Origin of the sequence: Pseudorhodoplanes sp. (assembly GCF_046289595.1) — a bacterium.
Lineage (GTDB): Bacteria > Pseudomonadota > Alphaproteobacteria > Rhizobiales > Xanthobacteraceae > Pseudorhodoplanes.
Window position 1 is genome coordinate 1 of sequence record NZ_JBKBVB010000029.1, and the last position, 40,661, is coordinate 40,661.

Annotated in this window: 42 protein-coding genes and 1 pseudogene; 21 read left to right on the forward strand and 22 right to left on the reverse strand. The window is 62.9% G+C overall.

The features are described from left to right. The 4 genes from ACK41X_RS08430 to rpmG form a co-directional block, all read left to right on the forward strand. Positions 1-527 (forward strand): S1 RNA-binding domain-containing protein (locus tag ACK41X_RS08430; RefSeq protein ID WP_409721284.1); only part of this gene is annotated, 527 nt, incomplete at its 5' end. A gap of 4 nt (positions 528-531) precedes the next feature. Beyond that, positions 532-978 (forward strand): DUF983 domain-containing protein, encoded by a 447-nt coding sequence (locus ACK41X_RS08435; protein WP_409721286.1) that lies wholly within the window; start codon positions 532-534, stop codon positions 976-978. Beyond that, entirely contained in the window at positions 966-1,709 is a 744-nt protein-coding gene (locus ACK41X_RS08440) for an NUDIX hydrolase (RefSeq protein WP_409721289.1), read from the forward strand. The genes ACK41X_RS08435 and ACK41X_RS08440 overlap by 13 nt, the downstream gene beginning before the upstream one ends. Before the next feature lie 124 nt (positions 1,710-1,833). Continuing rightward, a complete protein-coding gene (gene rpmG, locus ACK41X_RS08445) occupies positions 1,834-2,001 on the forward strand; it encodes a 50S ribosomal protein L33 (protein ID WP_325704970.1) in 168 nt (55 codons plus the stop codon). Between the two features lie 423 nt (positions 2,002-2,424). Here rpmG and ACK41X_RS08450 read toward each other — a convergent pair whose 3' ends face one another. Continuing rightward, positions 2,425-3,798 (reverse strand): PleD family two-component system response regulator, encoded by a 1,374-nt coding sequence (locus ACK41X_RS08450; RefSeq protein WP_409721291.1) that lies wholly within the window; start codon positions 3,796-3,798, stop codon positions 2,425-2,427. A 15-nt stretch (positions 3,799-3,813) separates the two neighbouring features. Next, the gene (locus tag ACK41X_RS08455; protein WP_409721294.1) at positions 3,814-4,185 is read right to left on the reverse strand and encodes a response regulator; all 372 of its coding nucleotides are present in this window, start codon (positions 4,183-4,185) and stop codon (positions 3,814-3,816) included. A 264-nt stretch (positions 4,186-4,449) separates the two neighbouring features. Here ACK41X_RS08455 and ACK41X_RS08460 point away from each other — a divergent pair, with 264 nt between their 5' ends. Both ACK41X_RS08460 and ACK41X_RS08465 read left to right on the forward strand, forming a co-directional pair. Beyond that, positions 4,450-4,620: a DUF3572 family protein gene (locus ACK41X_RS08460; RefSeq protein WP_409721392.1), complete on the forward strand. Its 171-nt coding sequence runs from the start codon at positions 4,450-4,452 to the stop codon at positions 4,618-4,620. 34 nt (positions 4,621-4,654) lie between these two features. Then, entirely contained in the window at positions 4,655-5,917 is a 1,263-nt protein-coding gene (locus ACK41X_RS08465) for a DNA polymerase IV (protein WP_409721297.1), read from the forward strand. Between the two features lie 3 nt (positions 5,918-5,920). Here the strand turns inward: ACK41X_RS08465 and ACK41X_RS08470 are convergent, their stop codons facing one another. Next, positions 5,921-6,766 carry a cell envelope integrity EipB family protein gene (locus ACK41X_RS08470; protein ID WP_409721299.1) on the reverse strand — a complete coding sequence of 282 codons (846 nt, stop codon included), beginning with the start codon at positions 6,764-6,766 and terminating at the stop codon, positions 5,921-5,923. 134 nt (positions 6,767-6,900) lie between these two features. Here ACK41X_RS08470 and ACK41X_RS08475 point away from each other — a divergent pair, with 134 nt between their 5' ends. Genes ACK41X_RS08475 through ACK41X_RS08490 form a run of 4 tightly spaced genes read left to right on the forward strand, consistent with a single transcriptional unit; the run spans position 6,901 to position 9,832 of the window. Continuing rightward, positions 6,901-7,368 (forward strand): RidA family protein, encoded by a 468-nt coding sequence (locus tag ACK41X_RS08475; protein ID WP_409721303.1) that lies wholly within the window; start codon positions 6,901-6,903, stop codon positions 7,366-7,368. 12 nt (positions 7,369-7,380) lie between these two features. Further along, positions 7,381-8,109 carry a glycerophosphodiester phosphodiesterase family protein gene (locus tag ACK41X_RS08480; RefSeq protein ID WP_409721306.1) on the forward strand — a complete coding sequence of 243 codons (729 nt, stop codon included), beginning with the start codon at positions 7,381-7,383 and terminating at the stop codon, positions 8,107-8,109. A 23-nt stretch (positions 8,110-8,132) separates the two neighbouring features. Further along, positions 8,133-9,395 carry a GNAT family N-acetyltransferase gene (locus ACK41X_RS08485; RefSeq protein ID WP_409721309.1) on the forward strand — a complete coding sequence of 421 codons (1,263 nt, stop codon included), beginning with the start codon at positions 8,133-8,135 and terminating at the stop codon, positions 9,393-9,395. A gap of 8 nt (positions 9,396-9,403) precedes the next feature. Further along, positions 9,404-9,832, forward strand: coding sequence for an HIT family protein (locus ACK41X_RS08490; RefSeq protein ID WP_409721312.1), 429 nt, complete (start codon positions 9,404-9,406; stop codon positions 9,830-9,832). Positions 9,833-9,843: 11 nt separating this feature from the next. On the opposite strand, the gene ACK41X_RS08495 is transcribed toward ACK41X_RS08490, so the two are convergent. Both ACK41X_RS08495 and ACK41X_RS08500 read right to left on the reverse strand, forming a co-directional pair. Beyond that, positions 9,844-10,155 (reverse strand): AzlD domain-containing protein, encoded by a 312-nt coding sequence (locus tag ACK41X_RS08495; RefSeq protein WP_409721395.1) that lies wholly within the window; start codon positions 10,153-10,155, stop codon positions 9,844-9,846. 41 nt (positions 10,156-10,196) lie between these two features. Next, complete coding sequence (locus ACK41X_RS08500) at positions 10,197-10,931, reverse strand: AzlC family ABC transporter permease (RefSeq protein ID WP_409721315.1); 735 nt, start codon at positions 10,929-10,931, stop codon at positions 10,197-10,199. Between the two features lie 280 nt (positions 10,932-11,211). Between ACK41X_RS08500 and ACK41X_RS08505 the strand changes: the two genes are divergently transcribed. From ACK41X_RS08505 to ACK41X_RS08515, 3 genes and pseudogenes are all read left to right on the forward strand, one after another. After that, complete coding sequence (locus ACK41X_RS08505; RefSeq protein WP_409721317.1) at positions 11,212-11,487, forward strand: hypothetical protein; 276 nt, start codon at positions 11,212-11,214, stop codon at positions 11,485-11,487. 48 nt (positions 11,488-11,535) lie between these two features. Continuing rightward, positions 11,536-12,738 (forward strand): annotated as a pseudogene (gene zigA, locus ACK41X_RS08510) (zinc metallochaperone GTPase ZigA). A gap of 132 nt (positions 12,739-12,870) precedes the next feature. Then, positions 12,871-13,494, forward strand: coding sequence for a glutathione S-transferase family protein (locus ACK41X_RS08515; RefSeq protein ID WP_409721318.1), 624 nt, complete (start codon positions 12,871-12,873; stop codon positions 13,492-13,494). Positions 13,495-13,544: 50 nt separating this feature from the next. Here the strand turns inward: ACK41X_RS08515 and ACK41X_RS08520 are convergent, their stop codons facing one another. The 6 genes from ACK41X_RS08520 to clpS all read right to left on the reverse strand — a co-directional run bounded on the left by ACK41X_RS08520 (position 13,545) and on the right by clpS (position 21,017). Then, complete coding sequence (locus ACK41X_RS08520) at positions 13,545-15,227, reverse strand: DUF3300 domain-containing protein (RefSeq protein WP_409721321.1); 1,683 nt, start codon at positions 15,225-15,227, stop codon at positions 13,545-13,547. Between the two features lie 165 nt (positions 15,228-15,392). Beyond that, positions 15,393-15,575 carry a hypothetical protein gene (locus ACK41X_RS08525; protein WP_409721323.1) on the reverse strand — a complete coding sequence of 61 codons (183 nt, stop codon included), beginning with the start codon at positions 15,573-15,575 and terminating at the stop codon, positions 15,393-15,395. A 269-nt stretch (positions 15,576-15,844) separates the two neighbouring features. Then, on the reverse strand, positions 15,845-17,203 hold the full coding sequence (locus tag ACK41X_RS08530; protein ID WP_409721326.1) for a gallate dioxygenase: 1,359 nt from the start codon (positions 17,201-17,203) through the stop codon (positions 15,845-15,847). A 273-nt stretch (positions 17,204-17,476) separates the two neighbouring features. Then, complete coding sequence (locus ACK41X_RS08535; RefSeq protein WP_409721329.1) at positions 17,477-17,929, reverse strand: DUF6636 domain-containing protein; 453 nt, start codon at positions 17,927-17,929, stop codon at positions 17,477-17,479. 134 nt (positions 17,930-18,063) lie between these two features. Further along, a complete protein-coding gene (gene clpA, locus ACK41X_RS08540) occupies positions 18,064-20,517 on the reverse strand; it encodes an ATP-dependent Clp protease ATP-binding subunit ClpA (RefSeq protein WP_409721332.1) in 2,454 nt (817 codons plus the stop codon). Positions 20,518-20,681: 164 nt separating this feature from the next. Continuing rightward, positions 20,682-21,017 (reverse strand): ATP-dependent Clp protease adapter ClpS, encoded by a 336-nt coding sequence (clpS, locus tag ACK41X_RS08545; protein WP_409721398.1) that lies wholly within the window; start codon positions 21,015-21,017, stop codon positions 20,682-20,684. A gap of 385 nt (positions 21,018-21,402) precedes the next feature. Between clpS and ACK41X_RS08550 the strand changes: the two genes are divergently transcribed. The 3 genes from ACK41X_RS08550 to ACK41X_RS08560 all read left to right on the forward strand — a co-directional run bounded on the left by ACK41X_RS08550 (position 21,403) and on the right by ACK41X_RS08560 (position 26,111). Beyond that, complete coding sequence (locus ACK41X_RS08550) at positions 21,403-22,689, forward strand: vWA domain-containing protein (RefSeq protein ID WP_409721335.1); 1,287 nt, start codon at positions 21,403-21,405, stop codon at positions 22,687-22,689. 196 nt (positions 22,690-22,885) lie between these two features. Next, a complete protein-coding gene (locus tag ACK41X_RS08555; RefSeq protein ID WP_409721338.1) occupies positions 22,886-24,634 on the forward strand; it encodes a pilus assembly protein TadG-related protein in 1,749 nt (582 codons plus the stop codon). 247 nt (positions 24,635-24,881) lie between these two features. Beyond that, on the forward strand, positions 24,882-26,111 hold the full coding sequence (locus ACK41X_RS08560; RefSeq protein WP_409721341.1) for a vWA domain-containing protein: 1,230 nt from the start codon (positions 24,882-24,884) through the stop codon (positions 26,109-26,111). Between the two features lie 72 nt (positions 26,112-26,183). On the opposite strand, the gene ACK41X_RS08565 is transcribed toward ACK41X_RS08560, so the two are convergent. Further along, entirely contained in the window at positions 26,184-26,534 is a 351-nt protein-coding gene (locus tag ACK41X_RS08565) for a phasin family protein (protein WP_409721344.1), read from the reverse strand. Between the two features lie 281 nt (positions 26,535-26,815). Here ACK41X_RS08565 and ACK41X_RS08570 point away from each other — a divergent pair, with 281 nt between their 5' ends. Continuing rightward, on the forward strand, positions 26,816-28,555 hold the full coding sequence (locus ACK41X_RS08570; RefSeq protein WP_409721347.1) for a serine hydrolase: 1,740 nt from the start codon (positions 26,816-26,818) through the stop codon (positions 28,553-28,555). Between the two features lie 39 nt (positions 28,556-28,594). Here ACK41X_RS08570 and ACK41X_RS08575 read toward each other — a convergent pair whose 3' ends face one another. From ACK41X_RS08575 to ACK41X_RS08585, 3 genes are all read right to left on the reverse strand, one after another. Next, positions 28,595-29,293 carry a DnaJ domain-containing protein gene (locus tag ACK41X_RS08575; protein WP_409721350.1) on the reverse strand — a complete coding sequence of 233 codons (699 nt, stop codon included), beginning with the start codon at positions 29,291-29,293 and terminating at the stop codon, positions 28,595-28,597. An 18-nt stretch (positions 29,294-29,311) separates the two neighbouring features. Then, the gene (locus ACK41X_RS08580) at positions 29,312-30,043 is read right to left on the reverse strand and encodes a VWA domain-containing protein (protein WP_409721353.1); all 732 of its coding nucleotides are present in this window, start codon (positions 30,041-30,043) and stop codon (positions 29,312-29,314) included. A 213-nt stretch (positions 30,044-30,256) separates the two neighbouring features. Next, the gene (locus ACK41X_RS08585; protein WP_409721356.1) at positions 30,257-31,177 is read right to left on the reverse strand and encodes a division plane positioning ATPase MipZ; all 921 of its coding nucleotides are present in this window, start codon (positions 31,175-31,177) and stop codon (positions 30,257-30,259) included. 190 nt (positions 31,178-31,367) lie between these two features. Here ACK41X_RS08585 and panC point away from each other — a divergent pair, with 190 nt between their 5' ends. Next, positions 31,368-32,219, forward strand: a complete 852-nt coding sequence (panC, locus tag ACK41X_RS08590) for a pantoate--beta-alanine ligase (protein WP_409721359.1) — start codon at positions 31,368-31,370, stop codon at positions 32,217-32,219. A 57-nt stretch (positions 32,220-32,276) separates the two neighbouring features. Here panC and ACK41X_RS08595 read toward each other — a convergent pair whose 3' ends face one another. The 6 genes from ACK41X_RS08595 to ACK41X_RS08620 all read right to left on the reverse strand — a co-directional run bounded on the left by ACK41X_RS08595 (position 32,277) and on the right by ACK41X_RS08620 (position 38,369). Further along, positions 32,277-33,137: a FecR domain-containing protein gene (locus ACK41X_RS08595; protein WP_409721362.1), complete on the reverse strand. Its 861-nt coding sequence runs from the start codon at positions 33,135-33,137 to the stop codon at positions 32,277-32,279. 155 nt (positions 33,138-33,292) lie between these two features. Then, positions 33,293-34,231 carry a dioxygenase gene (locus tag ACK41X_RS08600; RefSeq protein ID WP_409721365.1) on the reverse strand — a complete coding sequence of 313 codons (939 nt, stop codon included), beginning with the start codon at positions 34,229-34,231 and terminating at the stop codon, positions 33,293-33,295. A gap of 113 nt (positions 34,232-34,344) precedes the next feature. Further along, positions 34,345-34,782 (reverse strand): DUF1489 family protein, encoded by a 438-nt coding sequence (locus tag ACK41X_RS08605; RefSeq protein WP_409721368.1) that lies wholly within the window; start codon positions 34,780-34,782, stop codon positions 34,345-34,347. Between the two features lie 61 nt (positions 34,783-34,843). Further along, positions 34,844-36,793, reverse strand: coding sequence for an acetyl-CoA carboxylase biotin carboxylase subunit (locus ACK41X_RS08610; RefSeq protein ID WP_409721371.1), 1,950 nt, complete (start codon positions 36,791-36,793; stop codon positions 34,844-34,846). 74 nt (positions 36,794-36,867) lie between these two features. Further along, complete coding sequence (locus tag ACK41X_RS08615) at positions 36,868-37,914, reverse strand: hypothetical protein (RefSeq protein ID WP_409721374.1); 1,047 nt, start codon at positions 37,912-37,914, stop codon at positions 36,868-36,870. A 119-nt stretch (positions 37,915-38,033) separates the two neighbouring features. Then, positions 38,034-38,369, reverse strand: coding sequence for a GYD domain-containing protein (locus ACK41X_RS08620; protein ID WP_409721377.1), 336 nt, complete (start codon positions 38,367-38,369; stop codon positions 38,034-38,036). A gap of 109 nt (positions 38,370-38,478) precedes the next feature. Between ACK41X_RS08620 and ACK41X_RS08625 the strand changes: the two genes are divergently transcribed. Beyond that, entirely contained in the window at positions 38,479-38,697 is a 219-nt protein-coding gene (locus tag ACK41X_RS08625) for a hypothetical protein (protein ID WP_409721380.1), read from the forward strand. Between the two features lie 29 nt (positions 38,698-38,726). On the opposite strand, the gene ACK41X_RS08630 is transcribed toward ACK41X_RS08625, so the two are convergent. Then, positions 38,727-38,939 (reverse strand): hypothetical protein, encoded by a 213-nt coding sequence (locus tag ACK41X_RS08630; RefSeq protein ID WP_409721383.1) that lies wholly within the window; start codon positions 38,937-38,939, stop codon positions 38,727-38,729. A 326-nt stretch (positions 38,940-39,265) separates the two neighbouring features. Between ACK41X_RS08630 and ACK41X_RS08635 the strand changes: the two genes are divergently transcribed. Next, positions 39,266-40,315, forward strand: a complete 1,050-nt coding sequence (locus ACK41X_RS08635) for a YeeE/YedE thiosulfate transporter family protein (protein WP_409721386.1) — start codon at positions 39,266-39,268, stop codon at positions 40,313-40,315. Between the two features lie 12 nt (positions 40,316-40,327). Next, positions 40,328-40,661 (forward strand): MBL fold metallo-hydrolase (locus tag ACK41X_RS08640; RefSeq protein WP_409721389.1); only part of this gene is annotated, 334 nt, incomplete at its 3' end.

Below are 40,661 nucleotides of genomic sequence, written 5' to 3' on the forward strand. Positions count from 1 at the left end.
GCCTGATCCGGGCGCTGAAACTCGGTGACGGCGCCCTGCCCGAAGGCACCGATGTGAAGTCCCTGAACGAGATTTCCGCCCGCATTTCCGCCTCCGAACGCCGCGCCATGGCGGCGGAACGCGAAACCACCGACCGCCTCATCGCGCACCATCTTGCCGACCGGGTCGGCGCCATTTTCGAAGGCCGGATCGGCGGCGTGACCCGCGCCGGACTGTTCGTTAAACTTGACGAAACCGGCGCCGACGGATTCATTCCGGCTCGCACCATCGGCGACGACTATTTCCAGTATCACGAGGACCGCCACGCCATGATCGGCCGCTCCACCGGCGAAACCTACCGGCTGGGCGACAATGTTACCGTGAAGCTGGTCGAAGCGATCCCTGTTGCGGGCGCGTTGCGGTTCGAACTGATGTCAAGCGGCCGGTCCGGAAAGCCGGTTCCGGTGCGCCGGGTCCGCGATCGGCCGACCCGCGCCCGCGACAATGGACGCCGCGACGAGCGCTTGCCGCGCAAAAGACGAGGATGAACGGATGAGCTTTGAAATCGCACAACCTCGCCGAGATGGCTGGCTCTCTCTAAAGCGCGGGCTGTTAGGTGCGTGTCCGGCTTGCGGTGAGGGCCGCATGTTCCGCGCGCTCCTGAAGGTCAACGATCATTGTCCCTCCTGCAATGAGGCGCTGCATCACCACCGTGCCGATGACTTCCCGGCCTATCTCAACATCGTGCTGGTCGGACACATCGTGGTGCCAATGGTGCTTGCGGTCGAGATCGCATTCGCCCCGGCCTATTGGATTCACGCCGCGATCTGGCTGCCGCTCACGCTGATCCTCGCCTTCGCGCTGATGCATCCGATCAAGGGCGCGGTCGTCGCCTGGCAATGGGCGATGCGCATGCACGGCTTCGATCCAGAAGGCGACCGGAACGATCCGGTGAACGATCCACTGCCGGCCGCGACACCCTCACAATGCGCGAATTGACAGATCTTGAGCGGCTTCTCACCGAGGCGGAGCGCGAACGCAACTCGCCGAATGTGCGTCCGAAGGACGCGGCGACCCTGATCATCGTCGACCGGTCGGGTGCGGCGCCGAAGGTGCTGCTCGGCAAACGCCATCACGCCCACAAGTTCATGCCGGGCAAATTCGTATTTCCAGGCGGGCGGCTTGAGCCACACGACCGGTTGATGCCTGCGGCATCGCCGCTCAATCCCTTTACCGAGAAATATCTGATGCAGCAGGTGCGCCGGCCAAGTCTCGCACGCGCCAGGGGGCTGGCGCTTGCCGCGATCCGCGAGACCTTCGAGGAGACCGGCCTCATCCTCGGCGCGCCTCTGACCGACGCGCCGCCGGTGCCGGACGGGCCCTGGGCCGATTTTGCCAAGGCGGGCTTCTACCCCGACCTGTCCTCGCTGCATTTCATCGCACGCGCGATCACGCCGTCACGGCGTCCACGCCGTTTCGACACCCGCTTCTTTGCCGTCGATGCCTCGACCATCGTCCACAAGGTCGAGAATGTGATCCATCCCGAGGCGGAACTGGTCGAACTGGTGTGGATGCCGATCGCGGACGCCCGCAGCCTCGATATGCCGACCATCACCGGCGTGGTGCTGAAGGAACTTGAAGCGCGTGTCGCTGCGGGCTTCGGCCATGATCTGCCGGTTCCGTTCTATCGGATGCCCAGGAAGGTCTTCAACCGCGCCCTGATCGCCTGACATCCGGACTGCGAAAACCTCCACCGGGCCCGTCTGGCGGAAATAACCGGCTGCCTTTCCTTGACTTTGGCCGCTTTGCCGCTAGTTTCCGGGCCAAATCTCCCCCCGTCATTTCGAGGTCATCATGGCCAAGGCCGTCACCATCAAGGTCAAGCTCGTGTCCACCGCAGACACCGGTTATTATTATGTCAGCAAGAAAAACTCGCGCACGATGACCGACAAGCTGGCGAAAAAGAAATATGACCCGATCGCCAAGAAGCACGTCGAGTTCCGCGAAGCCAAGATCAAATAGGCAAGGCCCACGCTGCCTTCCTTTACCGGACTTCGGTGTTTCGCGCGCGCGAGGTCGTGCTCTGCGCTGCGCGGATGATACAACTATTGATCGTAATTCTTGATCGCACAGCTCATAAGAGGTGGCCGGCCGGAAGCGGTGTCATGAGGAGGCCACTCGTCACCGCCCCCGGGCCGGCCGAACCCCACGGACCCAGGAGATGCGGCGGACCTGAGCACTCCGCAGGGTTATCGAAGAGCTGCACCTTGAAGGCCGGGCGCCGCAGCCGGCCCTACTTCAAAGCAGTGGCGCGACGCCGCTGCGTGGTGGCGACCAAGCTATCCCGTTACCCCTTAGAAATCAAAGCCGAAGGCCCGAAATGGGCGTCATTTTGCCGTCAACGTAAAGGATTAGGGTTTCCGGTCTTGCGGCCGGCAGATCGGCTCAGGCTGCGTCTGCGACCACCCTGTTACGACCGTCGCGCTTGGCGCGGTACAGCGCCTGGTCGGCTCGTTTGAGCAGCTTTGCCGCGGTGTCCTGGGCTGTTTCCATCGCCGCAATACCGATCGAGATCGTGACATCGATTGCGCGGCGGCCCTGCTCGATCGGGAACGGCTCCGACGCGATTTTGCGGCGCAGGCGCTCGGCGACGGTAGCCGCAACGGCCATGTCGGTGTCCGGCATCACCACCACGAATTCCTCGCCTCCGATCCGGCAGGCAAGGTCGATCCCGCGTATCGACTTGCGCACGCGGATTGCAAATTCCCGCAGCACGTCGTCGCCGCAATCGTGGCCATAGGTGTCGTTGATCGACTTGAAATAGTCGATGTCCATCACGAGGACAGCAAGATGCTTGCCGCGCAGCACCGCGGTTTCGACCAGCTTGCCCAGGTGGCTTTCCATATAACGGCGATTGTGCAGACCCGTCAGCGCATCGGTGATGGCAGCCTCGATGGACATCTGCACATTGTCGCGCAGCCTCTCCGTGTAGCGCTTGCGGCGGATCTGCGTTCGTACACGGGCCTGCAATTCGTTGCCGTCGATCGGCCGCAGCAGATAGTCGTTAACGCCGATCTCGAGGCCTCGCATCAATCGCGCAGTATCGTCGGGCTCGCAAAGCGCCAGGATCGGCAGGTTGCGGGTTCGTTCAAGCGAGCGCAGCTGGCTGCACAGTCGCAGTCCGTCGAAATTTTCCAGGCTGAGCGAGACGATCAGAAGTTCGTAATTGCCCTCGGCCGAACGGAACAGCGCCGAACTCGGGTCGGATTCGATTTCCACCAAATGATCGCTCGCAAGCCTCGCCGACAGCCGCTCGTAAGATGCCGGGCGGTCGTCGACGATCAGAATCCGTCCGCCCTCACCCTGCTCCAAAATGGCTTCGCGCTCGGCGCTCTCGATGCCGATCTCGCGTGAGGTGGCTGCGCGCATGCGCAACTCGTCGGTCATCATTTTCAGCCGCGTCAGCGAGCGCACGCGCGCGATCAGAGCAATATCCGATACCGGTTTCGTCAGGAAATCGTCGGCGCCGGCCTGCAGTCCGGCGACCCGGTCCGACGGCTGATCCAGAGCGGTGACGATCACCACCGGAATATGATGCGTCGCCGGATTGCTCTTGAGCCGACGGCAGACTTCGAAGCCGTCCATATCCGGCATCATGACATCGAGCAGCACGATGTCACATTCCGCCCGCTCACATGCGGCCAGCGCTTCCGCGCCGCTATGGGCGGTGATAACGTCGAAATATTCCGCCGACAGCCGCGCTTCCAACAGCTTCAGATTGGCGGGAACGTCGTCGACGACTAGAACGCGCGCGGTCATGATCTGATCGGGTTTCTATGCGTTGCCGAGAAAGTGCCTGATGGTCTCAATAAACTTGCCGACCGAAATCGGCTTCGAAAGATAGGCTTCGCATCCGCCTGCGCGGATCCGCTCTTCGTCGCCTTTCATCGCAAAGGCGGTGACGGCCACGACCGGAATCGATTTCAATTCCGCGTCGTCCTTGAGCCATTTCGTCACCTCAAGTCCCGACACTTCCGGCAGCTGAATATCCATCAGAATGAGGTCCGGACGGTGACGGCGGGCCAAGTCCATCGCATCGATCCCGTTGCGGGTGCCGACAGTCTGATAGCCATGGGCCTCGAGAAGGTCGTGGAAGAGCTTCATATTGAGCTCGTTGTCCTCCACGATCAGGACAGTCTTGGCCATTCCCCCGCCCCTCCTGGGCTAAACTTCACCTCGCCCAGTTTTCTCAGGCCTGGAGCGCCGCGATGCCGAAAATGCGGACTCAGAGTATGCGCCTAAGGCTAGTTCCCATTCGTTACAGAAAGGCAAACGACAGGCCATGAATAAGCTCGTCAGGCTGGCCCGCGCAGACGCCAAAAATGTGGCAATTCAAGCACTTGGGTTCCTCGCTGGAGACCCGAGCGGATTGGCGGATTTCTCGCTGCCACGGGGATTGGGCCGGGCGACATTCGAACCGCCGCTAGGGAGCCCGGCTTTCTCGCCGGCGTGCTGGATCACCTGTCGGAACGGGAATCCGTGTTGCTGGCCTTCGCTCAGGAAGCCGGCCTGCGCCCCGAGCAGATCCTTCAAGCCCGCGATACCCTCGCCGGACTGCCGGTCGAGCGCGACATACCGTGAGCCGGCGATCCATTATGAACCATGATGCCGCGCGATGACGCCGGGATTTTGCCGCGACTGCTTTGCAGGGGCCGGCCCCGGCCCGCGCTGCATCGCGTGCGGCTCGCCGCGGCTGGCGCGGCACCCGGAGATTCATGACCTCGCGGTCGCGCATCTCGACTGCGACGCGTTCTATGCGACCATCGAAAAGCGCGACGATCCGAGTCTTGCGAACAAGCCCCTGATCGTCGGCGGCGGCACCCGCGGCGTGGTGTCGACGGCCTGCTATATCGCGCGCACCTATGGCGTGCATTCGGCCATGCCGATGTTCAAGGCGCGCAAGCTGTGTCCCGAGGCCGTGGTGATTAAGCCGAACATGGCGAAATATGTTTCGGTCGCACGCGACGTGCGGGCGCGCATGCGCGACCTGACGCCGCTGGTCGAGCCGGTCTCCATCGACGAGGCCTTTCTCGATCTGTCCGGCACGCAACGCCTGCATGGTCGCAGCGCCGCGCAATCGCTGGCGCAGCTTGCATCGTCGATCGAACGCGACATCGGCATTACCGTCTCAATCGGACTGTCCTACAACAAGTTCCTCGCCAAGATCGCATCCGATCTCGACAAGCCGCGCGGACTGGCAATGCTCGGACGTGCCGAAGCCGCCGCGTTTCTCGCACCGAAGCCGGTTTCGATCATTTTCGGCGTCGGCAAGGTGACGCAGGAGCGGCTCGCGCGGCTTGGCTTTCGCACCATCGCCGACCTGCAAAAATACGACGAGATCGAACTGATGCGGCGGCTCGGCGCCGAGGGGCAACGGCTGAGCCGGCTCGCCCGCGGCATCGACCATCGTAAAGTGGTCCCCGACCGCGACGCCAAGAGCATCTCGGCAGAAACCACCTTCGACACCGATATCGCCGCGCTGCGGCCGCTGGAGAAAATCCTCTGGGACCTGAGCGAGAAGGTGTCCGCGCGGCTGAAGGCGCAGGATCTGAGCGGCACGACTGTGACGCTGAAACTTAAATCCGCGAACTTTCAGACACGGACGCGGGCCCGATCGCTCAGCGCACCGACGCAACTGGCAAGACGCATTTTCGACTGCGGCCGTGACCTGCTGGAAAAGGAAATCGACGGCGCGGCCTTTCGCCTGATCGGGATCGGCGTCTCCAGCCTTCAGCCCGCATACGCCGCCGATCCGGAAGACTTGCTCGATCCGAACGCGAAAAAGATCGCCACCAGCGAGCGCGCAGTGGATGTCTTGCGGGAAAAATTCGGCCGCGACGCCATCAGGCGCGGCCTCGCATTGGACGATGACCTCTGAGCATCAATCGCAGGCTTTGGAAGGCCGGGTTTCCAGCGAGGTCATGGTGCCGGACACGACGAAGTCGTTATAGTCGAGCGACAGCGCCCGCGAAACGCCGTTCTCGTAAAGCTCGAACCGGATCCCATAGACCGGGAGCTGGTCGCCGTCGGCCTTGGTCTTGTCGAAATAGCTGATGGCGACCGGCCAGCGGCGCAGCTTCGACAATTGCTCCTCCCGTCCGGCCGCGTCGTCAGGCTTTTGCGCATCCGGCTCGATCGGCTGACCGATCACCGTCAGCGTGTCGTAGACCTTCTCCCCGGTATCGGAACCGTCAAAGACCGGGCCCTGCAAAAGGGTTTTGCCCTGACGCGCCGCGACGATGATCCGACGCATGTGATCGGTCGGGAAAAAAGCGTCCGCCTCAATCCCGAAAGACTTGATGGCTGGCTTGCGCAGGCGGACATCGACCTGCGCGCTGCCGCGCTCGGCCTGACCATCCACCGCATTCTTGGGTTCCTGATCGACGAAATTTTCCGAATTGAACCGGAAGGATTTTGCCGCAGCGTCCTCCCAGGTCGCGGCGCGCATATCCGTCATCATGCGCACCCCCTCGCCCGCGTCGATCTCGGAGACCTGACGGAATTGCAACGCATAGCCTTCGCAGCGGCTGCCTGAGAAATCGTAAAGGATGCGCCCGCGCACCGCCTCGATCGGCCGGTTGCCGCGCGACGAGGCGAGCTTGAGATCGTAAACCGCACGATGCGAGGTGAATTCGATCGCCTCTCCGGTCTGAACCGGTGCGGGAAGCGCGACCACCGGCACGAATATAAACGCAGCCGCCATGCTGAAAAATCGGGCGTCGATCATGAAATGCCGAATCCTCGTTGACCTGACAGTTAAAATCCAGGACGGCGCCCCGCAAGCCGCCCCACTTGCGAAGCCCCGGCCAATCGGCGAAGAGAATGCGTCCATTGTGAGGCGTCGCGCATACAGGAGGATCCATGGCCGGCACCGTCGAAAAGAAGCTGACCGATCTGGGTATCGTATTGCCGACCCCGGCGGCGCCGCTGGCCAATTATGTCGGCTTCGTACGGACCGGCAATCTTCTGGTGGTATCGGGCCAGCTTTGTCTCGATGCCGAGGGCAAGCTGGTTGCCAAGGGCAAGCACGGCGCCGGTGTCTCTGTAGAAGACGGTGTGAAGGCCGCGCGGGTCTGCGCCATCAATGTGCTGGCCCAGATGAAGGCGGCGCTCGGCGATCTCGATAAAGTGACGCGCGTGGTGCGGCTCGGCGGCTTCATCAGCGCGGTGCCGGACTTTCTCGACGGCCCGAAGGTCATGAATGGCGCCTCCGACCTGATGGTGGAAGTCTTTGGGGACAAGGGGCGGCACGCCCGCACCACGATCGGCGTGTCTGTACTGCCGCTCGATGCGGCGGTTGAAGTCGAAGGGATGTTCGAGGTCTCCTGACGGCGGCGCGCCATGCCCGGTCTCGACTGGCTGACCGCGCGGCCGGTGGCGCATCGCGGATTGCATGACGCGGCAGCCGGCATCGTCGAGAATACGGCCTCGGCTTTCTCGGCTGCGGTGGCGGGCGGCTACGCCATCGAATGCGACCTGCAATTGTCCGCCGACGGCGAGGCGATGGTGTTTCACGACGATCGGCTGGGACGCCTGACCGGGCGCGACGACGCGGTAAAATCCCTGAGCGCGACCGAATTGAAGGCCATCGTGTTCCGGGCAACGCCGGACCGCATGCTGACGCTTGGAGAGCTCTGCGATCTGGTCGCCGGACGTGTGACACTGGTGCTCGAACTCAAAAGCCATTTCGACCGGGAGACCGCACTTGCCGCGCGCGTGGCTGCCGTGCTTGAGAGCTATGCCGGTCCGGTAGCCGCCATGTCGTTCGATCCGGTCATGGTCCGGGGTCTTCGCTCGGCCGCTTCCGGCCTGCCGCGCGGGCTCGTCGCGCAAAGCCGTATCGATCCGGAGGTCCGCACCGTTTCGCGATGGGACTATGCGGCCGCCGCACTTTCCGCTCGTCCACATTTCCTCGCCTGGTCGGTGGCCGACCTGCCCGGAGTCTGGCCGCTGCTCGGCCGCTGGGGTTTCGGGCTGCCGCTCCTGACCTGGACGGTGCGCAGCGAAGCCGACCGGCACCGCGCCGCGCGATGGGCTGACCAGATGATTTTCGAGGGATTTCGGCCATAAATTCCGGCTAAGCTTGCAGCCGAATGTCCGAAACCGAAACTTCATCGCAAGACCGTCCGATCGAACTGCAATTGCGGGTGGTGTCCGACCTCGGGGCCGTGCCGGCCGCCGCATGGGATGCCTGCGCCGCAACGCCATATGACAATGTGGATGAAACCCTTCAGGCGACACCTGATCCCGCCAAGGCCTGCGCTCCGGCGGCTCCCGCCAACCCGTTCGTCTCCCACGCCTTTCTGTTGGCCCTTGAACGGTCCGGATCGGCCACGCCGCGCACCGGCTGGGCCCCGCAACACCTGTTGGCCGAAACCACGGACGGCGAAATCCTCGGCGCCGTCCCCTGCTATCTGAAGTCGCATTCGCGCGGCGAATATGTGTTCGACCATGGCTGGGCCGACGCCTATGAGCGCGCCGGCGGCAGCTATTATCCGAAGCTCCAGGTGTCGGTCCCGTTCACGCCCGCGACCGGCCCCCGCCTTCTGGTCAAGCCATCGCCCTATGCGGATGCGGTGAAGGACGCGCTGGCGGCCGGGCTTCGGGCGCTGTGCGACCAGCGGCAGGCCTCCTCCTGCCATATCACCTTCCTGCCGAAACCGGACTGGGAACGGCTTGGCGAACGCGGCTTTCTGAAGCGCACCGACCAGCAATTCCACTGGCGCAACGCGGGCTATGCAAGCTTCGAGGACTTTCTGTCGGCGCTCGCCTCTCGCAAGCGCAAGGCGATCCGGCGCGAGCGCCGCGATGCGATCGAGCACGGCATCACCATCCACCCGCTGTCCGGAGCCGATCTGACCGAGGCGGTGTGGGACGATTTTTTCGCCTTCTACATGGACACCGGTTCGCGCAAATGGGGCCGGCCCTATCTGACCCGCTCGTTCTTTTCGATGATCGGACAGACGATGGCCGACCGCATTCTGCTGGTCATGGCCAAGCGCAATGGCCGCTATATCGCCGGCGCAATCAACTTCATCGGCTCGGACGCGCTGTTCGGCCGCCATTGGGGCGCCATCGAGCATCACCCGTTTCTGCATTTCGAGCTGTGCTATTACCAGGCCATCGAGTTTGCCATCGAACGAAAGCTCGCGACCGTGGAAGCCGGCGCACAGGGCGAACACAAACTGGCACGCGGCTATGTGCCGGTCACCACCTATTCGTCGCATTACATCGCCGATCCCGGCCTGCGGCGCGCCATCGCCGATTACCTGAAGCGGGAGCGCGCCTATGTGGATGCGGCCGGCCGCGAGCTTGAAGCAATGACGCCTTTCCGCAAGACTGCGGACCTTGAGTGAGGATCAGGATGCCGGCCTACGACCCGAACAACATTTTCGCAAAGATCATCCGCGGCGAATTGCCCTGTCACAAGATTTACGAGGACGACCGCGCACTGGTGTTTCTGGACATCATGCCGCGCGCGCCGGGCCACGCGCTGGTGATCCCGAAAAGCGCCGCCCGCAATCTCCTGGACGTCGATCCGGACGATCTCGCCCATGTTGCGAAAATCGCGCAGAAGGTAGCGAAAGCGGGCATGCAGGTGTTCGCAGCCGATGGCGTAACGGTGCAGCAATTCAATGAGAATGCCGGCGGACAAGTCGTATTTCACCTGCATGTGCATGTGATTCCGCGCAAGGAAGGCATCGCCATGAAGCCGCCCGCGAGCGAGAAGGAAAAGCCCGAGATTCTTGCCGATCAGGCGAAGAAACTCGCCGCGGCGATGGCCGCTCTCTAGCTCTCTTCGGCCTAACCCTGCAGCCTCTGGAAGGCGAAGGCGCCGAGGATCAGCACGGCTTCGCCGATCGCGACGCCTGCAAAGACCGAGCGGCGGAAAGCCAGAAAACCGGCAAAACCCGCGACGATCGCAAACAGCCGCACCGACAGCGGCACGGTGGCAAGCGCACCTGGCGCAAAGAAGATCAGCTTGGCGATGACGGCGGCGAGCACCGCGGTCGCCACCGCCCTCACCCAGACGAGAATTTCCGAGCCTTCGTCGATGCCGCGCGCCAGCGCGAAACCGAGCCAGCGCCAGATTTCGTTCGGCAGAAAGCCGACCATGACCAGCACGACATAGGGCCATAGCGCGGACGTGGTGAGGCTCACCGCAGGCTCTCCCGGATGCGGTGGCCGATATAGGCGATGGTGCCGCCGGCGATCCCGGCCCACATCACGTCGAGTTCGACCTCGCGATAAGCCAGGATCGGACCGATGACGAGGCCGAGAAGCAGCGCCAGCCTGTCGACCAGCAGGCTCGAATTGCGCGTGATGGAGACAAGGAACGACATCGGTGTCAGGAACAGGAGCGCGGCTGTCAGCAGCGTCGGCAGGCGCGCCGCGAGATAATAGCCGGCCACGGTACCGATGATCGCTGCCATCATGTAGCCGCAGGCCAAGCCGTTGCAAAAGGGAATGCGCCGTTCCACCGGCATCAGCGGCGTGAGCCGCATCGACTCCACCCACATGCTGACCGCGGTGAAATGCGCGGGCAGCAGCAACTGCCACGTCCGTGTCTGCGGGCCGCGCAGCAGCGGCATCAGCGACACCACCATCGGCAGCAGGCGCACGCCGCTGAGACCGACGGCGATTGCAACCTCGATCAGCTTCGCGCCGCCGCCGAGCGTTGAGATCAGGATCACCTGAGCGGGGCCTGCCCAGACCAGCAAGGTGGACCACGTCACCCAGGCCAGGCTGAAACTGAAATCATAGGCCAGCGCGCCGATGCCGACATAGGTGCCGAACAGCACATAGGCGAAAACCGAAAGCCAGGCCGACTTCACGCCGCCGGCAAAGGCGGCGCTGTTGCTTGCAAAATCGATTCGGTGGGGCTCCGGCATCCGCCGCACCATGCGGAAAGGCGCAGACAAGAACAACGGCCAGCCGGCTCATGGCCCAAACCTTTGGCTGCATGAGTAACGTGCTGCCTCAGATGACGAGAAGCCGACGGTTTGCCGAGCGTACCGGTGCACGGCGCCGAGCATCAGCCCACACCCATGATCGCGCGGATTCTCGCGAACGAGGATCGGGTTGTTCGTCCGCCACTGCTGCCAGACTGCCACTTGCAGCCGTATTTGATACGTTATAACATTACATCCAAACGAAATCCGGAGATTGCCAATGACATCGCTGCAGGATCGCATGCTCGCCGCCAGTGACGAGATCGATCGCGACCTGGTCCCGGCCAATTTCCACCTGGCCCGCGACGCGATCCGTGCCGGCATCGCGAAAGCCATGGCAACCGGGGCGCCGGACGCAACGCTGCTTGCGGTACTGATGGCCGAGACCCTGCCGCGCCTCGTCAACGCCTACGGCCCCGGTCGTGCCGCCATCATCCTCGCCCGGCTCGGCCGCGATATCGGCGCCGGTCTCGCGCCGAATTGCCGGCCGCAATAGCGCGCGCCCGCCTCATGAAACTCCACGCAACGCTTTTCGGGCATCACGATGCGGCAAAGGCTTCCGGTCACCGTGCTTTCGGGTTTTCTCGGCGCGGGCAAGACCACGCTCATGAATCACATCCTGAACAACCGGCAGGGCAAGCGGGTTGCGGTCATTGTGAACGACATGAGCGAGGTGAACATCGACGCGGATCTGATCCGCGATGGCGGTGCGAAGCTCTCGCGGACGCATGAAACCCTGGTCGAGATGACCAATGGCTGCATCTGCTGCACGCTGCGAGACGATCTCCTGAAGGAAATACGCACGCTCTCCGAGGACGGCCGCTTCGATTATCTGCTGATCGAATCCACCGGCATTTCCGAACCGCTGCCGGTCGCAGCAACCTTCGATTTCCGCGACGAGGATGGCGGGAGCCTGTCCGACGTGGCTCAGCTCGACACCATGGTGACCGTGGTCGATGCCGCCAATCTTCTCAACGAATACGCCTCGACCGACTTTCTGCGCGAACGCGGCGAGTCGCTCGGCGACGAAGATAATCGCACCATCGTCGATCTCCTGGTCGAGCAGATCGAGTTTGCCGATGTGATCGTGCTCAACAAGATCGACGACGCCGCGCCGGACAAGGCGGAGGCCGCGCGCAAGATCGTACGCGCGCTCAATCCGGAGGCCGATGTCGTCGAGGCCAGCTTCGCGCAGGTACCGTTGCAGAGAGTGCTTGGCACCGGGCGCTTCGACTTCGAACGGGCGCAGCGACATCCGATCTGGTTCAAGGAGCTCTACGAGTTCGCCGACCACAAACCGGAGACGGAGGAATACGGAATCTAGAGCTTCGTCTATCGCGCGCGGCGGCCGTTTCAGCCCGCGGCCTTCCACCGCTTCATCAACGAGACATGGCCGGGCGTGATCCGCTGCAAGGGACATTTCTGGATCGCAACGCGGCCCGACTGGGTCGGCGAGATCAGCCAGGCCGGCGCGATCGTGCGTAGCGAAGGCCGCGGCTATTGGTGGTGCGCGATCCCGCCGGATCGCTGGCCGCGCCACAAGGAATGGCGCGAGATGCTGCGCTCGTATTGGGACGATACGTTCGGCGACCGCCGGCAGGAAATCGTATTCGTCGGTTCCGGCATGGACGAGCGCGCATTGAGGAAGCGGCTGGATTCGTGTCTGGTGACAACGCCCGAAGAGTCTGGCCTCGCTATCGAGAGCTGGAAGTCCCTGCCCGACCCGTTTCCGCTCTCGAAGCGCTGACGGACCGCGCCGCCGGCGGGATTGTCATCGGGCTGCCCTGACACCTCGCTACGCTCCGCTGGACAGGCAAGGAATGTTCCTGTTATGTTCTCATCATCGACCGTGCGTGGTGCATCCGTAGGGGCCTGACCAATGTCCGATGAGCTTGTCCTGTACACAAACCCGATGTCACGCGGCCGGGTGACGCGATGGATGCTCGAGGAAGTCGGGGCACCCTATCGGGTTGAGATCCTCGATTACGGTACGACCATGAAGGCGCCGGCTTACCTCGCCATCAACCCCATGGGCAAAGTCCCTGCCATCCGTCACAACGGCAAGGTCGTCACTGAAAACGCTGCCATATGTGCTTACCTCGCCGAGACATTCCCTGCAGCGGGCCTCGCTCCACGACCGTCCGAACGGGCTGATTATTACCGCTGGCTGTTTTTCGCCGCCGGGCCACTCGAATACGCAGCCACCAACCACGCCTTCGGCCTGACGCCGCCGCCGGAACGCGCGGCGGCAGTGGGTTACGGAAGCTATGCGGCTGCGCTCGATACGCTGGAATATGCCGTCACCCGCATGCCGTTCATCGCCGGAGATCGCTTTACCGCGGCCGATCTCTATGTCGGCGCCCTTCTCGGCTACAGCATGCAATTTGGCACGATCGAAAAGCGACCGGCCTTTGAAATGTATCACGCAAAAGTCGCCGACCGCCCGGCAGCAAAGCGCGCGGCGCAGCTCGACGATGCGGCAATGCCGAAACCGGCAACCTGAACGGAGGCAGGCGACCTGCCCTTTCACGCTCGCAACCCTCGCCGCGAAGGCTACAGGCCTTGCGCTTGTATGTACGGATTGTATGTGCGGGGCGCCCAAGCCGCATAGGTCTGGAATTCAAACCCGATCCGGTCGTAACGCACCCGCAGATAGCCATCTCGGCCGCGGGTCACCGCATCCGGCTGTACAAGTTGCACATCTTGCGCCATCACGCCGACATGGCGTTGCGGATCGCCGCGATAGCGGAAGCGGTAGAGGCCAAGCCCCCGGCCGGGGCCGCTGCCAATCCGGCCAACGAGCTCGATATCCTGCTTCAGGCGGATATCGGAACGCCGTCCACCGCCGCCGCCACCACGGCCTCCGCCGCCGCCACCGCGGAAGGATGCTCCACCGCCACCGCGGAACCCACCGCCGCCGCCGAAGGCAGCCCTGCCGCCACCACCACCGCCACGAAACGCCGATCCGCCTCCGCTGCGGAAGCCGCCGCCACGGAACACGGCTCTATTGCCACCACGGAACTCACGGCCACCGCCCCGAAATGCCGAGCGGCCGCCGCGACCGTCCCACCGCATGGCGTTGCGGCCGCCGACTCTTGCGTTCACGCGCGCCCGGCCCTGCTGTCTTGCGGAAACGCGGCTACGCTGGAGGCTGTGCCGCTGTGCAGCGCGGTTGCGGCTGCCGGCCCGTTGCGTGGCGCGCTGCGAGCGCATGGCCTGGCGGTTTCTTGCGCCATCGGTGCGCCGTCGCGCGTCCTGCGTCCGCGCTCCGTCTTGGCGGGCGGCTTGCCGCGTTGCCTGACGGTCTGTGGTTCGCGCGCGCTCGCCAGTCCTTGCGACGTCGCGTCCACGAACATCTCTGCCGCGACTATCGCCAAATCTCTGCTGGACGCGGTCGCTGCTGTATCGGACCCCGCGCCGATGCTCGGGGCGATGGGTCCAACGATTGCCGCCGCGATCGTAGATGTACTTATTGTTCCAGTTGCAGCTGCCGCCCCAATAGCGGCCACCCCAATAGGCAAGACCGTATCCGACCCCGAATGCGATGCCGGTCGCGATCAGCCCGTCGACGAAATAATAGCTTGGGAAGGCGAAGTAATACGGCGGATAGTCCGGATAGAGCCAGTCCCCATACACCACCGCCGGCTGGTAATACGGCACGTAGACCACATCGGGGTTGACCGGCTCGATGGTGATGACCGGCTGCGGGCCGGTCCGCTGCACCGTGACCCGCTGCTGTTTCGTGGTCTTGAGCTTGTCGTTCTTCTGAGCCTGGGCACGGAGCCTCTGGACCGCATCCATCACATCGGCTTCCTGCGCCAGCACGGCGTCGCCGAGTTTGCGTGTCCATTGCAGCTGCGTGTTCATCATCTGAAGAACGCGCGGGGTTGCGGTCAGCGATTTGACGCTCTGATCCCAGTCCTGCTTCTCCACGGCGGCGTTGCGCTGCGCCGGGCTCAACCTCCTGTTGGCCTCGAGCCAGCGCTGCGCTTCCACGATTTCGAGCGGATAGGTCGAGGCCATCAACACGAGGGACAGCAGATTGTCCGGGTAGAGCGCGATCGGCGCCACCAAGGCTTCGAGTTCCCCGGGCTGCAGCAGTTGCTCATTCGCCGCCGGTACCGCAGGCGCTGAGGGCTCCGCCGCGGCGGGGGCCTCAGGAACCTCCTGCGCCACCGCAAGAGGCGGCATCAACAGCAGGGACGCGATTGCGAATGCACTGAATATTGACTTCATCGACGCCTCCGGCCCGACCGGACTCTACATTTATGATTGTATCGCGTCGCTTCCTGCCGCTACCCACACAGCCGCCGGTGACGTTGATATGGGCTCATAAGGCAATCGCAATCGCAGCAATCGTGACTGCCGACGCTCGTTGACATGGTCGTCGAAATATTTGGCCTAATATGGGCGGCCGGTCTCTTCGAGCTTGTCGGCCATCTCGTCGAATTGCCGCGCGGCATCCTCGAACATCCGCCTCGCCGTTCGCTCCGAGGTCGCGGCCGCCTTCAGCTTGGCCTTCTCCGCCCGATCGCGGAACTCACGTACCTTGTTTCTGATAGCCCGCGGGTCCGACGCCGTCATCTCATCATTCACTCCATTACCCAGCTGTTGTCCGCGAACAATCCGTGCATGAAAATAAGCAAAGACATGGCGCGCTGGTTCCTCCCCAGAAATTCTTTATGCTACCGCGAAGCCCGGTGTTATTTGCAAGGCATCCCGGTATCGCGATATGGCGACGGAACAGCGGACGCCCAGCAGACACACAAGGAAGCTCAGCCCCATCGTGCGGAAATGAAAAAGCCGCGTGGCCTGGCCACGCGGCTTCCAAAAAGGAACCGTGACGTCTTCTTTCAGGCGCGCGCCTTCGTCTTGTTGCGCGCCACGTCGTGACACATTTTCTGGTCATGCCCCTTGTCTTCGCTGGCCGGCCTGTCCCAGGCAAAGCTCTGCTGCTCCTTGCCTGCAACCGAGTAGAGCGCACCGGGCGCGTTCCGCGTCTGCATGAATTCGTCCAGCGTCTGGCCACGCATGGCGGCATAGACATGAAGGTTCGACAGGCCGATAACGGCCGCGAGTTTTTCCAGCATGAAGAAGATTACGCCGTAATGGATCATGCCGCGCCAGTCACGCGTGCGGATCAGTTCGCGCTCCTCATCGCTCAGGTTCGATTGCGCGAAAGCCTGCTCAGGGTCGGCAAGGAACAACGCGCGATGGGCCGGCTCCACCAGCCGATGCAGGAACTTGTTGATGCGATAGGCCTTCCGGCTGCGCGCATGGTCGAAGGGATAAGTTCCCGGCAAGCTTTCCGCGCCGGCAAGCTGCTCGTTGACATGAGCCAGGTAGCGGGCATCGGTATCGGCGAGTGTTTCGCTCGCCTCGTTCTCGTAGATCGCGGTTGCGAGCCCGGTCATGGTCGGCAGATAATAGGTCTGATGCACCTTGCGGATGTTGGCCGACAGCGCCCCGCGCATGATCAGCCACATGATCACTTCCGCGCCTTCGACGCCGCCGAGCCGCGCATAATCGGCGATGGTCATTTGCGTCAGCTTGACCGGATCCTTCTCGATCAGTTCGAGAAACTGCGCGTCCCAGGCGGTGTTGTTGAAGCCGGCGCGTTCGCCATGGACCTGATGCGACAGTCCGCCGGTCGCGACGATCGCCACCTTCAGGTCTTCCGGATAGCTCTCGATGGCGCGGCGCAACGACTGCCCGAGCTTCCAGCAGCGCAATGCCGAGGGAATTGGAAATTGCAGCACGCCGACCTGCAGCGGCACGATCTCGACCGGCCAGTCCGGCTCGTGCGGACACATCATTGACAGCGGCGAGAAGCAGCCATGGTCCAGCGCGCGGTCCTGAAAGAACGACATGTCGAATTCGTCGGCCATCAGCGACGCGCCAATGTGATGCGACAGCGCCGCATGCCCTTTCGCCGGCGGCAGCGCACGCGCCCCTCCACCTTCGTCCGCGACCGCGTAACGGTCGTCGATGCCGAGCGCGAAGGCCGAATAGTGATCGAAAAAGAACGAGGTGACGTGGTCGTTATAGATGATGAAGAGAACGTCGGGCTTTTTCTCGGCGATCCAGCGCTGGATCGGCTTGAAGGCCTCGAAAATCGGCGCCCAGACCGGATCGTCCCCCTTGTTGCGGTCGTAGGCGAACCCGATGGTTGGGGTGTGCGAAGTGGCGATCGCGCCGATGATCCTGGCCATGCTGCGTCTCCGAAGTTGTCCGGGACACGCTGCGGGGCTCCCCTGCCCACAACATTGATCTGGCGCAAAGGTGCCAAGAGGCGCCGGAATAGCATGATCGTCAGGCGATGCTGCCGGAGGAACGCGCGGATGAGCATTTAAGCTGGGTATATTCTGGGCTTTCCACACGAAAACTGCAGACGCGATCTTGCGCTACAGCCTGGCGCAGCACCGTCTCGATTTGCACGATCGATCTCGCATTGCCGCGTTTTCTTCGCGGACTGGTAACCCGCCCTAGTCGACCCTGCCTCCAGCCGATTTGGCACCACCGGATTTGCCGCGCAGAACGGTCTGGGAGCTCCGCGACAATTTGAAGCCGGCACCGACAGAATTCACGCACAAAATGCCGGTGCGTTCCGATTGGCAGCTGAAGTCGCCACGCTGCCAGCGCGCGCCGTAATCGAGAACCGGCAACTGGTCGTCCAACACGGTGTCGCCGTGGCAGATCGGTCCCGTCTCGTTCTTTCCCGCGAACACCTCGAAGGCTCGACCGAACTCTCCATCACAGCTTTTGGGACGCGGCAGCGGCCGGTTGACGATCCGCTTCAGGTCGCAACGCAATGTTGCGTCGAAGTCGAAATACCGGCAGTGAATATTCCCGGACGGGGTGCGAAAGCCGGCATCCAGCGTCCTCCTCTGCGCCTGCGCGGCCGGGGCGATCCAAGCAATCGCCATGACGATGGACATGGCTGCCAACGCCGATCGACCAAAACGCGCGCGCCATCCCAATGTCATCATCCGAGCCCGAATTTACTCAGTGCAACGGCGGCGCGGCCCGCCAATATGGAGGCGCCCGGCTTGACCGGGCGCGTCCTTGCGGATCATGCCTTCAGCGGCACCTTCGGTACCGAGCCGCGGCCGGAAGGATCGGAACCGCCCGGCCCGCCCTTGCCGCCACCGCCGCCGGATGACGGTGGCTTGGGTTTTCGCTGCGGCGGCTTGCGTTTGGCCTTGACGCGCGCGGCCGGCAACTTTTCCGGCTTCGGCGTGACCGGGCCGTCGAGATACTCGAAGCCGAGAGCATCGCGCCCTTCCTCGTTGTCGGTCACCACGACTTTCACATGACCGCCATTCTTGAGTTTGCCGAAGAGCACCTCGTCGGCCAGCGGCTTCTTGATGTTCTCCTGAATGACGCGCGCCATCGGCCGCGCGCCCATGAGTTCGTCATAGCCGTTCGCGATCAGCCAGCGCGAGGCCTCGTCCGACAATTCGATCGTGACGTTGCGGTCGGCAAGCTGGGCTTCGAGCTGCAGCACGAACTTCTCGACCACCTTGGCGATGATCTCCTGCGACAGATGACCGAACGGGATCACTGCGTCGAGCCGGTTGCGGAATTCCGGCGCGAACAGCTTGTTGATCGCCTCAATGTCGTCGCCCTCCCGCTTGTTGCGAGTGAAGCCGTAGGTGCCTTTTGCGAGATCGGCGGCGCCGGCATTCGTGGTCATGATCAGGATGACGTTGCGGAAATCGACCTGCTTGCCGTTGTGATCGGTCAGCTTGCCGTGATCCATGATCTGTAACAGCACGTTGAACAGATCAGGGTGCGCCTTCTCGATTTCATCAAGCAGCAGCACGCAATGCGGGTGCTGATCGACGCTGTCGGTCAGAAGCCCGCCCTGGTCGAAGCCGACATAGCCGGGGGGCGCACCGATCAGCCGGGACACCGTGTGGCGCTCCATATATTCCGACATGTCGAAACGGATCAGCTCCACGCCGAGCGAAGTAGCCAGTTGCTTTGCGACCTCGGTCTTGCCGACGCCGGTCGGCCCCGAGAACAGGTAGCAGCCGATCGGCTTTTCCGGCTCGCGCAGCCCGGCGCGCGCGAGCTTGATCGAAGCGGCGAGCGATTCCACCGCCTTGTCCTGGCCATAGACCACGGTCTTCAGGGTCTGTTCGAGATGCTGCAGCACCTCGGCGTCGTCCTTGGAGACGGTCTTTGGCGGTATCCGGGCCATCGTCGCAATGGTGGTCTCTACCTCCTTGAGGCCGATGGTCTTCTTACGGCGGGAATCCGGCAGCAGCATCTGCGCCGCGCCGGACTCGTCGATCACATCGATCGCCTTGTCCGGCAATTTGCGGTCGTGGATGTAGCGCGCCGACAGCTCTACCGCCGCCTTGATCGCCTCGTTGGTGTATTTGAGCTTGTGGTATTCCTCGAAATACGGCTTCAGCCCTTTCAGGATCTCGATCGCATCCGGCACCGACGGTTCGTTGACGTCGATCTTCTGGAAGCGGCGGACCAGCGCGCGGTCCTTCTCGAAATATTGCCGGTATTCCTTATAGGTGGTCGAGCCGATGCAGCGGATTGTACCCGAGGCGAGCGCCGGCTTGAGCAGGTTTGACGCGTCCATAGCCCCGCCCGAGGTGGCGCCGGCGCCGATCACGGTATGGATTTCGTCGATGAACATGATCGCGTGCGGGGTCGCCTCGATCTCCTTGATCACCTGCTTGAGACGCTCCTCGAAATCGCCGCGGTAGCGGGTTCCAGCCAGCAGCGTACCCATATCGAGCGAGAACACGGTGGCGTTCTTCAGAACGTCAGGAACCTCGCCATGGACGATGCGGCGCGCCAGCCCTTCGGCGATCGCGGTCTTGCCGACACCGGCGTCGCCCACCAGAAGCGGATTGTTCTTCTGCCGCCGGCATAGCACCTGGATGGTGCGGCTGATTTCGGAATCCCGGCCGATCAGCGGATCGATCTTGCCTTCCTTGGCTTTCTTGTTGAGGTTGACGCAATAGGCGTCGAGCGCATCGCCCTTCTTTTTCGGCTCGTCGCTGCTCTTGGAATCGGTGTCCTCGTCGGCGCCGCGCACCGGACGCGATTCCGTGAGACCCGGGCGCTTGGCGATGCCGTGGCTGATGTAATTGACCGCATCATACCGCGTCATGTCCTGCTCCTGCAGGAAATAGGCGGCGTGGCTCTCGCGTTCGGCAAAAATTGCGACCAGCACATTGGCGCCGGTTACTTCTTCGCGGCCGGAGGACTGGACGTGGATCACCGCACGCTGGATCACCCGCTGGAATCCGGCGGTGGGCTTGGAATCCTCGCCCCCGTCCGTCACGAGGTTTTCGAGTTCGGCCTCCAGATAGGCGGTGAGCGAGCGGCGCAGCTTGTCGAGATCGACATTGCAGGCCCGCATCACGGCGGCGGCGTCGGAATCGTCCAAGAGCGCGAGCAGCAGGTGCTCGAGCGTAGCGTATTCGTGGTGGCGTTCATTGGCGAGCGCGAGCGCCCGATGAAGCGATTGTTCGAGGCTGCGCGAGAAACTTGGCATTCGATGTTCCTAAAAGGTCCCCGGACCGTCTTCCGCAAGAGCCCCCTTTTCAGAATGGCTCCGTTCGAGATCGCCCCGTTATTTTGGCCGCCCCCGGCCGAGTGTCCCCTCAACTGACGTCGTCAACTCCAACCATGTCGGCACGCTGACGCATTTGAACAAGTCTACTTCTTCTCCATCACGCATTGCAAAGGATGGTGGTGTTTGCGCGCAAAGTCCATCACCTGCGTCACTTTTGTTTCGGCAACCTCGTAGGTGTAGATGCCGCATTCCCCGATGCCGTGGTGATGAACATGGAGCATGATCTGTGTCGCGGCTTCCCGGTCCTTGTTGAAGAACCGTTCGAGCACGTGAACGACGAATTCCATCGGCGTGTAGTCGTCGTTGAGCAGCAGCACCCGGTACATGCTGGGACGCTTGGTCTGCGGCCGCGTTTTGGTGATGACGGCGGTACCGGGACCGGTCGAATCCGGACGCTTTTTGCGGTCGTCGTCGGCCATTCGCGGCTCAGGCCGCAGCAGCCGGCCGGTCATCGGGCCGAAACGGAAGGAAGACATGGCGCATTCGGGCATTCGCAAACACTTTGGGGCATCGTAAGGCCGGGCCGCAGCAACCGACCCTGACCAATAATAATATCTGAGCAAGCGCTGTGCCAGACCGGCGCCACATCGGGCACCCCACGAAAACGCAAGTCCGCCTAGCCACTTGCACGCCAAGCCGCAACTGCAGCTGCAATCGCCGCACATCGTCATGATCCGGCGAAATACGGACAATTCGCGGCAAAAAAGCCCGAAATCACCGCAAATCATGGCACCGATTCTCAAGGGCTGCGTCGCGATAGTGACGTCCGGTCAACCAATCCGGCCGTTTCGGAGCCTGCCCCGGATGTCGCGTACATCTCTTTTTCAGCGCTTTGTCGAGAATCGCCACGGTGGAACCGGGCCGTTCCTCGCCCTTGCCCTGATCCCGCTGATGGGCTTCACCGGCGCCGCGATCGACTATGCAAGAGCCAATGCGACCAAGGTCGCCATCCAGGCGGCGCTGGATTCGACCGGACTGATGCTGTCGAAAAGCGCGAACACCCTGACGCCCGCCGAACTCACCGCCTCGGCCAACTCTTTATTCATGGCGCAGTTCAACCGGCCGGAAGCACACAATGTGACGCTGACCCATGAATTCACCGCGCCCCAGCAAGGCAGCTTCGCGCTGAAGCTGACCGGAACCGCAACGGTCCCGACCCGGTTTGCAAGCCTGATCGGAACCTCCGAACTGACCGTCTCGGCCACGTCCGAAATCCTTTGGGGGATCAAGCGGCTCAATCTGGCGCTCGCGCTGGACAACACCGGATCAATGAGCTCCAGCGGCAAGATGGCGGCGCTCAAGACCGCGGCACATAATCTGCTCGACACCCTTCAGGCGGCGGCGAAAAAGCCTGACGACGTCAAGGTCTCGATCATCCCCTTTGCCACGGACGTCAATGTCGGCACCATCTACAAAGACGAACCCTGGATCGACTGGGAGCAATGGGAGAACGTCAACGGCGTCTGCTCAAATTCCAGCTACAAGACCAAGACTTCCTGCCAAAGTGCCGGACGGGTTTGGACGACCGCGTCCAGGGATACCTGGAATGGCTGCGTCTGGGACCGGGACCAGAATTTCGATGTCCAGAACACGGCGGCCAATGGCGGCCAGGCGACACGGTTCCGCGCCAACCAGGCAACCAATTGCCCGGCGTCGATCCTGCCGCTGACCAATGACTGGGGCGCCCTCCATGCCAAGGTCGACGCCATGATCCCGACTGGCAACACCAATGTCACCATCGGCATGGCATGGGCCTGGCAGACCTTGTCTCCCGTCGTGCCGATGAACGCGCCGAGTCCGGAGCCCGATCTCGACAAGGTCATCGTGCTCCTGACCGACGGCGAGAACACGCAGAACCGTTTCACGACGTCCAGGACATCGATCGACGCGCGGACCGCGAAGGTCTGCGAGAACGCCAAGGCGGATAACGTGAAAGTCTACACCGTGCGCGTTATCAGCGGCAATGCAACGCTGTTGCGCAACTGCGCGACCAAACCGGATTGGTTCTACGATGTGCAGAACGCCGCGCAGCTGAACGCCGTGTTCTCCGCCATCGCCCAGAACCTCGCCAATCTGCGGATCGCCAAATAGCCGCCGGCTCTGGGTTAACGGACCGTGAACCGGACCAGCGGGATCCCGAACCGCGGATTCGGCAAGTCTTCAGATTGTTTGAAAATCCGGCACCGCAAAAGCGAAAAACCCTGAAATCCGCAGCAGCAAATTTACCGCGACTTGACGGTAATTGCCGCACCGTGACGCACGTCCTCGTGTGCTGGATAGAAACGCCATGATCAATATCATCGACGTGCTGAGGTTGCTGCGCCAACGTGCCGCCGGTTTCCGCACCGATAACAGCGGCAATATCGCGACGATTTTTGCGCTGGCGACGATCCCGCTGATCGGCGCGATCGGCGCCGCGGTGGACTACAGCCGCGGCAATTCCGCAAAGACATCGCTTCAGGTCGCCGTCGATGCCGCAGCCCTCGCGCTCTCGCGCGAGGTGACATCGCTCAGCGAAGAACAGTTTAACCAGAAAGCCGTCGATTACGTGAAGGCAAATCTCAACCGGACCGACCTGCACGATCTGACGGTAACGCCAACCTTCACGGTCGATAGCGGCGGGCAGATCCACATCAAGGCCAAGGCCAAGATCGCGACGACGATCGCGGGTATCCTTGGCGTGACGGAGATGGAGGTCGGCACCGACTCGACGATCAAGTGGGGCAATACAAGGCTGCGGGTCGCGCTCGTCCTCGACACCACCGGCTCGATGAATTCGGCCGGGAAGATGACGGCGCTGAAGACCGCCGCCAAGAACATGATCGACCAGCTGCAGAACGCCGCCACCAATCCCGGCGACGTCCTGGTCTCGATCGTCCCCTTCAGCAAGAACGTCAATGTCGGCTCTGGCAATTACAATGCCAACTGGATCGACTGGACCGAATGGGAAGGCGAGCCGCCGATCATGAAGACGTCTCAGAAGCCCGCTGACAATACCTGGTATAATGCGAAGGAGGGATCGAATTGTCCGTTCGGCACCAACACCAACGGCTTTGGCTTCCGGTGTGTGTCCCAGCCCCAGGGGACGTCGAACGTCAATACTATCGCCTCCAGCGGCAACTATAGCGGCCTGATCTGCCCCGGCCGGGACGGCGGTAACAAAATCTCCACCCAGATCGGGATCATCTACAACGGCTGCTACAATACGTGGACCAAATGCGTCGGCAGCAATTGCGCCTGCACCACGACCAACACGAACATCTGCTCCTGCACGGGCAGCGGTGCAAGCAAGACGTGTCAGACCAAAGGCAATTATGTCGAACACACCTGGCGGCCGACGAACGTCAATGCCACCTATACGCCTGCGCTCAAGATGAACGGCAGCGTGCCCTACGCGACGCCGCCGCGCAGCACCTGGACGGGATGCGTGACCGACCGTGGCACATCGAGCGGACCGAGCGACGACTATGACCGCAAGGTCACGTTGCCCAGCACCGGGATCAGCGCCTCCTATTGGCCGGCCCAGCAGGACTTCTATTGCTCGCCGCAGGTCACCGCGCTTAACTCAAACTGGAGCGGGATGAAGTCCACGATCGACAATCTTTACCCGGACGGCGCCACCAACCAGCCGATCGGGCTGGTCTGGGGCTGGCAGTCGCTGGTCGGCGGCGGCCCCTTCCCCACACCTCCCGCAAAGGACCCGACCTATGAGTACAAGGAGGCTATCGTGCTGATGTCGGACGGCCTCAACACGCTCGACCGCTGGTACGGCAACGGTTCAGCGACCAATACCAACGTCGACAAGCGCATGTATGACGCGAGTGCTGGCGGCGCCGGCACCTGCAAGAACGTCAAGGCGGCAGGCATCACGATCTACGCGGTCCATGTCAATACCGACAATGACCCGATGTCGACGCTGCTGCAAAGCTGCGCCAGCTCGCCGGACAAATTCTGGATGGTGACGAGCGGTTCCGGCCTTATCGATGTGTTCAAGCAGATCGGAACCGAACTGTCGCAGCTGCGCATCGTGAAGTAATCCGCGAAACTGCAATACGGCCGGGCCACATCGTTAGCCCGGCCGTATTGCATCCGGCGCATTTCGAGCGGCTTCGTTTACGGATTGTAACCAGTTTTTTTGATTGCATTTTACAGGGCTTTCAGACGGCGCGTTTACACCCGGTATTGGCAAACGATCGGGTCGCGTCATGTCTTCCAGAATTCTCCCTGTAGCCGTTTCCAGCCGGATCGCGTCGTTGCGCGGGTGCCGGCGCGGCAATGTCAGCATGATCTTTGCGCTGGCGCTGATCCCGCTGATCGGCGGCGTGGCGGCTGCCGTCGACTATAGCCGCGCCAATTCCGCCCGCACGGCCTTGCAGGCGGCGCTCGATGCGACGGGGCTGATCCTGTCGAAGGACGCGCAGTCCCTCACCCAGGATCAGCTCGAAGCCAAGGCGCTCGCGGTTTTCCAGGCGAATTTCAACCGGCCCGAGGTCAAGGACCTGAAGCTGCTCACGGCATTTTCGAGCCCTCAGCCCGGCAGCTTCCAGCTGCAACTCTCGGCGACCGGAAAGCTCGACACCACCGTCGCCGCAATCTGGCAGCCGGAGATGGATATCGGCACCAGCGCCCAGATCGTCTGGGGAATGAAGCGGCTGGAGCTGGTCCTGGCGCTCGACAATACCGGCTCGATGTCGTCGGCGAACAAGATGGCGGAGCTCAAACTCGCCGCCAAGGACTTGCTCAAGACCCTGCAGAACGCGGCCAAGAAACCGGATGACGTCAAGATCGGCATCGTGCCATTCGCAACCGACGTCAATGTCGGGACCGGCAATGTCAACGCGACCTGGATCCGCTGGGACGAATGGGAGAACGCCAACGGCACCTGCAGCACCACCACCTACAAGACGAAGGCGGCCTGCGAAAGCGCCAAACGGGTCTGGACGGTGGCCAACAAAAGCACCTGGAACGGCTGCGTCTGGGATCGCGATCAGAGCAACGACGTCAACAACACCGCGACCTCGGCGTCGGTCAAATCGACGCTTTATTCGGCTAACCAGGCGAAGAATTGCCCGGCCTCCATGCTCACATTGACGAACGACTGGGCGGCGCTCAATGCCAAGGTCGATTCCATGATCCCGACCGGCAACACCAATGTGACGATCGGCTTGCAAGTCGCATTCCAGATGCTTTCGCCGGTCGCACCGTTTCATGCGGCCGCGCCCCAGAACGACCTCGACAAAGTGATTATCCTTCTAACCGACGGCGACAACACGCAGAACCGCTGGTCCACAAGTCAGACGGCAATCGACAACCGCACCAAGCTCGCCTGTGCCAACGCCAAGGCCGCCAATATCAAGCTCTATACGGTAAGGGTCATCAACGGCAACGCTTCGCTGTTGCAGCAATGCGCAACCTTGCCGAGCATGTATTACGACGTGCAGAACGCCGCGCAGCTGAGCGCCGTCTTCTCCACCATCGCCCAGAATCTCGCCAATCTGCGCGTCGCGAAATAGCAAAGGTGTACGCCGCAACAACAAAGCCCGGCGTCACCGCCGGGCTTTCTCATTCATGCGTTTTGCGCCGTCTTACTTGCCGGGCGTCATCTTGGCGAGATAGCCCTCGTAGGGCTTGTAAGCCTGCTTGGCGAGATCGACATACAGTTCGCCCATCTTGGTCGCCTGGGCCACGAAGCCTTCATAGGCGCCCTTGACATAGTCTTGCTGGATCTCGAACGCCTTCTCGAGCGACTTGGCGCCGAGCAGCTTTTCAAGTGCGGCGGTGCCGTCCTCGAAGGTCTTCTTGGTGTAGTCCACGCTCTCGACGGCGATCGTCTGCATGCCCTTCGAGAGCGTGCTGAATGCCGTCATTCCCGTCTCGACGCTGTCCTTACCGAGTTTCTGGAACTCGTCAAAAGCCTTGGTATCAAAGTGATTCATCTGATTTGCCCTTTGCGCCGGCCCGCGGGGCCGCTGATCTGATCGTCCGGTCTGTTTGACCGTCAAACCACAAGTTATGCTGCGATGCACAAAAAATCAAGCCCGCTTGTTGCATTGCAAGAGAAATATTAACCATCGGATTTTATTAACTTTTTAGCAACGCCACGCTCCTACCTTGATTGACCGTGGATTATCGGCCGCGTCCGGCGCCCGGCCGTGGCGCCTTTGGGGGAAGTCGTTCAGGCGCTTTGCGCGCCTCAATCAGCAGGAACGGTTTGACCATGTTTCGCGTATCGACCGGAGCCTCGCTGGGGCTGCGTTGCGGTGTCGCCATTCTGGCCTGCGCCGTTGCAATTCTCTCATTGTCGGCGACCGATGCCGACGCGCGGAGCAAGCGCAAATCCATCAAGCGGCCGGTCGCTGCCACATCGACGGCCGATCCGCGCTACGCCGACATCGTCGTCGACGCCAACACCGGCGACGTTCTGCACCAGACGCATGCCGACGCGATCCGCCATCCGGCGTCGCTCACAAAGATCATGACCCTCTATCTGCTGTTCGAGCAGCTTGAAGCCGGCCGGATCAAGCTCGACACGCAGATGGAGGTTTCGGCCCATGCAGCGAGCCAGGCACCGACCAAACTTGGCTTGCGTCCCGGCCAGACGCTGATGGTTGAAGACGCCATCAAGGCGTTGATCACCAAATCGGCCAACGATGCCGCTGTGGTGGTCGCCGAACATATTGCCGGGTCCGAAGAGGAATTCGCCCGGCAGATGACGCGCAAGGCCCGAGCGCTTCGCATGACGCGAACCGTCTACCGCAACGCAAACGGCCTGCCGAACGCGGCACAGGTCACCACCGCACGCGACCAGGCGCTCCTCGGTCTGGCCATCCAGGACCGCTTCCCGCGCTATTACCGGTATTTCTCGACCCAGACTTTCGTCTATCGCGGCGTGCGGATGTCGAACCACAACCGGCTGCTCGGCCGCGTGCCGGGCGTGCACGGCATTAAAACCGGCTATATCCGTGCGTCGGGCTTCAATCTGGTCAGCGCCGTGCAGCGGGGCGACCGGCGCATTGTCGCCGTTGTGCTCGGTGGCACCTCGGCCGCCGCGCGCGACGCCCGCATGCGCAGTCTGATCGAGTCCCGGGTTCAGCTTGCTTCGGTGCGGCGTACGGCGCCAAAAATCGTCGAGGTTGCAGACGCCGCGGAGCCGCCGGCGTCACCCTCAGCGGCTACAGCGGCCACGCAGGCGGTGCCGCAACCACGTCCGGCGCCGCAACCAAGGACCGAAAAGCCGCTGCGGATTGCCGCCGCAACGGGTCCGGTTCGGGTTCCAACGCCGGTCGCGAAACCCGATAGCCCTGCCGAAGCTCACGCAACAGATCAGCCGGCGCCAGGTTCGACCGAGCCGATCAAGCCCACTTTGGTCAAGACGGTACCGGTTCGTGCGGGCATCTACCGCACCGCTGCAACCACGTCGCTCTGGTCCCCGGAGCCGCTGACCATGCGCGATGCGATGGCCGCAGAAACCGCGATCCCCGCCACCCGTCCCGAACCGCGCGTGGATAGCAACGCGCTGCCGCCCCCGCCGCCGGGCGCTCGCCCCGGTGTGCTCGGCGTGCTCACCGCCCAGGATCTTGCCCAGTCTCAACCGGAGCGCACGCTCACCGCATCCGTCGCCGCTGCTCCGGTGCCTGCCCGGCCGGTTCAGACCGCCGCGGCCAGAGAGCCGTTGGCGCCATCGGCCGCTCCGGCAGAGCGCAAACCACAGCGCAGCGGCTGGATCATTCAGGTCGGCGCCTTCGAGGATCGCGATGAGGCGCGCGAGAAGCTTGCCACGGCCCAGAGCAAAGCGGCTCGTCTGCTCAAAAGTGCGGAGCCGTATACCGAAATTTTCAACAAAGGCGATAAACGATTCTTCCGCGCGCGCTTTGCCGGATTGACCGAAAGCAGCGCGGGACAGGCCTGCAGGGAATTGCAGCGCAACAAGATCGCGTGTTTCGCTGCACGGAATTGAGGTTGGCCGAGGTTTAAGCGTTGCGTTCGAGTGGGGTGACTAGTGATGGCGTTTGAGAAGAAGATCCTTGGCCTGATTGACCCGCGCCGCGAGATACGTCGAGCCCCCCTGATCGGGATGGAGTTTCTTCATCAGCGCGCGATGCGCTCGTCCGATATCGGCGGCGCTCGCTCCCGGCTGAACGCCAAGGATCTGATAAGCCTCCTCTTCCGTCATTTTTCCACTGTTGACGTTACCCGGCCCCGCTGCCGCACCCGCATCCGCGTGTTCACGCCAGGCGGGATCCCGGCGGTCAAGATACGCCATCAATAGCGCCCTGCTCTCCTCGTCGACCTCCGGCAAGAGCGACATCAACGCCGGCACATCGAGCGCATCCAGCGTCACGCCTTCCATCCGGCCCTTGAGAATGCGGCCGCGCATCGCGCCGGTATCGTGGTCGAGCTCCATTTCGACAAATGCGGAGCGGACCTGCGACACCTGACCGCTGCTCTTGTTCATCCGCTTCGACAGCGTCGCCATTCCCGGAAGCCAGCCGAGCAGCGACAGGCCGGCAAAGCCCAGCGGCAAGGCAAGCCCAACCTGTCCACGGGCACCGAGAAAAGCGGCGCCCGCAAGGGCAGCAATGCCGCCGCTGGTGCGCATCACCTGCGCTGCGACCCTGGGATCGACACGCGTAAAACCGTGCAGGCCCCACACCGCAAGCAGCAGCACGATGACGCCTAGGATAATGGGACCCATAATTGCGTCTGCCCCGGATCAGCTCATCTGTCGCAACAGCTTCTGTGCGCCCCCGCTTTGTCGTGCGGAGAGGTCGGACAGCGCCTTCATGCCGCCGGCCGCATAGGCCGCGGCGGCGCGCAGCAATTCGGCCAGTTCCTTTGCCGCACCCGGCGAGAACCGGCCATAGGCGCCGCGACTGAGCCGCGCGATTTCCCGATAGGCGTTTTCGGCGATCGGATCGCCGCCCTCCTGGAACATGAAGGCGGGAACCCCAAGAAGGCCGAGTTCACCCGCTCCGGCGCAGAGGTCGTCGATGGGCTCTTCCATCGCATCGCCGACATAGACCAGTGCCTGCACCTTACGCTGCTCCGATTCCTTGCGGACATGCCGTAGAACCCGGCCGATCTGGGTATGCCCGCCGCGACAATCGATCCGCTCCATCAGCGCGCCGAGCCGCTCCGGCTGCGCCACCCAGCCGGAGGCACGGCATTCGGCAAGCCCGCGAAAATAAACAAGCTGGACGTCGAGACCGCCGATCTTGGCGGCCTCCTCGAACATCTGAGCCTGCAGCTGACAGGCGGAATCCCAGGTCGGCTGGCGGCTCATGGTGGCGTCCAGCGCAAAGACCAGCCGCCCGCGCTGGCCGCCAAGGGCGGCAGGCACCATTTCCCGCACCTTGGACAGAAAGGCGTCGATCTCCGCGCGGGAGGCGATGGGCTGCACCTCGCCTTTTTTTGCGATCTTTTTCTCCGGACTGTCTTTGCTCATTGCGCCTTGCATCACTTCCGGTTGGGCGACCGGTGCCGCCGAACGCCACGGGGGCGCCGTGGGGCCGATTCGCAGCTCCCGCAGCGCCGCCGCCCACGTTATAGCTACGACGTTCCGGTATATAGGGTTTCTGCTTCGGAGGTCGGGCACACCGCGACACCGCAGCGCATCCCACCGCCGCACACGCTCGCCCCTGACCGGCGCCAGAACCCGCTAATCCAGGAGATCCTGAATTTCCAGTGGCTTATGCGCCGAATTGAACCATTCCGCGCGCGCCGCGGCCCGCCGTCGGCCCTTTTCGTCGATCGGGAGCCTCAGCGCGGCGAGCAGCGCCTGGACCTCTTCGCGAGCCGTCACATGGGACATGTTCGGGCGGGTTCCAAGCGTTGTCTCGTCGATGTCGTCGAGCGCGGTCAGTCCCCGAGGAAAAAACTCGCGATAAACGACGCGTTCGGAGAATCCGTCTGCCGCCCGAAACCCAAGCTGCAGTCCGAGGGCCCGAAGCCCCTCCGACAGCAGCCGCTTGTTGCGAGAACCCAGCGTCGACAGCCGGTTGCGCACAACGATCCAGTCAGCCGCCTCCTGGTCGACCTTGCGCCGCTGGCGGCGGGCATCGCGAACCATCTCCGAGTAATGGCTGGTGCCGGTCAGCGCATACGTCTCCGGATCGACAGTACCCAGAACGTCGAAATCGACGAAACTGTCATTCAACGGCGTAATCAGCGTATCGGCCATCGCATGAGCGAGCCGCATCAGATAGCAATCCGACCCCGGCGTATCGATCACCACGAAATCGTAGGCGTGTTCGACCGCACCGATGGTCTCGGCGAAGGCGGTAAACTCCGCATTCTCGTTTTCGTCATTGCGCACGCTTTCGGCGCGCGCGACACAGAAGTTCAGGGGAATTTCGAGCGGCAGGCCCGTCCGCCGCGCCCAGAGTTTGCGGTTCTGCACATAACGCGTCAGGCTCTTCTGACGCGAGTCCAGATCGATGGTCGCAACTTTCTGGCCCGCTTTCAGCAGCGCAATGGCAACATGAATGGCGGTCGTGGATTTGCCCGACCCACCTTTCTCGTTTCCGACGACGACGACGTGCGCTGACTTGCGAGGCCCAATACCCGCTTGGACCAACATAACGTCATTATCCCTGCCGCTGCTATCCTCTGCTCTCACCATGCGTCCGGTCAAGCATTCGTTGCGGCCGGGCGCGTTCATCATTAATCCGTGGCCGCACGGCAACGCGCGCCGGACGCATCACTCGGCGCGGACACTTGGATTGTGCCCGACGACTTGGATAGTGTCGCTGCTTCGTCCCGGAGGGTTCATGGCTCGCAAGCCCCTGATCGTCAGAACGGTATCGCCACTGCGAAAGGCGGTCGCGACATTGCGCAAGAAGCACGACAGCGTGGCGCTGGTCCCCACCATGGGTGCGCTGCATGACGGACATTTCTCGCTGGTCCGGCACGCACGCAAGCGGGCTGGCGCAGTTGCGGTCTCGATCTTCGTCAATCCGAAGCAATTCGCGCCGAACGAGGATTTCGGCTCCTATCCCCGCAATTTCGAACAAGACGTGGCGGCCCTCTCGAAACTGGGAGTCGATCTGATCTGGGCACCGACCGAAACCGCCATGTATCCCGGCGGCTTCTGCACCGCCATCACGCCAGGCGGGCCGGCCCTGGCCGGACTCGAAGACGCTTTCCGTCCGCATTTCTTTGGCGGCGTAGCCACCGTTGTCGCCAAGCTGTTCCTGCAGGTGACGCCGGACGTCGCGATATTCGGCCAGAAGGATTATCAGCAGCTCAAGGTCGTGACGCGGATGGCGCGCGATCTCGACCTGCCGGTCAAGGTCGTCGGCTGCCCGACCATGCGCGAGAAGGACGGCCTCGCCCTGTCCTCGCGCAACGTTTACCTTTCAGTTGAGGAGCGGGTGACCGCGCCCGTGCTCTATCGCGTGCTCAAGGAGAGTGCAGCGCGGATCAAGGCCGGCGAGCCAATCGCGGCGGTGCTCGCCGACGGTCGCGCCGCAATCGAAAAGGCCGGCTTCAAGGTCGACTATCTGGAAGGCCGCCACGCAGAGACTTTGGAAGCGGTCGTCAGCGCCGCCGACGGGCCGATCCGGCTTCTTGTTGCAGCGCGGCTCGGCCGCACACGGCTGATCGACAACCTCGGAGTGTGAAAAGCAAAGACGCGAGGCGAATAGCGCTATTCGCATCGCGCCATCGTTCGCTCGCCGTCACCGCCCAGGGAAGCCCGGGATCGACGGCAGTCCCGGAATCGCGGGCAGTTGCGGCGCGCCGGGGATGTTGCGCGGCAGATCGCGCAGGTTCAGACGCTGATTAATGATACCACGCCCGATATTTCTGAAATTAAAGACATTTCGCACCAGGTTACGGTCGCGCGCCAATTGCTGCGGCGAAATCGTCAGCGCATTGGCGACGACCTGCTGGGCTACCACCTGGATGGCATAACCCGTTGCTGCCTGGGTAAGCTCCGCGATGCGCTGGCCCTGGCGGTTGAATATTTCGATGCGGCCGACGGTACCGTTCTCGTCCTCATAGAGTTTGACATTGGTTGCACCACCCGGTCCGACCTCCACCACGCCGGTGGTACCGCGCACGCCGACGATCGCGGTTGGCGTGGTAATGCGCATTTCTCCGGTCTTTGCCACCTGCTCTGCGGCAAATCCGACGGTCCCGCGGGTCACGCTGACGATGGCATTGCCGCGCGCGCCCTTGCGATAGACGTACTCATCCACGGTGATCGAGGCATTGGCGGACAGACTGAAGGTCGATTCGTCGTCAAAGGTGACACCAAGCGCGCCGCTGGCATTGGTCGACAGCCGATCGCCTTTGCGGATGTCGTCGCCCTTCTTCAGTCCGCTTGCGGCGGCGCCGCTGCGCGCGACATTGGCCGCCGGCGTAACCGTCGCAACGCTCCCGACTACGCCGCCGGAAGGCGCCGCGGGCTTTGCCGGAGGCTTGCCGATCGGTGTCGGAAACGGATTACCGCCGCTCTGCCCGTGAACGGCCGCGGGAAGCAGGACGAGTGCGGTGCAGAGCGCAAGCGTTATCAGAATTTGTTTTTGTCGGACCACGTCGGCAGGCCCTTTGCGCGAACGCGCAGCGGCGGGACGAGCTTGCTACCCGAGCGAAGGCCGCACCGCAATCGTCGAAACCGGCGCTTCAAAGACTTGTGACGGCTTCGTGAGCACGCGCGGCGAACGGTATCGATCTGCCGCTCGTCGCTCGCTCACTTCGCAAGTGCAGGAGATAGCGCTTCTTTCACCGCCTTGCCCGAGATCGGCGGCCGCGGAAGCTTGGCCTCGCCCGGCTCCATCGCGAAGGTATAGGAGAAGGAATACCACGGCCCGGTCACGTCCCTTGCCGGCGGCGTCTCGTTGTCGTGCCGCACATAGTTCCCGATCAGCGCCTTGGTGACTCCGAACTGGACATCGGTCTCCAGCAGCGGATCGTCGTTGACATAGATTTGCGAGATCAACGTCTTGAAGCCGGGCTTGTAGATCAGGAAGTGAATATGCGCCGGGCGGTAATTATGTGGCCGCTTCACCGCCCGGATGAAATCGCCGACCGGGCCGTCCACCGGGATCGGATAGCCGGCAGGCAGGATGCTGCGGAAGGCGAAGCGGCCGTCCGCATCGGTGCGAAACTGGCCGCGCAAATTCATGTCGGCTTGGTTGGGATCCTGGTTTTCGTAGAGGCCTTCGGTCGAGGACTGCCAGACATCGACGATCGCGTCCGAGATTGGATCCCCCTTGCCGTCCACCACCTTGCATTCGGCAAACAGGGCCGGACCGGGCGTCGGCGAGCGCACGATCGAGCCGCCATTTTCGGTCTTGGGCGAGTCCATGCGCCAGAACGGACCGAGCATCGAGGCGGAGGTCTCGGTCTGCCCCTTGTTGCCGTTATTGAGGAGGCACACCAAGGACGAGACGCCGAGTGATCCGGCCATCAGCACCACCTCGTTGTGCGAGGCATCGGATTTCTGGCCGAGCCGCACAATGAAATTGCAGGCCTGGTGAAATTCCTCCTCGCTCAGCTTCGCCTCGCGGATAAAGCCGTGCAGATGCTTGATCATCAGGGTGACAAGCTCGCGCAACCGCGGGTCCGGCGTTTGCTCCATCGCCTTGAGAACTGCGACGGTCACTTCGTTCTGGTCGCCGATGATCATCGGGTTTCCTCCGCACGCTGCGCCCACCACCACATGAGGCGGCGGCTGGCTGCTCAGGGTGGGGACGATCTGGAATTATTCGTTTGCGTTATAGCAATTCGAGGCGGAAAAACTCAAAGCAATCCAAGCTCGCTGAGTTCGCGACGCATCTGTTCCGGCATGGTCGCCGCCCCCCGTCCGGTCCGGTCGAGGTCAGCCGGCGCCTCGGCGTCGGTCAGATAGCGCCAGCCCTGGAACGCCCGATAAGGGCGCGGTGCAACCAGCTTGATCTTCCCATCCAGGACGATGCGGCACCGCCCAATGCCGTCCTTGTCGACGAAGGGCCGCAGATCGAGGATGCGCTCGCGGCACATCACCTGGCCCTTGATGACCCAGTAGAGCGACCCGCCATCCAGCAACTCGTCCATGCGCTTGGGCACCATGCGCGTGGTATGAATGTGTTCCGGCGTCTGCCCACGCCGCTTCTTCTCCTTGAGGCGGGCGGACACCCACGATTTCAGGTCATCGACGGAATCGCAGCCCACACAGAGCTTGATCAGATGAAGCGGCATGCTCTCCCATAACGGCCGCGGCGCACCGCCGTCAAAGGTCGCGCGTTGCGCTCTCCACAGGTCAGCTCTGCGCGTCGATTGCCAGGATGCGGGCGCCCTCGGCAACCTGGGCGCCTGCGGTGACAGCAATCGCGGCGACCACCCCCTCGCGCGGGGCGACGATGGCGTGTTCCATCTTCATCGCTTCGATGATCGCGAGCCTGTGCCCTTTCGTCACTGTCTCCCCTTCGCTCACCAGCACCGCGAGCAGCCTGCCATGCATGGGCGCGCGCACAGTCCCGTCGCCCGCGCCCTGGTCGGCATCGGTTGCCTCGAAATCGGCAAGCGCAACTTCGGTCTGGCGTCCGCCGCGCAGCACGTAGACCGCATCTGGGGTCTCGATCAGCGCGGCGGATGGATCGGGCATGAAACCGCGCACGGTGACACGGGCAGCGCCGCCGGAGAAATCCAGCGCAGCAAGGTCGGGCTCGCCATTCACCACGATCGGAACCGTGGTGATGCGCGAGCCGGACAATTGAAAGCCATCGGCAATATCCCAGGGCGACGGCGCAGTGTCGGCATCGGCCGCCGGCAGGGGTCGCGTGCGCGCGATCAGATGCGCGGCCCCGCGCGCGGCCGCAGCTGCATCGATACCACCCGGCTCGAGACCGAGTTCGTCGCGATGGCGTGCAATATATCCGGTGTCGAACCGGCCATGGCGGAAGTCCGGCGAGCGGCACAGCGCCGACAGGAATGCGAGGTTGGTGCGCGGTCCTGCAACGATGGTGCGATCAAGCGCAGCGGCGAGCCGATCGAGCGCCGCCTCGCGGGTGCCGGCATGCGCGATCAGCTTGGCTATCATCGGATCGTAATAGGGGGAAATCTCGCCGCCCTGCTCCACCCCGCTATCGACCCGAAGCCCCTCGCCTGCGGGAAAGGACAACGCGACCAGCGTGCCGGTCGAGGGCAGAAAGTCGCGTTCGGGATCTTCGGCATAGAGCCGCGCTTCGACCGCGTGTCCGCGCAGCGGAATTTCGCTCTGGTTGGTGACAGGCAGACGCTCGCCCGCAGCAATGCGGAACTGCCATTCGACCAGATCGAAGCCGGTGATTGCTTCGGTGACCGGATGCTCGACCTGCAGGCGCGTGTTCATCTCCATGAACCAGAAGCCATCCCGCTTCAGCCCGCCCGCGCCGTCGGCGATGAATTCCACAGTGCCCGCTCCGGCATAGCCGACGGCTTTCGCCGCTGCGACCGCTGCCGCACCCATCCGCGCACGCAGATCGTCGGTTATGCCAGGCGCAGGCGCTTCCTCGATCACCTTCTGATGACGGCGCTGCAGCGAGCAATCGCGCTCGAAGAGATGGATCGCATTGCCGCGCTTGTCGGCGAAGATCTGGATTTCGATATGACGCGGCGCGGTGACGTATTTCTCGATCAGGACGCGGTCGTCGCCGAAGGCCGACGCCGCTTCGCGCCGCGCGGCGTCGATTGCGGCATCGAAATCGGCATGGCGTTCGACGAGCCGCATGCCCTTGCCGCCGCCGCCGGCGACCGCCTTGATCAGCACCGGATAACCGATCTCATAGGCCTTGCGTTTGAGAAAGGAACCGTCCTGCTGGTCGCCGTGATAGCCGGGCACCACCGGCACGCCCGCCTCCTGCATCAGCGCCTTCGCCCGATCCTTCAGTCCCATGGCGCGGATTGCAGCCGGCGGCGGGCCGACAAACACGATGCCTGCCTGCTCGCAGGCCTGCGCGAAGTCCGCATTTTCGGAGAGAAAGCCGTAACCCGGGTGGATGCAGGCCGCATTGCTCCGCTTTGCGACCGTCAGCAATGTGTCGATCGCGAGGTAGCTCTCGCGCGCGGGGGCCGGACCGATGAGATGCGCCTCGTCGCAAAGGCGAACATGGGGCGCGTTGGCGTCAGCTTCCGAATACACCGCGATGGTGCGCAGACCCATCCGGTGCGCGGTGCGCGCAATCCGGCACGCGATCTCGCCGCGATTGGCGATCAGGACAGAAGCGAACATGATTCCCCCGGGGCGCTTTCGGTCGGCAGGATGCCTGCGCCGGCGCGGCAAAGAAAGGCCCGCCGTCCGCGCCTTTATTGCTGCTGCGTGCCGGTGGTCTGCTGCGCCGAGCCGACGGGCTGGGGAAAAGGATCGGCGGTGGCTGGCGCGGCAGCGGCCGGAGGCGCGGACCTTGCAGGCGCGCTCTGTGCCTTTTGCGCCGGACGGCGCGGCGGCACGGGCGGCGAGGCAGCCTGTTGCGGCGCGGGCGCGGCCTGCGGTTTCGCCTCGGATTTGGGCTCTGGCTTTGGGTCCGGCCGGGCCGCGGGCTCGACGCCGTTTTGCCCGGTCCGGCCCGGTTCGTTCGACATGATGCTGACCGGCGGGATCGATGCCGCGCTTGGAAAATCAATATTCACCGGCTTGTGCGACGGAGGCTGCACCGTGAGCGCAGCGTCGCCAGGCCCCTCGGGTTGCGGCTGAGACGCAAGGGCTGGTGCCCGAGATCCGTCCGGCTTGTCCGCCCAACTCGCAGCGTACCGCGACACACGTTTGTCATAAGCGCGTTCGGCCATGTTCGCAGCAAGCCGGTCACGGCGCTCAACCAGTCCGAACGCAAAACAATCCGCGGCGCTGCAGCGGTCGCGTTCGACAAGGATCTGGGCATAGAAACCGAACCGGTCCGCCTCCAGACTGCGCAGCAGCGGGCCACGCAGGCTGTCATACGCCGGAGCGTCGCGCCGCGGGAGCGCGGCGAGATCGCGCAGCAGATCGATCCGGGCCGCCACGAAGTTAAGTGCCGCGGCGACCTGTTCCGGACCGGAAAACAGGGTTCGTTCGCAGGCCTCATGCACCAGCTCCCCGCCCGGCGCATCGAGGCAGGCGAGATTCGAACCAGGCGACGATACCTGTGCGTTGAGCGCCGCAAAGCGAGCTTCGATGGCGCGGCGCTGTTCGGTGCCGGCTTCATCGTCCATCCGCTCCAGAACCAGCCATCCGCCGCCGACCAAGAGCAGCGCCACCGCGCCAATGGCGAGCGCCTGGCGGCCGCCCATACGCGCAACCGCCAGGATCGCGAAAAGAGCCAGCACGGCCACGGCCGCCGCTGCTGCCCAGAGCGGAAAGGCAATCGTCTCAGTCATGTCGTTCGGACCGGCATAGCCATTGCCTTAGCCATTGCATTGCATATGCCGTTAATGTGGAATTGGACGCCTGAAAATCAGCCAATGCAACCCTCTTTCGGGAAGGTCCGTGTCGCCGCTCACACACCGCCGGCCGACCGGAAGGACGGCGTCAGATCGCTCGCCGCGGCGAAGGCGCCCTTGGCCTCGATGGTGGTCATGGCGAGGGTGGTCTTGAGCCCCGTGACTCCGCCTCCGCTGGCGGCCGCGAGCAATACCGCCGCGATCTGGGTTTCGCCAGGCGCCTCCGCGATCACGAGAAAGTCGTACTCGCCGAATGTCACATAATATCCGATCAGCCTGCCACCAACCTTCGCAAGCATCCGCGATACCGCATCGGAGCGATCTTCGGGGCTGATCACCATGCCCTTGATCGCCTCTCGGGTATATCGCCCCTGAGTGATGTAAATCGGCATGGTGCATTCCTCTCGCACATTCACCGGAACCTTTTCGAATCCGGCACGTTCGTCGTCCCACAATGGCGCCTTTCACGCCGGAATTGCGGCGCCGAAGGAGAAGACAGAGATGCGGCTTATTGTTGGAATGCTTCTCGGTGCGCTGCTGCTTGTCGCGGGCGCCTATTATCATGACAGCATGCAGACCTCGACGGTCGCGTCCGGGCCGACGGCGCCCCAGGCACGGCCCATGGTCAACTGGGACGTCGTCGAGACCAACTGGAATAGCATCAAGCTGCGCGTGCAGGAAGGCTGGGCCGACCTGCGGGCGCGCATCAATCGCGCTTGAGCGATTCTGCTGACTGAGGGTGGCCGCGGCTATTGGTGGCGGTCGAGCTGGCTTTCCTTTGCCACGCGCTCAAAGGCTTCCTCGGTGTTCTTGATCCGGTACTGATGCTCGTCACCGTCCGGCGGAAGCAGCTTCACGATCTTGAAGCTTCCGTCGGCACTGGCGCGATTCAAGGGCCCCGCAATGTAGCGGACCGTCTGGCCCACCATGAATTTATGCGATTTCAGCACGCTCAACTCCATTCATCGCGACAGGTTCGCCCTACCTGCGTCGGAACGCCTTTGCGGCTCCGAATTTTCATTAACATGTTGCATTATAGCAGCTAATCGCCGCCGCCGGGGAAAAATCTGGCTATTCGGAGGCGCAACAAAATACCTTTGAAATCATATAGTTATCGAAGTTTTCGGGGAAACGTTTTCAGGGCGATAGCCGACAGCGGAAAGCCGTGCGGTTTCAAAGAGCTGTGAGGGGCGAAACAGGCGTTGCTTCGCCCGCACCGGTTTGGCCGCTAAGGTTCCCCACATGCTGCGGAGCCTGACATTTCGCGGCCAAGAATTCTGCGCGCGTCATGCTGAATCTCGTCATCGCCTGCATCCTTGCCGCGATCCTCGGCTTCGCGGCCCACAGGGCCAGCATCTGCACGGTCCGTGCAGTCGCGGAATACACCCATTCCGGTACCGTCTACATGTTCGGCAGCATTGTTAAGTCGGCGCTTTGGGTCTTTGCGATCACGGTTCCGGTCTTTCTGCTTGCACCACAGACGGCAACGGCGCTGACCGGCTGGCAACTCACCTTCACCGCGATGTTCGGCGGCCTTCTGTTCGGCATCGGCGCCGGCATCAACGGCGCCTGCGCCTACGCCACGATGGCGCGCATGGTGGACGGCGAAGGCGGCATGCTGCTCACTGTCATGGGGTTTATCGTCGGGGTCCTGCTCTTCGTCGCGCTGATCGGCAGCGGGGCATTGACCCGTCCGGCGCCGACGTCGAGCCCGATCCCGGCCCTGCTGCATCTTGCGCCCTATGCTGCAACGCTGCTTGTGGCCTTGGCACTTTTTGAGCTTTTTCGGCTGTGGCGCAGCCGCGAACCGGGAACGACCTTGCGAACCGCGGTCCTTTCGCCTGCCTATCGCCTCTCCACCGCTGCGCTGCTGATGGGGCTCTCCGGCGGCATCATTCTCCTTCTATTCGGTTCGGCCGGTTATACGACGACCTTCCAGCAAACCATCGAGGCCCATGCCGGTGTGCGTCCAATGCCCACCCTCGGACGCTGGCTTGTCCTTTTTTCGGTGCTGCTCGGCATGCTGGTCTCGACACTGCAGCGCGGCTCGTTCCGTCCCGACTTTCGGCCGCGGCTGTCATGGCTGCGCAACATTTTCGGCGGCATCCTGATGGGGCTCGGCTGCGCGCTCCTGCCCGGCGGCAACGATGCGTTGATCCTGTACGGCATTCCAGGATTGTCGCCGCATGCGCTGCCAGCCTATGCCGCGCTTCTGCTCGGCATCTTTGTCGCCCTTATCGCCATGCGCGCGATCTTTCGTATGGAAATGCGTGTCGCCTGCCGCAATGACATGTATATCGCCGATGCAAGTTCCGACGCGGCAAAGGTCACCAAGTAACAGGAAACCCGTATGCAGGTGCAATTCGTCGGCTGCGGCGACGCGTTCGGATCGGGCGGCCGCTTTAACACCTGCATCCATGTCGCCTCCGACGAACGGAAATTCCTGCTCGATTGCGGCGCAAGCTCGCTGGTGGCGCTCCGAAAAGCCGGTGTGGATCGCGGCGCCATCGATGCGATCCTGCTCACACATTTCCACGCCGACCATTTCGGCGGCATTCCGTTTTTTGTTCTGGACCAGCAACTGAACGTCAAGCGAAGCCGGCCGCTGCTGATCGCCGGGCCGCCGGGCCTGCGGGAGTGGTACGCGCGGCCGATCTCGCGACACGGCCGGCCGGCGCGCCGGG

Excerpts from the sequence above, each read along its gene's own strand:
- ACK41X_RS08435 (WP_409721286.1), top strand. The coding sequence starts at position 532 with ATGAGCTTTGAAATCGCACAACCTCGCCGAGATGGCTGGCTCTCTCTA.
- ACK41X_RS08440 (WP_409721289.1), top strand. The coding sequence starts at position 966 with ATGCGCGAATTGACAGATCTTGAGCGGCTTCTCACCGAGGCGGAGCGC.
- rpmG (WP_325704970.1), top strand. The coding sequence starts at position 1,834 with ATGGCCAAGGCCGTCACCATCAAGGTCAAGCTCGTGTCCACCGCAGAC.
- ACK41X_RS08450 (WP_409721291.1), bottom strand. The coding sequence starts at position 3,798 with ATGACCGCGCGCGTTCTAGTCGTCGACGACGTTCCCGCCAATCTGAAG.
- ACK41X_RS08455 (WP_409721294.1), bottom strand. The coding sequence starts at position 4,185 with ATGGCCAAGACTGTCCTGATCGTGGAGGACAACGAGCTCAATATGAAG.
- ACK41X_RS08465 (WP_409721297.1), top strand. The coding sequence starts at position 4,655 with ATGACGCCGGGATTTTGCCGCGACTGCTTTGCAGGGGCCGGCCCCGGC.
- ACK41X_RS08470 (WP_409721299.1), bottom strand. The coding sequence starts at position 6,766 with ATGATCGACGCCCGATTTTTCAGCATGGCGGCTGCGTTTATATTCGTG.
- ACK41X_RS08475 (WP_409721303.1), top strand. The coding sequence starts at position 6,901 with ATGGCCGGCACCGTCGAAAAGAAGCTGACCGATCTGGGTATCGTATTG.
- ACK41X_RS08480 (WP_409721306.1), top strand. The coding sequence starts at position 7,381 with ATGCCCGGTCTCGACTGGCTGACCGCGCGGCCGGTGGCGCATCGCGGA.
- ACK41X_RS08485 (WP_409721309.1), top strand. The coding sequence starts at position 8,133 with ATGTCCGAAACCGAAACTTCATCGCAAGACCGTCCGATCGAACTGCAA.
- ACK41X_RS08490 (WP_409721312.1), top strand. The coding sequence starts at position 9,404 with ATGCCGGCCTACGACCCGAACAACATTTTCGCAAAGATCATCCGCGGC.
- ACK41X_RS08495 (WP_409721395.1), bottom strand. The coding sequence starts at position 10,155 with ATGGTCGGCTTTCTGCCGAACGAAATCTGGCGCTGGCTCGGTTTCGCG.
- ACK41X_RS08500 (WP_409721315.1), bottom strand. The coding sequence starts at position 10,931 with ATGCCGGAGCCCCACCGAATCGATTTTGCAAGCAACAGCGCCGCCTTT.
- ACK41X_RS08505 (WP_409721317.1), top strand. The coding sequence starts at position 11,212 with ATGACATCGCTGCAGGATCGCATGCTCGCCGCCAGTGACGAGATCGAT.
- ACK41X_RS08515 (WP_409721318.1), top strand. The coding sequence starts at position 12,871 with ATGTCCGATGAGCTTGTCCTGTACACAAACCCGATGTCACGCGGCCGG.
- ACK41X_RS08520 (WP_409721321.1), bottom strand. The coding sequence starts at position 15,227 with ATGAAGTCAATATTCAGTGCATTCGCAATCGCGTCCCTGCTGTTGATG.
- ACK41X_RS08525 (WP_409721323.1), bottom strand. The coding sequence starts at position 15,575 with ATGACGGCGTCGGACCCGCGGGCTATCAGAAACAAGGTACGTGAGTTC.
- ACK41X_RS08530 (WP_409721326.1), bottom strand. The coding sequence starts at position 17,203 with ATGGCCAGGATCATCGGCGCGATCGCCACTTCGCACACCCCAACCATC.
- ACK41X_RS08535 (WP_409721329.1), bottom strand. The coding sequence starts at position 17,929 with ATGTCCATCGTCATGGCGATTGCTTGGATCGCCCCGGCCGCGCAGGCG.
- clpA (WP_409721332.1), bottom strand. The coding sequence starts at position 20,517 with ATGCCAAGTTTCTCGCGCAGCCTCGAACAATCGCTTCATCGGGCGCTC.
- clpS (WP_409721398.1), bottom strand. The coding sequence starts at position 21,017 with ATGGCCGACGACGACCGCAAAAAGCGTCCGGATTCGACCGGTCCCGGT.
- ACK41X_RS08550 (WP_409721335.1), top strand. The coding sequence starts at position 21,403 with ATGTCGCGTACATCTCTTTTTCAGCGCTTTGTCGAGAATCGCCACGGT.
- ACK41X_RS08555 (WP_409721338.1), top strand. The coding sequence starts at position 22,886 with ATGATCAATATCATCGACGTGCTGAGGTTGCTGCGCCAACGTGCCGCC.
- ACK41X_RS08560 (WP_409721341.1), top strand. The coding sequence starts at position 24,882 with ATGATCTTTGCGCTGGCGCTGATCCCGCTGATCGGCGGCGTGGCGGCT.
- ACK41X_RS08565 (WP_409721344.1), bottom strand. The coding sequence starts at position 26,534 with ATGAATCACTTTGATACCAAGGCTTTTGACGAGTTCCAGAAACTCGGT.
- ACK41X_RS08570 (WP_409721347.1), top strand. The coding sequence starts at position 26,816 with ATGTTTCGCGTATCGACCGGAGCCTCGCTGGGGCTGCGTTGCGGTGTC.
- ACK41X_RS08575 (WP_409721350.1), bottom strand. The coding sequence starts at position 29,293 with ATGGGTCCCATTATCCTAGGCGTCATCGTGCTGCTGCTTGCGGTGTGG.
- ACK41X_RS08580 (WP_409721353.1), bottom strand. The coding sequence starts at position 30,043 with ATGAGCAAAGACAGTCCGGAGAAAAAGATCGCAAAAAAAGGCGAGGTG.
- ACK41X_RS08585 (WP_409721356.1), bottom strand. The coding sequence starts at position 31,177 with ATGTTGGTCCAAGCGGGTATTGGGCCTCGCAAGTCAGCGCACGTCGTC.
- panC (WP_409721359.1), top strand. The coding sequence starts at position 31,368 with ATGGCTCGCAAGCCCCTGATCGTCAGAACGGTATCGCCACTGCGAAAG.
- ACK41X_RS08600 (WP_409721365.1), bottom strand. The coding sequence starts at position 34,231 with ATGATCATCGGCGACCAGAACGAAGTGACCGTCGCAGTTCTCAAGGCG.
- ACK41X_RS08605 (WP_409721368.1), bottom strand. The coding sequence starts at position 34,782 with ATGCCGCTTCATCTGATCAAGCTCTGTGTGGGCTGCGATTCCGTCGAT.
- ACK41X_RS08610 (WP_409721371.1), bottom strand. The coding sequence starts at position 36,793 with ATGTTCGCTTCTGTCCTGATCGCCAATCGCGGCGAGATCGCGTGCCGG.
- ACK41X_RS08615 (WP_409721374.1), bottom strand. The coding sequence starts at position 37,914 with ATGACTGAGACGATTGCCTTTCCGCTCTGGGCAGCAGCGGCGGCCGTG.
- ACK41X_RS08620 (WP_409721377.1), bottom strand. The coding sequence starts at position 38,369 with ATGCCGATTTACATCACTCAGGGGCGATATACCCGAGAGGCGATCAAG.
- ACK41X_RS08625 (WP_409721380.1), top strand. The coding sequence starts at position 38,479 with ATGCGGCTTATTGTTGGAATGCTTCTCGGTGCGCTGCTGCTTGTCGCG.
- ACK41X_RS08630 (WP_409721383.1), bottom strand. The coding sequence starts at position 38,939 with ATGGAGTTGAGCGTGCTGAAATCGCATAAATTCATGGTGGGCCAGACG.
- ACK41X_RS08635 (WP_409721386.1), top strand. The coding sequence starts at position 39,266 with ATGCTGAATCTCGTCATCGCCTGCATCCTTGCCGCGATCCTCGGCTTC.